Origin of the sequence: uncultured Tateyamaria sp. (assembly GCF_947488715.1) — a bacterium.
Lineage (GTDB): Bacteria > Pseudomonadota > Alphaproteobacteria > Rhodobacterales > Rhodobacteraceae > Tateyamaria.
Window position 1 is genome coordinate 112813 of sequence record NZ_CANLAG010000004.1, and the last position, 57334, is coordinate 170146.

The following is a 57334-nucleotide window of genomic DNA, read 5'->3' on the forward strand; positions in this document are numbered from 1 at the left end:
ACCGATGTCACCGGCATATTCCCCCATCGCCTGGCCCAGACGGCTGTTGGGGTCCCAATGGTCGGCGAGGATGGTGAGGACACGGCCCATGAGCGGTGAGCCCATGCGCGCGCATGTCCCGGCCTGATCGCGGAAGGCGGTGATGAGGGTCATTTGAACTTGTCCATCAGCTTTTGCATGGCAGAGCGGTCATCGGCTGGTGGTGTGGCCGTAACCTTGGCCGGTTTCGGGGCCTTGTCACCCGTGCCGGAGCGGGGCGGGGCCACGCGCAAGGCGACCGCGTTCATGAACTTGGGCCCATCGCCGCGCGCCAGATGCGGCGCGCCGTCCGCACAGCCGCGCAGCACATCGTCGAGCCACCCAGCATCGACCTTGGGGAAATCGCGCAAGACATATCCCGGCACGGCGTCCTTGTGACCCGGATGGCCCACGCCCAGCCGCACGCGGGCATAGTCGGCGCCGATATGAGCGTGGATTGAACGCAGCCCGTTGTGACCGGCATGGCCGCCGCCCACCTTCCAGCGCACCTTGCCCGGCGCGAGGTCAATCTCGTCGTGCAGGACAATGACGTCCTCGGGTTCCAGCTTGTAGAACCGCATGGCCGCGCCAACGCTGTCGCCGGATTTGTTCATAAAGGTTTCGGGTTTCAGCAACACGGCCCGGTCCGACCCGAACCGCCCTTCGGACACGACACCCTGATGTTTGGACTTCCACGCAGGAAACCCGTGATCCGCGGCGATCTCATCCAGCGCCATAAAGCCGATATTGTGCCGATTGCGCGCGTATTTCGCACCCGGATTGCCGAGGCCTACGATCAGTTTCATGGAGGTCCTCCGCCCGTGTTTCTGCCATGCAGCATAAAGTGTGGAGCGGGGGCGAACAAGGACCGCGCAAAACGAGGCGGCAGCGGCGGGTTTTCACCGATGCGGGTGCTGCGCGCGGCAATTTGAAAGAGACCTGACGCAGCGCCCGACGGCTGTGCTATGCCGAGGTCAAAATCGACAGGTGGAACAGTGCGATGATGATGCAGGCAGGGACAGAACAGTTGGGACATCTGGTGCGTGAGATCCGCAGACCTGAATGGCATTTGCGCCGCCTTGTTGCGGCCACTGCGTTGATGTTGCTTGGTTTTGGCGCGCAGGCGTCGGCAGAGACCATCGATGTGAGGCATATCATCAAGGCTGAGGGCAACCAGACAACTGTTGTGGTTGAACGCCAGTCCGACGGGCAGGTGTGGATCAGCAACCCCACCCGCGCAGAGCAGAGGTTTTCCCCGGCCTCAACCTCCAAAATCCCGCACACATTGATCGCGCTTGAGAACGGTATCGCAACCACGGATACGGTGTTTGCCTGGGATGGCTTCCCCAAGGGAGCCGCGGCGTGGAACCAGGATCAGACACTGGCCTCGGCGTTTGAGCGTTCAGCCGTGTGGGTCTATCAGCAGATTACGCGCACCGCCGGGCAACACACAATGTCGCAAGGGCTGGCGCAGTTTGACTACGGCAATCAAGCGATTGGCACAGCGGACCACCTGACACGTTACTGGCTGGACGGCACGTTGCAGATATCGGCGGTCGAGCAGGTGGCCTTTCTCAAACGACTTGCGCAACAGGACTTTGCGCTGTCCCCGTCCACCTACGCGGCGGCGCTGGGTATTATGGTGAGCGACCGGGGTGACGCATGGGTGATGCGGTCCAAAACCGGTTGGCGGCACAGCGACACAGAGATGGACATCGGGTGGTTCGTGGGCTGGTTGGACTGTGCGGACGAGACTTATGTCTTTGCCCTGAACATGGACATCCCGAACCGCTCGCACCTCGCCAAGCGCAAGGACGTTGCCTATGCGGTTCTGCGCGACATCGGGGCGTTTGATTGCGGCTGAGGGGGGGATGCCGGCACGGTACACATGAAAAAGGCCGCCCCGATGCAGGGCGGCCTTTGATCTGTTGCGCGGGGGCGGAGGATTACTCCTCGCCGCCCTCTTCGGCTTCAGCTTCTTCGCTGTCACCTTCTTCGTTCTCCGAAGACCGCAGGCCGGACGGCGCAGAGATCGTCGCGATCACAAAGTCACGGTCGATGGTCGCTTTGGACCCTGCGGGCAGTGTCACCGAAGAAATGGTGATGCTGTCGCCGACTTCGGCCTCGGACACGTCGATCGTGATGTTTTCGGGAATGTCGCCAGCGGTCACAACCAGTTCCACCTCGGGGCGGACCAGAGACAGCACGCCGCCCTTTTTCAGGCCGGGCGATACGTCTTCGCCAACCACTTCAACACCGATGAACAGGTTGATCTTGGTGGTGCGGCGCAGGCGCATGAAGTCCACGTGTGTGGGCAGGTCTTTGACCACATCGCGCTGCACGTCGCGGCAGATGACGCGGACGTCGTCGTGGCCGTCGACTTTCATGTTGAAGAGTGTCGATTTGAACCGACCGGCCTTCAGCATTTTGAACAGTTTGTTAAAGGGCAGATTGATCGGCAGCGGATCTGCGTCGCCACCAAAAACAATCCCTGGAACCATGCCGTCGCGGCGGGCCTGACGAGCGGCGCCCTTGCCTGTCCCCGTGCGTTCCAGGGCTTCGAGATCAGGAATCTCTCCAGCCATAATATTTCTCCAAAGTTAGGGCAGGGTGCCTCCAAGGCTGTCACCCCGCGTGAAGGCTGCCTCTTAGACCGGTTTATGCGCCTTGGAAAGGTGCAAAATGCGCCGCCGGGGGCTGGACGGTGGCTGGGGATTGTGTACCGCATGCGCCATGAGACTGTTGGATGATCTTTTCGCGTCGCGTCGGGCGTTGGCCGGTTTTGTGGTGATCGGTTTGGGCTGGGCTGCGTTCTGGGCGCAGATGCCTGTGATCAAGGCGCAGGTGGGCGTGAGCGACAGCCTGTGGGGGACGCTGGCGTTGTTGGGGTCGGCGGGTGGTTTGACGTCGATGTGGCTGGCCCCGGTGGTCGAGCGCGCCGCCGGTCGGTGGTCGATGGTGCTGGGCATTGCGGTGATGCTGGGCGGGTTGGTGGCTGCGGGGTTGGCGCAGGGGCCATTGGCGCTGGGGCTGTCCCTGTGCGCTGTGTCTGCGGGCGCGGGCATCGCCGACGTCTTTTCCAACGCCGAGGTCAGTGAGGCCGAGGCCGAAACCGGGCGCAGCCTGATGAACCTGAATCACGGCATGTTCTCCGTGGGGTATGCGGTGTCTGCGATTGCCGTTGGGGCGGCGCGGGCAGGCGGTTTGGGGCCAGTGACGATCTTTGTGGCCATCGCGGGCCTTGTGGTGCTGGTGACGCCGTGGATGCTGGTGCGTCACCGCGTGGACGAGGACGACATGCAGGACAGCGCAGGCATGCCGCGCGCTATCGTCTGGGTCGGGGGGCTGATCGTGCTGTCCGCCTTTCTGGGCGAGGCCGCCATCGAAGGCTGGTCCGCCCTGCATATCGAACGCACCCTGGGTGCAGGTCCGGCCGAGGGCGCGATGGGCCCTGCACTGCTGGGCATCGGCATGGCGGTGGGGCGTCTCGGGGCGCATCTGGCAGGTGCGCGCTGGCCCGCGATGCGGGTGATGATGCTGGCCTCTTGCATGGCGGGGATCGGGCTGGCGCTGGCGGCGGCGGCCCCCGGTGTCACAACGGCCTATGTCGGCTTTCTGCTTGGTGGGCTGGGTGTCTCGGTGGTGGGGCCACTGGCCCTAGGCCTCGTGGGACAGGCCGTGCGCCCAAAGTACCGCCTGGTCGCGATCAGCCAATCCATTGCCCTTGGCCATGCCGCGTTCCTGCTTGGACCTGTGCTGATGGGCTTCGTCTCGGACGGCTTCGGCCTGCACATGTCATTCTATGTGGTCGCGGCAATCCTGCTTGGCGTGGCGGCCCTGTTGGTCCCAACCTGGGCCCGCATGCTGTCCCGCCGCTGACCCCTTCCTTTCGCGGCAAATACCTCGGGGGTCCGGGGGCAGCGCCCCCGGTTGGTCGCCGCAGGATACTGCGGCGAAATCCCTACTGCCAACGCCCCTCGAACCCTTCGGGCACCAACAGATTGTGCCGCCCCAGATCGCTCACCTGCGTCTCGCCACACAAGGCCATGGTCGTGTCCAGCTCCTTGTGGATCACGTTCAGCGCCTCGGTCACGCCCTGCTGGCCCATGGCCCCCAGCCCATAGATGAATGCGCGCCCGATATAGGTACCCTTGGCGCCCATCGCGACGGCCTTCAACACGTCCTGACCGGACCGGATACCGCCATCCAGATGCACTTCGACCTGATCACCCACCGCATCCAGGATCGCAGGCAGCGCGCGGATCGACGACAGTGCGCCATCCAGCTGCCGACCACCGTGGTTCGACACGATGATCGCATCCGCCCCGACCTTCAGCGCCATCTTCGCGTCCTCAGCGTCCAGGATCCCCTTGAGGATCACCTTGCCGCCCCAGGCCTCTTTCAGCTTGGCCACCTTGTTCCAATCGAGGCTGGGATCGAACTGCTCTGCCGTCCACGCGCCCAGTTGCGACATGTCGGACACGCCGTGCACGTGGCCGACGATGTTGCCGAACTCGCGCCGCTTGGCGGACAGCATTTCGATCCCCCAACCCCATTTGGTGGCCAGGTTCGCGATGGTCTTGGGGGTCATCTTGGGCGGTGCGGACAACCCGTTCTTGATGTCTTTGTGCCGCTGACCGAGGATCTGCAAATCCAGCGTGATCACCAGCGCGGAACAGTTTGCATCCTTGGCCCGCTGGATCAGGCGGCTGACAAAATCCTCATCCTTCATCGTATAGAGCTGGAACCAGAAGGGCGCGTCTGTGAACCCGGCCACGTCCTCGATCGAGTTGATCGACATGGTCGACAGGGTGAAGGGCACGCCGAATTTCTCGGCCGCCCGCGCGGCCTTCATCTCGCCATCAGCGTGCTGCATGCCGGTCAGGCCCACCGGGGCCAGCGCCACCGGCATCGCCACATCCTGCCCGATCATCTGGCTCGTCGTGCTGCGCCCGGTCATGTCCACGGCCACGCGCTGGCGCAGGCGAATGTCGTCAAAATCCGAGCTGTTGTCGCGGAATGTCTGCTCGGTCCAGCTGCCGGATTCGCAGTAATCGTAGAACATGCGGGGCACGCGCCGGGCGTAGATACGCTTGAGATCGTCGATGGTGGTGATGGTGGGCACGGGCTTACCTCGTATATTGGTCAGGTTTGGTTACCAATTTGACCCGTTCGGTTCAAGAATTCTTTTTCTCGTATCAATAAAGTGCGAAATGGGACTTGTTTGGTGTGAAATGGAACTATATTGAGTGAAGTAATTCGAATTCGTACTTTATTGGAGGTTCTCATGTCCCTGTCCCGTCGCAAAACGCTCGCCCTGCTGGGTGGGGGTGCCATTCTCGCCGCTGGTGGTGCTGGCGCCTATACCGTGACCCGTATGCCGCGCAGCGCGCATGCGCCCTGGGCTGCTGCGGGTGGTTACTCTGATCCGCGGATGCGTGCGCTCAGCTATGCGATCCTCGCGCCCAATCCGCACAACCGGCAGCCGTGGCAGGTGGATCTGCGCACGGACGGCGAGGTGACGCTGCGCGTGGACACCGACCGGCTGCTGCCGCACACCGATCCGTTCAGCCGCCAGATCGTGATTGGCCTTGGATGTTTTCTGGAACTGATGACGCTGGCGGCGGCGCAAGATGGATACGGGGTTGAGCTGGACCTCTTTCCCGATGGCGAAGATCCCACCGCGCTGGACGCGCGCCGGGTCGCGGTGGCGCGGTTTGTCGAGGGGGCGGGCACGCCTGCGCCGGGCCTTTTTGGTCAGGTGATGCACCGCCGGTCGTTGAAAGAGCCTTTTGACACTGAACGCACGGTGGATCGTGCAACGCTCGATGCAGTGCTGGGGGCGGCCACCCGCACCAGCGTTGCAGGTTCGGTTGATCCCAAGGATATTGCAGAGCTGCGTGTGCTCAGCCACGAGGCGCTGCGGATCGAGATCGAGACGCCGCACACCTATAAGGAAAGCGTTGATCTGTTCCGCATCGGCAGCCGCGAGGTGGATGCCAATCCCGATGGGATTGATTTCACCGGGCCGATGTTCGAGGCCATGGCCCTGACCGGCACGTTCAGTCGCGAAGCGGCGCTGGATCGAAGTTCCCTGGCCTATACCGAGGGGCTGAAGGCCGTTTTTGCCAATACAGACACGGCCATGGGGCATCTGTGGCAGATCACGCCGACCAACACCCGCGCCGATCAGATTGCGGCAGGGCAGGACTGGCTGCGCCTGAACCTGGCCACCGCCCAAGCGGGCTTGGGCATGCAACCGTTGAGCCAGGCGTTGCAGGAGTATCCGGAGATGTCGGGGCTTTATGCCGAATTGCATGACAGGCTGGCCCCGGAGGGGGGAACTGTGCAAATGTTTGCGCGGGTGGGCTATGGTGAGACCGTGGCGCAAAGCCCCAGATGGCCCATAGAGAGCAAGATCGTGCATGGCTGAGCCCAATCCCGCCGTATTTTTCGAGGTGTTCACCGAGATTGGCATCATCGAACAGTTGAGCCGCGCCTTGCTGGAGGCGCAGCTGCCGGCGGGATTGATTGCACCGCATTTCACGGTGCTGAACCACCTGACGCGGGTGGCGGATGGGCGCACGCCGATGGAGATGGCGCGCGCCTTTCAGATCCCCAAGACGTCGATGACCCACACGCTCAAGGTGTTGGAGGCGCAGGGGTTGGTCGAGACACGCGCCAACCCCGAGGACGGGCGGTCAAAGCGGGTGTGGCTGACCGACGAGGGGCGGGATGTGCGCGCCCAGACCATCGCAAGCCTTGCGCCCGTGATGGCGGAGCTGGCGGCGGGGTTTGACATCGAGCGGCTGTTGGAGATCAAGCCGGTGCTGACCGACCTGCGGGTGTTCATGGATGCGGCGCGCGATCCCTGAGGTGCGGCGGCTTGCCAAGCCGGTGGCGCGCGGGCTAAACGGCGCGCCATGACCGAACGCCCCCATCGCAATTTTTACGGACGTCTCAAGGGCAAGACCCTGAAGGACAGTCAGAAACGCTATATCGCCGAGGATCTGGCCGATCTGTCGCCCGGTGCCGTGTCGTGGGAGGACAACCCCGCGCGCACGCCTCTGGATCTGGGTGCGCTCTTTGGTGGGCGGCCGGTGTGGCTGGAGGTCGGATTTGGCGGTGGTGAGCATTTGGTGCATCAGGCCAGCGCAAATCCGGAGGTTGGGATCATCGGGGCGGAGCCTTACATCAACGGCGTTGCGATGCTGTTGGGCAAGATCCGACGGGCGGGGGTGTCAAACCTGGCCGTGCATCCGGGCGATGCCCGCGATCTGATGGACGTGCTGCCCGAGGCGTCGATTGCGCGGGCGTTCCTGCTGTACCCTGATCCGTGGCCCAAGGCGCGCCATCACCGCCGCCGGTTTGTCACGCCCGAACATCTGGAGCCTTTGGCCCGTGTGATGCAGCCTGGTGCGATCCTGCGGGTCGCGACGGATATCCCTGATTACGTCCGCCAGACGCTGGAAGAGGTGCCGCGTGCGGGGTTTGAGTGGTTGGCGGAGCGGGCCGAGGACTGGCGCGCGCCGTGGGACGACTGGATCAGTACCCGCTACGAGCAAAAGGCCCTGCGTGAGGGCCGTGTGCCGCATTACCTGACGTTTCGCCGTTTGGGATAGGCGGGTTTGGGGGCGCTGCCCCCGGCGCTTTGCGCCTCCCCCGAGGTATTTGTCGCGAAAGGAAGGGGCGGTGTCTGGACGGCTTTGACGCGCCGGGGTAGGTGTGCGGCGAACACGGAAAGATGCGAGCGCAAACATGTCCAGCCACGGTGACCCGATACCTATGACCTCTTTGGCCTGCGGGGCCTTGTCCGGCACGGCGGAAGTGCCGGGGGACAAGTCGATTTCGCACCGGTCGTTGATTTTGGGTGCGCTGTCGGTGGGTGAAACCACGATCACCGGGTTGCTGGAAGGTCAGGACGTGCTGGACACGGCGCGTGCGATGCGGGCGTTCGGGGCCGAGGTGACGGATCAGGGCGGGGGCAACTGGTCGGTGCACGGTGTGGGCGTTGGCGGTTTTGCTGAACCTGAGCAGGTGATCGATTGTGGCAATTCTGGCACTGGTGTGCGGTTGATCATGGGGGCGATGGCGACCTCGCCCATATCGGCCACGTTCACGGGCGATGCGAGTTTGAACAAGCGACCCATGGCGCGGGTCACGGACCCTTTGGCGCTGTTTGGCTGTGCGGCGGTTGGCCGAGCGGGCGGGCGGTTGCCCATGACGCTGGTGGGTGCGGCGGATCCAGTGCCGGTGCGTTACGTCGTGCCGGTGCCGTCGGCGCAGGTGAAGTCGGCGGTGTTGCTGGCGGGGCTGAATGCCCCCGGTGAGACTGTGGTGATTGAGGCAGAGGCGACGCGCGATCACACGGAGCGGATGTTGGCCGGGTTTGGCGCGGAGATTTCGACCGAAGTGACGGACGAGGGCCGCGTCATCACCTTGAAGGGCCAGCCCGAGCTGGTGCCGCAGCATATCGAGGTGCCGCGCGATCCATCCTCGGCAGCGTTTCCGGTCTGTGCGGCGCTGATCGTGCCGGGGTCGGATGTGCTGGTGCCGACGATCGGGCTGAACCCGACGCGGGCGGGGCTGTATGAGACGTTGCGCGAGATGGGCGCGGACCTGACCTATGAGAACCTGCGCGAAGAGGGGGGCGAGCCGGTCGCCGATCTGCGCGCGCGGTTCTCGCCTGATTTGAAGGGCATCGAGGTGCCTGCGGACCGTGCGGCGAGCATGATCGACGAATACCCGGTGCTGTCGGTGGTTGCGTCCTTTGCCCAAGGCAAGACTCATATGCCCGGCGTCAAGGAATTGCGCGTCAAGGAAAGCGACCGCATCGACGCAATGGCCGTAGGCCTGCGGGCCGCTGGTGTCACGGTTGAGGATGGGCCGGATTGGTGGACCGTGACGGGTCTGGGCCACGGCAATGTGCCAGGTGGGGCCACTTGCGCCAGCCACCTGGATCACCGCATCGCAATGGCGTTCCTCGTGATGGGTATGGCCACGCAAAAGCCGATGTCTGTGGACGACGGCGGGCCGATTGCGACGTCTTTCCCGATTTTCGAGCCGTTGATGGCCGCCCTGGGGGCGGACGTGCGGCGTACGACGGCCTGAGCCATGGAGACGGCACCCTTTACCGTGGCCATTGACGGGCCAGCGGCAGCGGGCAAAGGGACATTGTCGCGGGCCGTTGCGGCGCGGTTCGGCTTTGGGCATCTGGACACCGGACTGCTGTACCGGGCGGTGGGCGCACAAGTGCTGAGCGGGCGCGACGCGGTCGAGGCCGCGCGGTCACTGGACCGGGAGGCGTTGGAAGATCCGGCCTTGCGCACGGCAGAGGTGGCACAAGCCGCAAGCAAGGTGGCCGTGATTGCAGACGTGCGGGCCGCCCTGTTGGATTTTCAGCGCGCCTTTGCTCGCAGGGCGGGTGGTGCGGTTCTGGATGGGCGCGACATTGGCACGGTCATTTGCCCGCAGGCGGAAGTGAAACTGTTTGTCACCGCCTCCGCAGAGGTGCGCGCAGGCCGCCGTCTGGCCGAATTGCAGGCGCGGGGCGATACCACGGACTTTGAAACGGTTCTGGCGGATGTCAAAGCGCGGGATGCCCGTGACAGCGACCGTGCAGAGGCGCCCTTGCGCCCGGCAGACACGGCACACGTGCTGGACACATCCGACATGACAATTGAGGCCGCTGTGGCGCGGGCCGTGGGTCTGGTTGAGGCAGCGCGCCGCTAGCTCAGGCGCTGTGTGCGCCGTCCGACAGTGTTTTCACAAAGGCCAGAACATCCGACACGCTGTTGCCGTCTGCGATTTTGCTGACGATGGCGGAGCCGACCACGGCACCGTCCGCGACGGATGCAATCGCCTTGGATTTGGCCGGTGTGTTGATCCCAAAGCCCACGATGACAGGCAGGTTGCTGGCGGATTTGATCCGCGCCACTTCGGGGCCCACATCGGTTGCTTCGGCCTCGGCCGCGCCGGTGATGCCGGTGATCGACACATAGTAGACAAAGCCGGACGTGTTTTGCAGCACGCGCGGCAGGCGTTTGTCATCAGTGGTGGGCGTGGCGAGGCGGATAAAGTTGAGGCCCGCCGCTTGCGCCGGGATGCACAACTCGCTGTCTTCTTCGGGGGGCAGGTCGACGACGATCAGACCGTCGATGCCCGCAGCCTTGGCGTCGGCCAGAAACTTGTCCACGCCGTGCGAATAGATCGGGTTGTAGTAGCCCATGAGCACGATGGGCGTTGTGTCGTCGCCCTCGCGAAAGGCCCGTGCCAGCGCAAGTGTCTTGTTGAGGGTCATGCCGCCCTCGAGGGCGCGTTGACCGGCGAGCTGGATGGTTGGACCGTCGGCCATGGGATCGGTGAAGGGCAGGCCCAGTTCGATGATGTCGACACCGGCCCCAGGCAGGCCGCGCACGATTTCGAGCGACCGGTCATAGTCGGGGTCACCGGCCATAACATAGGACACAAATGCCTTGCGCCCTTGCTGTTGCAGCTCGGCAAATTTGGCGTCGATCCGGGTCGTCATTGTCGCTCTCCTTTGGCTGGGCCTTGACTGCCTCAGAGGCGGGCGAAAGGCAAGCGTCGTCAGAACGAGATGTGGTAGCGGATCGTGTACATGTTCATGCCGGGGTTGTCCGTGGCCAAGCTGGCGTTGGATTTGTGCGAGAACGCAGCCGAGATGGCGTGACCGTTGTCGAACTGGTAGCCGACGCCCAGCAAGGACCGGATTTCAAAGGTCGAGCCGAGGTCGTTGCCGGGGATGCCTTCCTCGTAGAGGCCGGGCATGATCGAGTTGTCGATGAACCAGCCGCTGTCCCACTGCCAGCGGGTCCAGATGCCGCCACCGATGAAAAAGTCGCCCTCGCCCGATACGCTGGCGTTTGCCCCCCATGCCACGGACATCACGCGCCGTTGGACAAAGGGTGTGTGGCGGTATTCGAGGTCAAACGCGACGCTGTCCTCGCCTGCATCGCCATAGTCGGTGGTGCCGAGGCCAAAGGTCAATTCCTGCGCATTGGCAAACAGGGACGTCGTGAGAAACAGAACAAATGAATAAACGGCAACACGAAAGCGGGTCATGCGGTTGCTCCTGCATGTGGTCAAAGAAAGGCGTGGCAGACGCATCCACCGATATAGCCAAGCGACTGGCCGGAGGCGAGTCCTTCCCTGTCGGCAAGCGTGGGTTGCAGCAAAGTGTTGCGTTGAAGTCGCCGACTTGCGCCTGCGGGCGGTCCTGCTAGAAGCGGGCCAAGCGACGCGGAGAGGGTGCTATGGGTTTCAAGATGGGAATTGTCGGTCTGCCGAATGTGGGCAAATCGACCTTGTTCAATGCGTTGACCAAGACGGCGGCGGCGCAGGCTGCGAACTTTCCTTTTTGCACCATTGAGCCGAATGTCGGTGAAGTGGCCGTGCCGGATACGCGTCTGGACAAGCTGGCCGCGATTGCGGCGTCCAAGCAGATCATCCCGACCCGCATGACGTTTGTGGACATCGCGGGTCTGGTCAAGGGTGCCTCCAAGGGTGAAGGGCTGGGCAACCAGTTTCTGGCGAACATCCGCGAGGTGGACGCGATTGCCCACGTGCTGCGCTGTTTCGAGGACGGTGATGTGACCCACGTGGAGGGGCGCGTTGACCCCGTGGCCGACGCCGAAACCATCGAGACGGAGTTGATGCTGGCCGATATCGAGAGCATCGAGAAGCGCCTGCAGAACATCGTGCGCAAGGTGCGCGGTGGCGACAAGGAAGCAGTGCAGCAGGAACGCCTGATGCGCGCGGCTCTGGCGGCGCTGGAGGACGGTCAACCGGCGCGGGTCGTGGATGTGGACGATGAAGACGCCAAGGCCTGGGCGATGCTGCAACTGCTGACCACCAAGCCGGTGCTTTATGTTTGCAACGTGGGCGAATCTGAGGCGGCAGAGGGCAACGCCCATTCTGCGGCCGTGGCCGACATGGCGGCCGCACAGGGCAACAGCCACGTGGTGATCTCGGCCCAGATCGAGGAAGAAATCAGCCAGCTTGAACCCGACGAGGCGCAGATGTTCCTCGAAGAGATGGGGCTGGCCGAGGCGGGCCTCGACCGGTTGATCCGCGCAGGCTACGAGCTGTTGCACCTTGAGACCTATTTCACGGTTGGCCCCAAAGAGGCGCGGGCGTGGACGATCCCCACTGGCACCTCAGCCCCCAGGGCCGCAGGCGTGATCCACGGCGATTTCGAAAAGGGCTTCATCCGCGCGGAAACCATCGCCTACGACGATTTTGTCAGCTTGGGCGGCGAACAACCGGCCAAAGAGGCGGGCAAGATGCGCGCCGAAGGCAAGGGCTACATCGTCAAGGACGGCGACGTACTGCACTTCCTGTTCAACACCTGACACGGTGAAAAAGGGTGGCAGGGTACGCGCACCCTGCCACCAACTTGGCCCGAGACGCCGCACGACAGATGTTCGTGGTGGTGGCTTCACCTATCGCTCTCGAGCGGGCCAATTCAATGTGTGTTCCGAGGCAGCCGCGGAATGCGGGCCGGCGGCATGTTGCTACCCGACCCCATGACGAGGAAACGGGCGACAAACGGGACGGTCAGGCACAAAAAATAGACCGCCGCGTTGATCCACAAATCCAATTCATCGCAAAGACTGCCGCATGCAACTGAATGCGAAAGAACGAGTGAAACGAAAAGCGTTGCGTTGATTTGGCTTGGTGTTTCGGAAACTTGCCTGTTTGACGAGGAGTACATTGCTAACCTCTTTTTTGCTCACTTTTTAAGCGTATACGAGGCTCTGCATCATCCGATAGCGCGCTTCTTGCAGCCCCGAAACTGCAAAAATGCGCGTTTACTTCGGCCCTGTCGTTCGGTTTTCATTGGATCAATCCTACCTATCTTTTTGTTTTAATGGCAATTTTTGGTGTCTGGTTGTGTTTCTGTTCTGATGGGCGAGGCGCGTTTGTCTGTATCCAAAAGTATAGGTCTGTATACCGATGCCCTTTTCCCTGTCCTTTTGGTCGATAGAGCCGCTTTTGCTGCGTTGATACGTGAGGCGCAGGACAAAGCCGGCGGTGTAAACGCGCCCAAGAAACAAGGCGGCGCAAAATGCGTGACTGGAACGACCTGCAGTATCTGCTCGCCTTGAAAGAAGGGGGTACGATGAAACGTGCGGCCGAGTTGTTGGAAACAAACCCGACAACCGTGTCGCGCCACATCAAGCGGCTATCGAAAAAGCACGGTCAAATGCTGTTCAGCCAATACAAAGGCGAAGGCTGGCGCATGACGGCGGCCGGGCGAAAGCTGGCGGAAATGGCCGAGGAATTCGCTCGAAAAATGGATGAATTCTCCAGTGCTGCACCCGGTGAATCTGAGGAAGTTGTCACAATCACATCCCTGGATTTTCTGACGACATATTACCTGGCGCCGCGTGTGCATGAATTGACGCGTCTACACCCGAATATCAGCCTCATTCTGGCTGGCAGTGACAAGCGCTTGTCGCTTGCCTTTCGTGAGGCGGACATCGCGCTGCGGTTCGGCCGACCTATGGAGGGGCAGTTGGTCGCGCATAAGGTCGCGGACGTACAGTTTCGGTTGTGGCAGCCCGCCATGGGCGAGGCGCATGAGTGGGTCGGTATGACGGACGACCTGGATTGGACCCCTGACATGGTGTTGGGGTTCACGGTGTTTGGCAAACCACCCATCCTCCGGGCCAGTTCCTATGCCGCCGCGAGGCGCGCAGCGGCAACAATGGGTTATGCAACTGTTGGGCCGGATGCCGTCATGGCCCGGTGCCCAGAGTTGCGTGCATGGACTGAGGTCGAAGGCGTCACCCGCGAGGTGTGGAGCGTGATCCACGAAAGCAGGCGTCTTGATCAGACCCTTGCCGCGGTCCGCAACTGGACGGACAGTGTGTTTGGTCGACGCGACTATACCAATGTGTCGGATGTGCAGGCGGCATCGCAGGTGTGCCCCGAAACACACTGATGGGTCTGGGCGTCAGAGCGGCAGAGATGCGCGCTTGGACTTTGATGGTCGGCTGGTTGAATTCTGCTTGTCCTGATGTTGCGAAGTGATTAGACGGGTCGACGGAGACGTGGCCGAGTGGTCGAAGGCGCTCCCCTGCTAAGGGAGTAGGCCCGGAAGGGTCTCGAGGGTTCGAATCCCTTCGTCTCCGCCACCCGCACTTTTCGTTCAATCCTGTTGGCAGTCATTTCAGCTCTGACTCATGAATGAACTCGCCTCTAGCTAAACACCATGGCTACGCGGTCATCGAGGTCTTTGAGCAGCGCATCGGCGGACCAGCCGGCGCGGCTGCGGTGGACGAGGCCCTGGCGCATGTCGTGGAGTAGGCACCCTCGCTGGTAGGCTGGGAAATCGGGGGGCAATGTGCCGTCGTCCACCGCGTTCTGGAACTTCTGGGCCAATCGCGCGTCTGTGTCGTTGATGGCTTTCTCCATGCGCTCGGCAACGCCTTCGACTTCGCCCACGGTGGTGGCGACGCAGGAGGCCAGGAAACACCCCTTGGGACCGTCCTCGGCCTGGGTTGAATAGGACACGACGGTCGTCAGGAAGTCGCGCACCGCCTTGCGCACGTTCGGTTCCGCCTCAAACGCGACGACAGGGGCGCAGCCGTCCACATCCGCGTAAAAGTCGATGGTTTTCAGGTACAGCTCTCTTTTGTCCCCGAAGGTCGAGTAGAGGCTCGGTCCGCTGATGCCCATGGCGGAGGTCAGATCCTTGATGGATGTCCCGTCATAGCCTTTGGCCCAGAACGCGTTCATCGCCGCTTCGAGCGCGGTTTTTTCATCGAAGGTCCGGGGGCGCCCCATTTTTTTTGGATTGTTCATTATAAAAGTCCTTGACCGCATCTGGTTGCTCTATTTATGTAACGATCAATATCAAAGTCAAGGAGCACATCATGCCACATACTCTTCCGCGCCCCGGCGCGCCGTTTCCGTCGATCACAGTGCCGCAACTCGGGGGCGGGACGCTCGCCCTGGGACAGCCACAAGGGGGCCATGACTGGCAACTTGTTGTTGTGTATCGGGGCAAGCATTGCCCGCTTTGCACCCGCTACCTGTCCGAACTGCAAAGCATCGTTGAACCGCTGGCAGAGTTGGGTATCGACGTGGTTGCAGTATCGGCAGATGCCGAGGATCGCGCAGCGCATCAGGTTGCCGAGGCCGGAGTGACATTGCCCGTTGGCTACGGATTGGCTGTCGATCAGATGCGGGACCTTGGCCTGTACGTGTCCGGGCCCCGGCACGGTGTCGATGTCGAGGGGCCGTTTGCTGAACCGGGTCTGTTCGTCGTCGGCAGCGCCGGGGATTTGAGGATGGTCGACATCTCGAACGTGCCGTTCATGCGGCCCCAGTTGAGCGCGCTGGTTGGTGGGCTGCGCTTTATGCGGGGGCGGCCCGAGGATGTGCCCGCCAATGGCACCTTTGCGTGACACAGCTGATCAACGAAAGGACAGAAAAATGATCCGACGCCATATTCTCATTTCCACTGTGGCCGCGCTTGCGGTGATGGCCGGTGGGGCAACCGCCGATCCGGTGGATGCGGACACCCGCCAGAGTCTGCTGGATTTCAACGCCACCTTTAACAGCTACGCGGCAAACCATGACATCGAGGGTCTGGTGTCGCTCTACCACGAGGACGCATATTGGATCGCCCCGGATGCGCTCCCGGCCAAGGGGCGGGACGGTGTGCCACGCCAGACGATCACGTTCATGAGCGAGAACAAAGGCGAGCTGTCACATACGGTGGACGACCTCTTTGTGTCGCCTGATGGATTGCAGGCTGTGATGATGGGCGTCACCGATGCCGCAGTCGCCAGTGCCGGGTTCGAGCTGACAGGCACCTATGTCTACGTGCTGACCCGCGCCGATACGGACGCGCCCTGGCAGGTCGTGTTGGACATGTACAACCGCCACCCCTCCGAATGACCCCGAACCCCAAGATTTTGCCGAAAGGACACCCTATGACGATGACCCCTGACCACCCTAACGTGCCTGCCGTCAAGGCGGCGCTGGATGCCTTGATCTCCGGCGTTGCCGGTCACGCGCTGGACGTGCTGGACCAAGTGTATCACGCGGATATGCGTACATATCTGCTGCCCGGTGGTGACGCGCTGATGCAGAATGACAAGGCGGGCTTTATCTCTCACATTCAGACGGCGCTGGCGGATATGCCAGACCCCGATCCGTGGGCGCAGTTTCATCTGGTCGAGGCGAACGACACGCACGGTCACATCCTGATCAGCCGCAGGAACGGTGTGACCGGGCGCATGGAAGTGCTGACGCTGAGCATTGATTTCGTGTTGGAAGACGGTCGATGGCAGATCATCCGCGAGGTGATCATGAGCCGTGGTCAAGCGGCCTAGCCCAGACCGGAACCGAAAGAAACGGGCCACACCGGCGTGTGGTGTGGCCCATATTTGATTTGCCAATCAGGTCCAGGGGCCAATGGCGACGGCAACAGTGCCCGAACCGATGTTGTAGGTCGTCTTCGACGGCACTTGCGGGCCGGAATAGGCGCCCATCGGTGCTTCATCCATGGAAAACCCATAGGCCGCGCCACCAATCATGATCGGATCGGTGCCTGCGCTGCGGTAATCGTTGCCGTCCACGTCGCTGCAATGCAGGAACTTTGCAAAAAGGTGGCTGATCTTTTTATCGCCGTACCATGTCGCGGGGTTGTTCCAGGCCGTTGTGCTGAATTGGGGGTCTTCGCTGATCTCTCCAGCGACGAATGTGCCGTCCAGCACCACGCCGCGACAGATCGCTTCCCAGATCGCGTCCTGAACCAGTTGCGCCTCACTCACGCCGACAATGCCGGGGGTCAAGGTATCGGTGAACGCCTGTTGGAACACATATTGTGCGCCTTGCAGGTCATTGGGCGCAGTGATCGGGTCCGCCCCCAGCGGGTTGAAATAGTAATAGGTCCTGTCACCCGTCGAATTCACCAGCCGGTAGGCCAGCATGTCGGTCTTGGTGGTGGGGTTGGTGTAGGTGATGCAAGACCCTGAATAGATGTTGTTCGGGTTTTCGGAGACCGGGATGCTAATGGCCAACGTGTTCCCGGCGACAAAGAATTTTTGCAGGGTGGATGTCCAATAGGTCTTTAGACCGCTGGTGGTGTCGTTGACGTAGTTCCCGGTGATGGCCGCCAGATAGTCATTGGGGTCCGCGATCGAGAAATACTGCCCGCCGATCATTGGGGGCGTATAGGTGCTGCCCGACATCGGGCCATCATAGAGCAGGTCACCAAAGGCATCCGCACCGGGCACACCCGATTGGTTGGTCAGAAAGCTGCTAAAGGCGGCGCCGACCTGTGCGCGGCTGACCTTGCCGTGCACACCAAATTCCTGTGCGGGCTGATCACCGTTCTCTGGCACTGCGAACCGCAGGTTCAGGGCAAAACCGTTCACCGCCGACAGATCAAACGCGGCGTTCATGCCGAATTCAAAAACGTCATAGGGACCTTCGGGTGCCACCCCAGGCGCGGCGGAGTAGGGGGATTGAGTGTACATCTGTACGTCGTCATAAACACCCGCTTTGTTCTTGAGCAGTGACAACCCGCTGGGCGTCGTTGGCGTGGCCGTGAACAACAGACGGTCGTTGCCATTTGTGCTTTCCGACAGGGTGACAGCTTCGATGTTGGACAGCTTGTGGAACTTCAGTTTCGTGTCCGTGCTGCCCAGCGGGACAAATTTACCCTTGTCGTTCATCGTCTTGAAACCCGAACTTCCCCCGTTGATCCAGCCAGCGACGTAAATGGCGCCATCCGTTTCAGGCAGCTTGGAGAGATCTTTGAGCGTGATCGTGATTGTGTTCATTGTGGTTCCCTGTTTGGAAAATTGGGTTGCATGGAAAATATGCGGCGGGCCGTGGTGCTCACCGCGTTTCAAGCAAGCGGGGTGTCCTTGACGGCGCAGACCAGAAATCCGGCATTTGCAGATTGATAGAGGTCGCCGCTGTCCCATGACGACGAAAATGATAGCCCTTCGAGCAGGTTATCGTTGGGTTTGAAGGTTCCAAAGGGGAAAACGATGTTGCGGGACAGAACAAGACGCCCTTTGCGCGTGGCTTTGGTCGTCATGCGTTCCAACAGGGCAACTTCGGGTTCCGCAACCAGTTCTGTGATGTCGATTTCGCTGCCGACATCGCGGTCAAACTGGACGCGCCCCACCATCACATAGGCGGTGGCACGGGCGAAATCGGCGGTGTCGCCAAAGTTCGACTGCCGCATGAAGGTCACCCCATCATACGTGCCGTCGCGCATCCCCGACATCAGCGGCTGGGAATACCATCCCGTTGTGTCGCCAAGCTGTTGCGGAGTTAGGTACACGATGCGGAAATCGCTATAGATCAGTTTGGCCTTCAACCGGTAGCCGCCGGGTTGGATCGTCGCCTTTTGCCATGGTGCTGCGTCGTTGGGCCGCCAGACATCTATATCGACGGTCAACGTCGGAATGCTGGGCGAAGTATCCCAATGGGCGTCGTAGCGCGGCACAAACCCATCCCCGGAGGGCAGGGCGGAAAACGGGTTCAGGTGCAACCCGCCATTGATGTCGTTGCTGTGCGTGGTGTTGATCCGGGCCTGTGTCTGCTTGTTGGCGAGCGTGGCAATGGACTGGCCGGACCCGCCGCGCAGGATCGTCGCGGACAGGTATCGCGCGTAGGCCGCGGAAAAGCTGTTGGATGTGACAGTGACCGGTTGCTTGCTCGACAACTGACCGTCGATCAGCGGCCAGGCATCGGCGTTCATGGTGTCCCCACTGATGGGAACCAGCGGAAAGTACCGCACTGAATTGGTAAATTCCGGCGTGGCACCGGCCGCTAGTGCCGGCGAGGCCTGTACGTGTTGCGACAGTTTTGCGGCAACCAGGGTTTCCAGATAATCGCTCAAAGCATGTGCCCTTTTTCTTGAGACGGTGGGTCAGAACGAAAGTTGACCGGTCCCGCGAACGGGGCCGGTCGTTGGTTATCGAAAATCACGGGGATCAGTCCGTCGGGTTCTCAAGGAACGCGCCATGCACAACCATGTTGTTCTTGTCGCCCGCCGGATTGATGTCGACTTCCATCTTGTAGTTCTTGTCCGAAGAGCCGGACGACGACTTGGTGAACGACGTGCTCGACGATGCAATCGGGATGATGCCAAACAGGCTGACCGAAGCATGCGACTGCGTGTGGAAGTATTTTTGGAACGAGGAGTAGTCGTCCGAGGCAAAGAACATCTTGCCCGTTGGCATGGTCGACACCAACAGCCCGCGCAGGGATTGCAACCCGCCGCCCTTGAGGACAGCCTTGTGCGTTGCCTCGTTCGAGATGAAGTACGGTCCGGTGTCACCGGCGGTGTTGTTGAACGCCTGCTTGAGGATGGTCGCCAGATACCAGCCGATGGTGTTGTTGGCGGTCAGGTTCGACGGCGAGGCCGCGAGATAGCTGACATTGGTGAACTCCAGCTGGATCTTGGCCTTGGACATCAGGCTTTGGAAATCGCTCTGGCTGTACTGGGCGCTGGTCGCACCGGCGATGTTGAGGAAGTCGATCGGGAACGAACCGCCCGCGCCACCTTCGATGGAGAAGCTGGAAGACGACTGACCCACATCCGTCAATTCGACAGTGATGTTCACGGTCTGACCGTTGGCAAATGCCGTGGGGAAGTTCGGGTCGACGTTGTAGCCGGGGAACCAGACCTTGGCGTTGTTGCGGTCATAGGCCTGAAGGCCGCCGTTGGTTTGCGACGGCGTGGCGATATTGCCTTTGACCGCGGTGATCTGGCGACCAAATTCGACCATGGCGGAGTTGATGTTCGACATGATGTCGATGGCCGCCTTGGCCTGGTTGTAGTCCGATGCGAACCGGGCCCAGTTCAGCGACTGTTTGAATTGCGGCGTGAATTGCGCAGTCACATAGTCGATCTTGGAGTGGACGCCCGCCGCAGTCATTTCGGCCTGCGTGATGGGGGCAAAGGTTTGCTCCCAGGTGGTGACGAGGTTGTTCAGGACAACAGCGTTCTGCGTCTTGATCTGTGTGATCTGGTTCTGGTCGGCCTGCGAAAGACCGTATGCCATGTCCTGGACCATCTGCAGGTAGGCAGAGGTGAACATGTCCGCAGTGGACCATGTGTTCAGAGCGCCGTTGGTGCCGGGCACAAAGGTGCCTGCGATGATGTCGTGTGCGCCGTGGTCCAGAACACCCATGTTCAGCACCGGACGTGCGATCATTTCGGGGATTGTGAACTGTTGTGGGTTGGGCATGCCGGGGGGCAGGCTGGATTGAAATTGCTTGAGAATCTGTGCCTTGGCGGTGTCGAGATCAGCCATTGTAATATGTCCTATCTTTAAGATTTTTTGACTTCCTGCGGAGCTGGCGGTTGACCAACCCACGATTGCAGCCTGCCTGTGAGCGGCGGCAGTGTCCTGAAACCCGTCCGAAACTTCCTTGAAATCTGGGCGAAACCGAACGCGTCCGATTTCGGAAGGATTTCGGATTTGTTTCAGGCGGACGGTCGGATTTCGGGGCAGAGTCTAAGGTATTCGGGTGCAAGATCCGCAGTGACGGATCGGACAAATGCAGGATGGGGTGACATGACGGGATCAATTCGTGCACGGGACGAGGCGGCGCTGTGCGCGCGCGCGTACGTTCCGTGGGCGCGCATGCCGTTTGCCATACTGCATCACCCGACACACCGCGCGGTCCACCAAGCTTATCCCGCGGGCATTCCGGTCCCCAGTGTGCGCCTGCCTTGCACACTTGACGCTCCCACGACATCTCGGCCGGTATTTTGCCGCGCACGTTGTTCTGAGTTTGCCAGATGACGCAGGGTCTATCGTCAAACGGGAATGCCTGTTACGCTGCCAATGGGTTAGGTGGATCGCCGGTTGTTGGCATGGCATGGAAAAAACTGGCAGGCCGTTTTCCGGCTGCCAGAACGGAACATGTGCCAGCGCAACGCCCGGTGCTGCATGAACCAAGTGTTCTGCAAAAGGGGCGAGAGACGGACATTTTCGGCAATGAGCGCCAAACACCAGACCGCATCCGTCTTGGTGAAACGACGTATGACAGGACGAACCAACGCCTGAGCGATGCGACAGGTCGTGAAATCCTGTTGCGTGCGCAATCCGCGCGCGTGCTGCAGGTGCTGGCGGAAACGCCGGGCGTGCTCGTGGCGCGTGATGATCTGATTGAACGTATCTGGGGCGATGTGTCGGTGACCGATGACAGCCTCACACAATGCGTGGCCGACATCCGCCGCGCCTTGGCTGACCATGACCGCGCGCTCCTGCGAACGATGCCGAAACGCGGCTATGTCCTCAACGGTGTCGTGTTGGAGGTCGCCGCCGCAACCGCTGCCGCGCCCGTAGATGCGCCGACAGACCATGCCATTATAGAGCCCGAAGGCACCATTACCGCCCAACTGGACCCGCGCGACGTCTTGCCGACACTCGCCGTGATGCCGATGCGCAGCGCGCTGGAGGGCAAGCAGGAACCGCTGGGCATTTTCATTGCAGATGAAATCGCAGGCGCGCTTGGACGGTCCGAGGACGTCAACGTGATCTCGCGGCTGTCCACGGCACAGGTGACCGATACACCGGGTGGCGTCAGCGACCTGCGGCGCGTCCTGAATGCCGATTTTGTCGTGTCAGGCCATGTTCTGACCGAAGGCGACCGCGCCATGCTGTCGGTCGAATTCGTGGAAACGGACACGCAATACATCCTTTGGTCCGAACGGGTGAGTTTGCCGTTGGGGCCGTTGCTGACTGACACGGATTGGGTCGCGCATATCGCGTCGCACGTGCGCAACGCCATCATGGTGAATGAGGTGCGCCGCTTGCGCACGCGCCCACTGGCTGATCTGAAACTGTTCAGCGTACTGCACGGTGCCGTGGGCCTCATGCACCGCTTGTCGCCACGCTATTTCAACGAAGCGCGGGACCTGCTCACCTATCTGATTGAACGTGCACCCAACAATCCGTCGCCACTGGCCTGGATGGCGCGCTGGCACGTGTTGCGCGCGATGCAGGGCTGGTCGCAGGACGTTCAGAAAGAAGCACAGGCCGCGATCGAGTGCGCTGAACGGGCGCTCGACATCGATTCCGAAAACACGTTGGCGCTGACCAGCCTCGGCTTTGTGATGACCAACCTGCTGCACCAGTTGGATGATGCGCGCGGCTACTATGACAGCGCGCTTGTGATCAATCCAAACGACGCTCAAGCCCGTGCGCTGCGCGGTATGTTGCAGGCATTCACGGATCATGCCGACGATGGCAAACGCGACGTAGAGCGTGCTTTGCATCTGACGCCAAGAGACCCGCACCGGTTTTTCTATTTGATCCTGGCCGCGGGCGCGAACCTGTCGGCAGGGGACTACACACGGGCCGTGACGTTGGCCCAGGAATCGCTCCGCCTGAACCGAACCCATGTGTCGACGTTGCGAACACTGGCGGCTGCGCAAATGGGGGCCGGTCAGGCAGACGCATCCCAAAAGACAGTGCGCGAGTTGATGCGGCTGCAACCTGATCTGCGGGTCAGCACCTGGCAACGCAATGCACCCAGCCGAAATTTTGAAAACGGACGCAGGTTCGCCGAGCTGCTGAAAAGCGCTGGCGTGCCGGATTGATAGACAACCTACAAAGACTGGAGGACTTCCGATGAGCATTTTCCCACAAGGTGCCTATGGCGCGTATGGAGCATATGGAGCGTACGGCGCCTACGGGGCGTATGGCGCCTATGCAGGTGCGGGGGCATACGGGGCCTATGGCGCCTACGGGGCATATGGCGGTGGTTCGGAAAACCCGATGCTGGCGAACGCGTTCATCACCACCCATGACGGCATCACCGGTGCACAATTGGATCACGTGGGCACCGTCAACCCCGGCGCAGCAGACAGCACCGAAAACCTGACCCGCCTGTCGGCCGGCGTACGCGCAGCGCTCTATCAGGCCGAACTGACGCCCACAGTCGACGTGAATTTTGACGCCGATGGTGATTTCCCTCAGGCGGTGCTTTGGCGTCGTGGCAAGGAAAAGCGCGGCGGCACTGTGATCAAGCAGGAAAAGATGGTCCAGATGATCGCGCCCGAAGTCGGGCAGTTGCAGGCGCAAATGAAACAGGTGTGGGGCTATGCTCAGATCCGCCCTGACCGGTCGAGCGAGATCCTGACGCAGGTGTCCGTCCCGGCACCGTTCTTTTCGACCATCGGCTTTATGGATCCAGCGCGCACGCCGTATACGCTTGAATTCCTCTATGCTGCACTGGCCTTTGCCTCCTCGGCCTATCAGCGGATGAAATACACTCTGGCGGTCAAGCGCCCGATCGAGTTCTCGCCGCAACTGCAACCGATGATCCCGACGCCGACGCACGGCTCGCTGCCCAGCGGCCATGCGACCGAAGCATTCCTGATGGCCCGCTTGATCTGGAAACTTTTGCGCCACAGTAACGCACCGCAATACAGCGACACGGCCTATTGGGGTGAGATGCTGATGCGGCTGGCCGCGCGTATTGCCACCAACCGGACTGTGGCGGGCGTCCACTTCCCCGTGGACAGCGTGGCAGGTGCCATCCTGGGTTCAACACTGGCCGAGCATGTCTTTACCCAATGCTGCGGTGGCGACTGGTGGTCCACGTCCTTTGACGGGACCAAATTCGATCCCAACGATGATCTGAATTGGCACCTTCTTTACGACGCGGCTACAGATACGATGGAACCCAGCGCGGGCGAATGGATGCAGGGTGAAACCCAGAGCGGTGACCCAAGGTTTGAACCATCCCCGATCCTGGCCTGGCTCTGGTCCAAGGCTGTGGCTGAATGGCAGGACATCGAAACCGGTGCGGGTTGAGGAGCGGGACCATGTACAACTGGACCGATACCCAAACCCGGGATGACGCGCCGCTTCTTGACGAGGTGACCGATTTCCGGCTCACCCTCGCCCAGGCGCAAGTGTCAGAATTTGTGGATGAAATATGGTGGTCTGTGCTGATCGAAGTGGCCAATGTGTCCATCGATGAGTTCGAGGCATCGGTGGTGGACTATGGCAGCGATCTGCTGATCCCGGCGGCCTATGATGCGGCGGATCGGTCACGCGAAATGGCGCGGCAGCCCATCACAATCTACGCCCGCAAGCGCTTGATCGACACGCTGAACCAGGCGGACAACCCGCACCACGTGGTGTCTCTGCACCTCGGTGCACAGACCTCTGACACCTACCTGGACTTTGATGCGACTTCGCCGGAATTGACCCCGGTCACGGTTTCGGACGACGCTGTGGTCATGGCGGTTGTGGATGACGGCATCGCAATCGCCCATGACCTTTTGCGCAAAGGGCGCGTCACCACGCGCGTCGCCCATGCCTCGATCCTCGAAGCACAGCCCGTGCTTGGTGGGCACAGTTCCGTCGGCCGGGGCCTCGACAGCGAGGCAATCGACGCGGCACTGGATGCGGCGACATTCAACGATCTGCTGGACGAGGACCTGTTCTACCGTTCCGTTGGCATCGTGGATTGGGCTGCGACGGCGGTGTCGACAGTGGCCGCGCGTACGTCGCATGGCACCCATGTCTCGGGGCTGGCTGCGGGCTATCCGATGGAGGCCGCCTGTGACAATCGGCCGGTGATCTGCGTTGCCCTTCCGAACCCCGCGGTCGAGGACACAACCGGGCTCGATTCCCTGCCGATCCTTTACCTCGCATTCCATATCCTCGCCAAACAGGCCCAGCGGTTCTGCCGGGCGGACGGATCGCTGGTGCCGGTTGTGTTCAACTTTTCCTTTGGCAATTCGGGCGGGCCGCACGATGGCACGGGCCTCTTTGCGACCCTGTTTGAACACTACTTTGGCGACAATCGCCAATGGCCCGGCCCGGATCAAAAAGCGTGGCTGACCCTGCCTGCGGGCAACATCAACCTGGGCCGCCTGCACGGCGTGGCCGAGGAGGCCGGACCAACACATTTTGACCTGTCCGTACTGCCCAATGACCAGACGCCAACCGTTGTGCAGATTTGGATGCCCACCGGCACCGCCGACAGCGCACCAGGGCTGGCGCAGATTGCAGTCACCACACCGGGCGGGCAAAGCGCCGTGATCCCGACCGTGCCGGGGCAGGTGGCGTCCCTTGTCAATGAGGCTGGCGCCGAGATTGCGCGCCTGGCCTGTCAGGCGGGTGGGGGCGTGATCCACCGCGATCTTGTGACCGTTTCGATCAATCCTACCGCGCATCTGGATACGCCGGGGCCGAATGCCCCGCATGGGATGTGGGCGATTGATGTCACCCGCGATGACGGCCCGTCCGAAGCAGCCATCCACTTTTGGGTGCGCCGCGACGAAACGCTGCCGGGAACGCGGTCGGGTGGTCGTCAGGCGTGGTTCAGCAACCCAGACTACGTGCGGTTTGACCGCTTTGGCGTGCCGCTGGCCACAGATCCCACAGGCACCGATTGCCCGGTGCGCCGTCACACCACGCTCAGCGGGTTTGCCGGTGGCGAAGCCCCCATCGTCGTGGCCGCCTACACCGAACGGGACGCGCAAGTGTCGCTCTATTCCGGCAGTGGACCACTGGCGCGCCGCGATGTGCCGCCCGTGCCAACGCGCGACGGTCCGGACCTCGCGGCCAAAGGCGACGACAGCTATGCGTTGCGTGGCGTGATCAACGCAGGCTCGCGCAGCGGCTCTTGGGTGCGGTTGTCGGGCACCAGCGTGGCTGCGCCGCGTGTGGCCCGTGCTGCGTCTGACGGGATTTGTGATGCCGCTGGCGGTGGTCGTGACTGGTCGGCGCATGCGGCGGCCCAGTCGCCGTTCCCGCTTGCGGATACAACCACGCCAGAGCGCGCGGGTGTGGGTGGCATCGACATTCCTATTCCGGGATTTGGACGCCCTCCCTCGTCCTGATCCCGTGACTGTTGCCGGGTCCCGCACCTTTGGGGCCCGGCGCCCGACGCCGTTTGACGAAATTCGGCGGCCCCTCTTGTGCGCAGATGGCACATCGTGTCCAAATCCATGTGACCCCTCTTGCACCCGGAGCCCGCCGCGCCATGGATTTCAAACCAATCGGAACATCCGGACTGACCGTATCCTCCATCTGCTTTGGTGCTTCGGGGCTGGGCAACATGCCCGACACCTACGGCTACGAAGTGTCGGATGAAACCGCCCGCGCGACGCTGCACGCGATCTTTGACGGTCCGGTGAATTTCCTCGACACTTCAAACAATTATGGCTTTGGCCGTAGCGAAGCACGCATCGGTGACGCCATCCGCGAGCGCGGTGGCTTGCCGGACGGTTTTGTCCTGTCGACCAAGGTGGACCGCGACATGGACACCGGGCGGCTCGATGCTGACCGCGTCAAACAATCGGTCGAGGAAAGCCTGTCCCGTCTGGGTGTGGACCGGGTTCCGCTCTTGCATCTGCACGACCCCGAACATGCACGTGATCTCGATGAAATCACCGGAACGGGGGGCGCTTTGGACGCGCTCTTTGCGCTCCGGGACGAGGAGGTCGTCGATGCGGTTGGTCTGGCGATGGGACGTCTCGACATCATGTTTCCGATCCTGCGCGACCGCCCGTTCGACGCGATCATCAGTCACAACCGGTACACGCTGTTGAACCGGTCGGCAGATGCAATATTTTCCCACGCACATGAGCGCGGCATCGCCGTTCTGAACGCCGCACCCTATGCGGGCGGCGTGTTGGCCAAGGGCAGCGCCGCCATGCCGCGCGTCACTTATCAGCCCGCGACCGAAGCCGATCTGGCACCCGTTCGGGCTATCGAACAGCTGTGCAACAACCACGGGGTCGCGCCCGGCGCTGCGGCGTTGCAGTTTTCCATGCGCGATCCGCGCATCACGTCCACGATTGTCGGCGTAACCTCGGCGGCGCGTGTCGCGCAAACGCTGGAATGGGCGGACGCGACATTGGGCGATGCGGCGTGGACCGCACTGGGCGCATTGCCCTTTTCGACCGAAGACCCCGAAGCCAACCGCGCCTACAAGCCGGGGTAACGCGCCCTCCACCCCCAAAAGGGAACGACCTATGCAAGACCTGTTGAGAAAACCGTTTGGCACCCACGGCAAAGTGCACGACATCACACCGGCAAGTGCCGGCTGGCGCTACGTCGGTTTTGCCGTTCACCGGTTGCGCGCGGGAGATACAGTCGCCGAGATCACCGGGGCGAATGAGGTCATCCTCGTGATGGTCGAGGGCAAGGCGCACCTGACAGGCGCGGGACAGGACTGGGGCGTTCTGGGCGACCGGATGAGCGTGTTTGAAAAGTCGCCGCCGCACTGCCTGTATCTGCCCAACGGCTCCGAATGGTCCGCCACCGCTACAACCGATTGTGTGATCGCCGTCTGTGCCGCACCGGGCAAAGGTGCGCATCCGGCCCGGCGCATTGGCCCGGACGGCATTTCCCTGACCAAACGCGGCAAGGGCACCAACACCCGCTACATCAACAACATCGCGATGGAGCACGAAGACTATGCCGACAGCCTGCTGGTGACCGAAGTGTTCACCCCTGCGGGCCACTGGTCCAGCTATCCCAGCCACCGCCACGACGAAGACGACTATCCCCGTATCACCTATCTCGAAGAAACCTATTACCACCGCCTGAACCCCGCCAACGGGTTTGGTGTTCAACGGGTCTATACCGATGACGGACAGTTGGACGAGACCATGGCGGTGCGGGACGGTGACGTCGTTCTTGTGCCGCGCGGGCATCATCCCTGCGGCGCACCCTACGGGTTCGAGATGTACTATCTGAACGTCATGGCCGGCCCGTTGCGCAAGTGGCGGTTTGTGCCGTCACCGGATGTGGAATGGATCATGGAACGCGACGCCGACTAGAGCGTCCATTCGCTGTGCTGCATCGGCCTGATTGTAGTGATAAGGCCCCGGACCTCACAGGCTGGCACATGAAACCTGTGCCAGCCATATGTGGATCAAAGCGTAACCCAGGCCGCATTGCGCGCCGAGGATCGCACGCAGGCATCCACGAACTGCACCCCCCGCAACCCGTCCTGAATATCGGGATAAAGCGCATCCGACGTGGCCCCGTCACGATGGGCCTCAATGGCGTCCGCAGCCTCGCTGTAGATATTGGCAAAGCCTTCCAGATACCCCTCGGGGTGACCGGGCGGAATGCGGCTCATCTTGGCGGCGGCGTCACCGGCACCCGCACCGTTGCGCGTGATCAACCGCTTGGGTTCGCCAAAGGGCGTGTGCCACAGATAGTTCGGATCCTCCTGCGCCCACTCCAGACCGCCTTTGTCCCCATAAACCCGCAGCCGCAGCGCGTTTTCATTGCCCGGTGCGACCTGGCTGCACCACAGCATCCCCTTGGCCCCGCCGGCAAAGCGCAGCATCACGTGGCCGTTGTCATCCACCTGCCGGCCCGGCACAAACGCATCCAGATCGGCGGCCAGCGCCTCGACCGTCAGGCCGGTGACAAAACAGGCAAGGTTGTGCGCATGGGTGCCGATGTCACCGGTCGACCCGCCCGCGCCTGAGCGTTTCGGATCGGTGCGCCACTCCGCTTGCTTGAAATCCTGCTCCACGGTCAGCCAGTCCTGCGGATACTCGACCTGCACCACGCGCACCTTGCCGATCTCCCCGGCGGCCACCATCTCGCGCGCCTGCCGGACCATGGGATAGCCGGTGTAATTGTGGGTCAGCACAAACAGCGCATCCGACTTCTCCACCGCCTTCACCAGCTTCTTGGCATCCGCCAGGGTCGAGGTCAGCGGCTTGTCACAGATCACGTGGATCCCGCGTTTCAGGAACTCGTTGGCGGCGGCATAGTGCATGTGATTGGGCGTCACGATGCTCACCGCATCGATCCCGTCCTTCAGGCGCGCCTCGCGGATCGCCATCGCCTTGAAATCATCGTAGATGCGCGGCAAGCCCAGCGCCTCACCGCTGGCGCGCGCCTTCTCGGGCGTGGACGACAACGCCCCCGCCACCAGCTCGAACCGGTCATCGATCCGCGCGGCAATGCGGTGCACACCGCCGATAAAGGCGTCATTGCCGCCCCCCACCATGCCCAGTTTGATACGTGCCATCGCTTCTCCTCTCCGGGGATGCCCCCGCCCTTCATTGTTCCAAAAATATGCCCGCCGGAGGCGGTCCCGGCCTAGTCGATCCCCAGCATCTTCCGGTTGGCCGCCTCATCGGTGCCACCATCGGCAAAATCGTCAAAGGCGCGTTCGGTCACGCGGATGATGTGATCGGACACAAACTGCGCCCCTTCGCGCGCGCCGTCCTCGGGATGCTTGAGGCAGCATTCCCACTCCACAACCGCCCAGCCGTCAAAATCAATCGCCGCCATTTTCGAGAACACCGCCCCGAAATCGACCTGCCCGTCGCCAAGGCTGCGGAACCGGCCCGCGCGGTCAACCCAGGACTGATAGCCCGAATAGACACCCTGCCGCCCCGTCGGATTGAATTCCGCATCCTTGACGTGGAACATTCTGATCCGATCTTTGTAGATGTCGATATTGTCAAGGTAATCAAGGCATTGCAGCACATAGTGGCTGGGATCATACAGCATGTTGCAGCGCGCGTGGTTGTCCACCCGCTCCAGGAACATCTCGAATGTCACGCCGTCATGCAGATCCTCACCGGGGTGGATTTCGTAGCAGATGTCCACGCCATTGTCCTCGGCGTGATCCAGGATGGGCCGCCAGCGTGCCGCCAATTCGTCAAACGCCGTCTCGACCAGACCCGCAGGGCGCTGCGGCCAGGGATAGATATAGGGCCAGGCCAGCGCGCCCGAAAACGTCGCGTGCGCGCCGATGCCCATATGGGCCGACGCGCTGATTGCCTTTTTCACCTGTTCCACGGCCCAGGCCTGCCGCGCTTTGGGATTGCCGCGCACCTCGGGGGCCGCAAACCCGTCAAAGGCGTCGTCATAGGCCGGATGCACCGCCACCAACTGGCCCTGCAAATGGGTCGACAGCTCGGTCACCTCGACCCCGTTCTCGGCCGCCTGGCCCTTGAACGTGTCGCAGTAATCCTTGCTGCTGGCCGCGGCGTCCAGATCGATCAGACGCCCGTCCCAGCTTGGCACCTGCACACCTTTGTAACCGCAATCGGCGGCCCATTTGGTGATGCTGTCCCAGCTATTGAACGGCGCGTCGTCGCCTGCAAATTGCGCCAGAAACAGCGCCGGTCCCTTGATGGTTTTCATGAGTGATCCTCCCTGATTGGTGGTGCCGCTAGGGCGGCATGTTTTCCTTGAGATAGACGTCGATGCGAATGCGTTCCTGGGCGGCCTGTATCGGCAAACGATCCCGCTCGGCGCGCATGATGCGCACGGCACTGCGCACCAGATGGCCGGTATCCTGGCTGATGACCGCATCGAAAATGCCATTGGACAGGGCCTGCCGCGACAGTTGCGTCAACTCGTGCGCGACGACCACAGGGCGGCTGCCCACAGGTTGTGTTTCAAAGAAACGCAACAGTCCTTCGTTACCAGCCGCAGAGGAATAGATTCCGATCACGCCCGTGTTGGACGCCAGCGCATCGGGCAGCAGCCGCGCGATCAAGTCCGGGTCGTCGCGCCCCTCAAGCGAGGCCAGCACATCCAAATGCCCGAAATCCCGCGCCATCACCGCGTCAAACCCCAATCGCCGTTCCAGGTGATCACGGGCCAGCATCGACCCGGTCAGAACCAGGATCTTGCCAGGCCGGGGGCCGATGAATTTGCCCAACAACTGCGCGGCGGTGCGCCCTGCTGCGATGTTGTCCACGCCCACATAGTGGTCGCGCTCTGATGACGGGATGTCGGCGACCAATGACACAACCGTCACGCCGTTGTCCTTGAGGTGCGCAATGCTGTCGCGGACGGATGGGGTCTCTGGACCAAAGATGGCAACGCCATCGACGGATTTGGTGTCGATGGCGTCAATCGCCTCGGCCAGCGCCACAGGGTCAAACGCCGCCACCCGCACAAAGCTGAGCCGCGTGCGTTCGTGCCGGATGTCGCGCCCCAGCTGCGCGATCTCCGCTTCGAGCGCTGTCAGGAACTCGTTGCTGTTGGCAGGCAGGATAAAGACAAAGTTGTAGGTCCGCCCCCGTGCCAGGTTCGCCGCCGCCGCATCACGCACGTAACCCAGTTCCGCAATGGCGCGGTTCACCTTTTTGACCGTTGTTTCACGGACACCGGGACGTGCGTTCAGAACCCTGTCAACCGTCGCAAGGCTGACTTTGGCGACACGGGCAATGTCGTTGATCGTCGGGTTTGAAAGGGGGGGCTGTCCGTGCTTCATCGGTGTCTTATGCGCTGTCACATGGCCTTGGCCAAGCCCTCGAACAGGCGCGCAACCGCTTCTGCGCCGGGATCATTATGTCCAATCAGATTTTCTGACGGCACATATGATGCGCGCCCGGCTTTGGCCCGTCCTATGGTTGCTGTTGCGTCTGCCCCGGCCCGTGCCGCAGCCGCCGCAGCCGCGACCCCGTTGGGCAGGGCGGCCAGCGCTGGTTCCAGCGCGTCGATCATGGTCCGGTCACCCTTGGCCGCACCGCCGACCTGACGGATACGGTCCAGCCCGGCCATCAACGCCATGGTCGTAGGCTTGCCATTCGCGCAGGCATCCCCCGTCGCACCAAAGAAGATGGCGAGGATCACGCCCGAAGACCCGCCCATGGTCTGGCTCAGCTCGTTGCCAATCGCACGGAACAATTGCGTTGGATCGGCCAGCGGCAAGGTGTCCAGCGTCCCCTTGAGCGCGTGTGACGCGGTGGCCAGCGTGCTGCCTGTATCGCCGTCGCCGGATTTGGCATCCAGCGTGTTCAGGTCCGGTTCTGCCGCGATCAGCAGATCACAGCACTGCTCGAGCAACGCGCGGGTCGCGGGTTTGGCCGAAGGCACAGGGCGGATCGGGCTCAGCCCATCGGGCAGGGGGCGCGTCTTGACCGGCGCGATGCTGTGCATACCGGGCCATGCAGGCAGATCGACGGCATAGTCCAACTGTGCGCGGTTGGTGTCATCGACCGGCAGGACAGAGACCGAGAACCCGTGCATATCGAGGGATGTCATCATCGGTGCCGGGCCGATCACATGTTTGATCCGGGACGCTTTGTCCGATGCGGCAAGCGCTTGGGCCAACACACTCATTTCGAGCGGCGTGGTCGCGCCGAGGTTGTTCAGGATTGCAACGTATTCACCATCCCCCATATGCGGCGTGAGCTTGTCCAGCACCTGATCCATCGCGGTTGTCGCGTCCTGAAACGGCACCTGCTGCACGCCTGCTTCGCCGTGGATACCGAGGCCCAGCTCGGCCATGCCGGGGGCAATGCGCGCTTCTTTGGCCGACCCTGGCACTGTGCAAGTGTCCAGCGACGTCCCGATAGAGGCCATTTGCTCGATTGTGCGTTTCGCCGCTGCGGTGACGGTTTCCAGATCAGCGCCGTCCTCGGCCAGCGCGCCCGAGATCTTGTGCACGAACAAGGTTCCGGCCACGCCGCGCGCCTGTGGCAGATCGGGCAGTGCGATGTCATCATCGACCACCACCATCGCCACATCTAGCCCAAAGGCCCGCGCCCGTTCGGCAGCGAGGCCAAAATTCAGACGGTCACCGGTGTAGTTTTTGACGATCAGCAAACAGCCTGCGGTGCCTGTCACGGCTAGGATCGCGGCCAGCACGGCATCCACAGAAGGCGAGGCGAACACTTCACCGCAGACCGCAGCGGTCAGCATGCCGCGCCCGACAAAACCGGCGTGCGCAGGTTCGTGACCCGATCCGCCGCCCGAAATCAGGGCCACCTTGGATTTATCCAGATCGGTGCGGCACACCACCTTGATATGCGGATACCCATCCAGCCGCGTCAGCGTGCCACCGGTGGTTTGCAACAACCCGTCGATGGCGTCGGTCACCAGGGTGTCTTTGGCGTTGATAAACTGGGGCATGCGTCACCTCCTTTAGCGAATGCGGTTGCCGTCGGCGTCAAAACACAAGGGATTGCGGGGCGAAACCTTGAGCGTTGTGCCAGCGGCGTAGTCAGTTGCGGGGTCTGCGATGGTAATGAGCGGATGCCCACGCAGGGTCAGGTGCAGGCGGTTCTGGTCGCCCAGATGTTCAACCCTTTGCACCTGTGCCTCCTGTCCTTCGCCCTGCTGGATGTGTTCGGGGCGCAGACCGATCTGGGTTGTCCCCGCGGGGACACCGCCAAACACATCCGCAGGCAACACGTTGATGCGCGGCAGCCCGAGGCGCGAGGCGACGTAAAGCGAGTTGGGGTTTTCGTAGATTTCGCGGGGGGTGCCGAACTGTACGAGGTGCCCGTCGTTCAGAACGCCCACGTGGGTCGCCATGGTCATCGCCTCGATCTGGTCGTGCGTCACATAGAGCAATGTTGCGCCAAGGCTGGCTTGAATGCGTTTCAGCTCCACCCGCAGATCGGTGCGCAGTTTTGCATCCAGAGAGCTGAGCGGTTCATCCATCAGGTAGATCGACGGCTCGCGCACCAGTGCGCGGCCGATGGACACGCGCTGCATCTCGCCGCCCGACAGGGCTGTGGCCTTGTTGTCGAGTTTGTGGCTGATCTGGAGCACGCGGGCGACCTCGTCGACCTTGGCCGTGATCTCGTCCGCGGGCGTGTTGAGGATCGGGGATTTTAGCGGAAAGGCGAGGTTTTCGCGCACCGTCAGGTGGGGGTAGAGCGAATATTGCTGGAACACCATCGCCACGTCGCGCTGGGCCGGCGTTTCGTTGGCCACGTTGCGACCCCCGATCCAGACCTCGCCCCGATCGGCCTTTTCCAGCCCTGAGATCAGGCGCAGTGTCGTGGTTTTGCCCGCACCAGTTGGTCCAAGCAGCACGACAAACGCGCCATCCGGGATGGTCATCGAGATGTCTTCGACACCGATCTGGTCGCCAAAGGATTTGCTCAGGTTTTTGAGTATGACTTCAGCCATTGGACAACACCCCGTCGTTCAGTTCTGATCGCAAGGCCTGTCCACCCGCGCGGTCAAACAGCGTGACCTTGGGCGCTTCAAAGCTGAGCCCGACCTTTTCGCCCACCTTGGCCACCTGAGCGCTGTCGATACGGGCCTTGGCCTCGCCGTTGGGGGTGGCAAGGGTGATGATCTGTGTCGTGCCAAGGTATTCCGTGGCGAGGATCTCGCCCCGGTACGCCCCGTCATCGGACAGTTTGATATGTTCGGGCCGCACACCAAAGACCAGATCGCCGGACGCGCCTTGCATCTGGCGCGGGATACCGTGGGCCTGACCGCCAAGGTCGACCGAGGTCGCCCCATCCGCGACCTTGCCGCTGAAATCGAGAAAGTTCATGGACGGCGATCCGATAAAGTCGGCCACGAACATCGTGGCAGGTTTGTCATAGATTTCCTGCGGCGTGCCGAACTGTTCGACGACGGCGTTGTTCATCACCACGATCTTGTCGCCCATCTGCATCGCCTCGAGCTGATCATGGGTCACGTAGACGGTGGTGGCCCCCATGCGGTCGTGCAGGGCGCGCAGCTCTTCGGACATGTGCTCGCGGAACTCGGCATCGAGCGCGCCCAGCGGTTCGTCCATCATGAACGCCTTGGGGTCCCGCACGATGGCGCGGCCCAGGGCCACACGCTGGCGGTCGCCGCCCGAAAGGCCGCCCACGGGTTTGTTCAGGATGTCGGTGATGCCCAGGATGCCCGCGACCTCCTCGACCTTGGCCTTGACGTCGCGCCGGGCCATGCCTTGGCTGACCAGCGGATAGCTGAGGTTCTTGCGCACGTTCATATGCGGGTAGAGGGCGAACATCTGGAAGACAAAGGCGATGTCGCGCTGGCTGGGTGGTTTCTGGCTGATCTCTTCGCCGTCGAGATAGATCTCGCCGGAGGTGGGCAGTTCGAGGCCTGCAATCATGCGCAGGGTCGTGGTCTTGCCGCAGCCCGAGGGGCCCAGCAGCATGAAGAACTCGCCGTCTTCGATGGTAAAGCTCGATTCCTTCACGGCGGTGAAGTCTCCGAATTCCTTGCGGACATTCTTGATGATGATTTGCGCCACTGGGTCAGTCCTTGAAATGAGAGACGATGATGAACATGACCGTGCCCACCAGCGTGGTGACGAACGAATAGGTGAAGGCCCAGAGCACGAAGGGTTGCATCAGCATGAAGACGCCAAGGCCGATCAGGATGGTGGCCAGCATCTCCCATGGGCCGCGCTTGAGGCGCAGGAGACCGGTGAAGAAATTGCTCATGTCAGCGCCTCCGACAGGGTGGGATGTGCATATTTTTGGAACAATGAAGGGATCATTTGCGCACTGCTCCGAAGGTGATGCCCCGCAGCAGGTGTTTGCGCAGCAGGATGGTGAAGATCATGACCGGCAGCAGGAAGATCGTCGCGCCAGCGGCGACCGCGGGCCAGTCGAGGCCACCCACGCCGATGATGGTCGGGATGAAGGGCGGTGCGGTCTGGGCCGTGCCGGAGGTCAACAGGACGGCGAAGGCGTATTCGTTCCAGGCAAAGATCAGGCAGAAGATCGCGGTGGAGGCGATGCCGGTGGCGGCCTGGGGCAGCACGACCTTGTAGAAGGCCTGGAACCGTGTGTAGCCGTCGATCAGGGCCGCTTCTTCGTATTCGCGGGGGATTTCGTCGATGAACCCTTTGAGTAGCCAGACCGCGAGGGAGATATTGACGGCCGTGTAGAGCAGGATCATGCCCAGATGCGTGTCGGAGAGGCCCAGTTGCCGGTACATCAGGAAGATGGGGATGGCCACGGCGATGGGCGGCATCATCCGCGTGCTGAGGATGAAGAACAGCAGGTCATCTGCCAGCGGGATTTTGAACCGTGAAAAGGCGTAGGCCGCAAGGGTGCCGAGCACAATGCTGAGGAAGGTCGAACCGAAGCCGATGATCACCGAGTTGAGGAAGCGTTCGCCAAATTTCGAGGGGCCTGCGATGACCATGTCGTATTCGCGCACGATCTCTTCGTACCAGGTTTCGGGCGGGTTGGCGGCGAGGAATTCGTCGGTTTGCCGAGTGCGTGTGGTGAAGAGGTTCACGTAGCCTTCGAGCGTGGGTTCGAACACCACTTTGGGCGGGTAGCTGATGGCGTCGGCGGGGGATTTGAACCCGGTCATCATGATCCAGGCCAGCGGCAGCATGGTGATCAGCGCATAGACGATGACCATTGTGCCGGCGAACCACTTGGTGCGTTTGGTCGGTTCGGTGACGGAAAAGCTGCTCATTGTGGGCGTCTTTCTGCTGGGCGGGCCTTGGGGTGGGGGCTGTCTGCCCCCCGCGCTGGCGCGCGTCCCCCGAAGGTATTTTGGGCGAAAGGAAGGGTGGGGTTGGTCATCGTTCTTTGACCTTGTTCAGGGCCTTGACGTAGATGCTGGCCAGGCCAAAAACGGTGACAAAGAGGATGATCGCGTAGGCGCTGGCGTAGCCGGTGCGCCATTTCTCGAACGCCTCGCGTTTGAGGTTGATCGAGGTGAGTTCAGTGGTGGAGCCGGGGCCGCCGCCGGTGAGTTGCACGACGAGGTCAAACATCTTGAAGTTCTCGATACCGCGAAAGAGGACGGCGAGCATCAGGAAGGGCAGCACCATTGGGATGGTGATCGTGAAGAACTGGCGCAGCTTGGAGGCCCGGTCGACCTCGGCGGCCTCATAGATGTAGTCGGGGATCGACCTCAGCCCGGCGAGACAGATGAGCATCACGAAGGGCGTCCACATCCACGTGTCGACGATGACGATGGACCAGGGCGCAAGCTGGACCGAGCCGAGCATTTCGAAGCTGGAGGGATCCTTGCCGGTGAAGAAGGCGACGATGTAGTTGAAGAGGCCGATTTGCGGCTGGTAGAGGAATTTCCAGAAGTTGCCGACCACCGCCGGAGACAGCATCATGGGCAGCACGATGATCGTGGTCCACAGGTCGTTGCCCTTGAACTTCTTGTTGATCAGGTAGGCGAGGGTAAAGCCGATCAGGACCTGAAAGAAGATCGTCCAGAACAGGAAATGCGCCGTGGCCTGCATGTTCAGCCAGATGTCGCTGTCGGTCAGGATGCGCTCGTAATTGCGGGTGCCGATCCACTCGACCTCGCGGTTGCGGTTCGCCTTGAAGTTCGTAAACGACAGGCGGATCGTCCAGATCAGCGGGAAGATGTTGATCGCCAGCAACAGGAAGATGGTGGGGCCGACAAAGATCCACGCGATGGCGCGGTCGCTCAGACCTTTGATCTTGCGGGCGACACGCGGTGGTGTGGCGGTTGCGGCATATGTAGCAGGATCTTGGGGCATGGGCACCATCGGGCAAAGAGGGGGTGTGGTGCGCCGGGACGGCGCACCCTACGGGATTGATTGTCGAGAGGGGTAGGGTGCGCCGTCTCGGCGCACCTCAGGTTGCTGACTAGAGCTTGCCTTCGTCTTCGAAGACTTCGGTCCAGTCCTCGACCAGCTTGTCGAGTGCTTCTTGTGCCGTGCCCTGATCGGCCACGATGTAGTCGTGCAGGCGTTTCTGCATCGCCAGCAGCAGTTCGGCATAAGCCGGTTCCTGCCAGAAGTCCTGCACGCCGCCCATCGCCTCGAGGAAGTCACCGGCGAACGGTGCGCTGTCCTTGAAACCGGGGTCGTTCAGCACCGAGTTGTGCGCTGAATAGCCGCCCAGCGACCACCACTTGGCCTGAACATCGGGGTTGGCGAACCACTTGATGTACTCAAGGGCCGCGTCCTGCTTGTCCGAATAGGCCACAACCGAGATACCCTGACCGCCCAGTGTGGAGCCGGCCTGGTTCTGTGGGGGGTTCACGAAGAAGTCGATCTTGTCGCCACCGGTGTTCGGATCGGCATAAAGGCCGGGGAAGAACGCGAACCAGTTCATCGCCATGGCGACCTGACCCGATTTGAAGGCGTCGAGGCTCTCACCCATGTAGGAGTTGGTGTAGCCAGGTGGTGTCGCTGTCTCGTAGAACTCTTTATAGAATTCCAGCGCTTCGACCGCTTCGGCAGAGTTCACAGCGCCGTCCATGTCGTAGGAGCCGGGCGTGTTCTCGTATTTGAAACCCCACGGATACAGCGCGGACGTCACACCCATCGTGATGCCTTCGGACCCGCGCTCGGTAAAGATCGAGGCGCCATAGACGGTCTGGCCGTCAATCTCGCGGCCCTGGAAGAATTGCGCGATCTGCAGCATTTCTTTCTGGCTTTGCGGCTCGCGCAGGTCCTGGCCTGTGGCTTCTTTGTAGGCGGCCTGGATGTCTTCGCGGCCAAACCAGTCCTTGCGATAGAACCAGCCGTTTGCGTCGCCCATCGCGGGCAGGGCGTAGTAGTTTGGCGTGCCTTTGGGCCATGTCGAATAGGCATAGACCGTCGCATCCGCGAAATCGGACATCGAGATGCCTTCGGCGTCAAAGAAGTCGTTCAGTTTCACGTAGTGGCCGTTTTCCGCGCCGCCGCCAATCCACTGGCTGTCGCCGATCAGCAGGTCGCAGAGCTTGCCGCCCGAGTTCAGCTCGTTCAGCATCCGGTCGGCGAAGTTGGGCCACGGGATGAACTCAAAGCTCATGTTGTGGCCGGACTGTGCCTCAAATTCCTTGGACAGTTCCACCAGCGCGTTTGCGGGGTCCCAGGCGGCCCAGCACAGGGTCAGGTCATCGGCCTGTGCGGTGCTGGCCATGGACGCAGCCACAAGGCTGAGCGCACTGACGGATGCCAGTTTAAAGGTCTTCATGGATATTCCTCCCAGTTTGAGAACGGCTGTTTTATGTCTTTTTGCCGAATCGTCGTTGTGACTTCTAAACGCTATTTGAGGTACGCACCTCAAGTCTACCTTCTTTTTGAGGTGCGTACCTCAAAACCGCTGAATTTCAATTTAACGTATTGCGATGGATGGATATTTTTTTGCGGGTTTCTGGCACTATACGTCATGTCCTACGTAGGTGAACTGTGTAAACGTGGCCTGCCGCGCACCACCGGATGTGTCAAAAGCGGCCATGCCGACGAATGCTCCGGTAAAGCTGGCGTGCTCGCCGCGCCCGCCCTCGTCCGAGATGGCGGATGCGTCCAGAGTGGGGCCAATCGGGGTCCACGCGCCTGTCTGTCGCCAGTAGAACTTTTGGGTTTCGTGATCGACATCCACGCGCAGTGCGACGGGGCCGTCGTTCAGCGGAACAGGTGCGATGGGGTGGGTCAGTGCGCCTTCGGGCCAGTCCCCCGGACAGGACAGGATGGTCAGAACGCGGCCAAGTGTGGGGTCATGGCTGACCATCAGGGCGTGAAATTTGGATCGGTTGTAGTAGGTCGTGAGGCCCGCGGCCTGTTGATAGTTAACGGGGTCAAAGGACATCACGGTGCTGGCGGAATAGGCTGCATGTTCTTGCCTGCGTGCAACCAACGCCTGTTCAAACCAACTGCCGATGCTTTCGCGACCAATCAGGGTCAGGCCAAGGGGTGTCGCGGCAAAGATCCGGTCACTGTCGGGCGTGCGCAACCATTGAAAGTCGGGGTGCAGCGTCGGCGCGTTGAGGTCGTAGGTGATGGGCTCCGACGCTTGCGTGCTGCTGTGATGTGGCACGGCGCTGCGTGGCAGGGTGCCACCCGCCTCCAGCACAGGCCAACCGTCTTGCCAGACCACGCGTTCGATCCCCGTTTCGCGTCCCATGGGGCAGAACCGACCGGGCAGGGGCCGCCCCATCAGGAACGTGTGATAGCCGGTGCCGTCTGGTGCCTCGACATATTGGCCGTGGCCGCTGCGCTGTACTGGATGATCCGGGGCGTCCCGACAGGTCATCAGGTGATCGCCGGGCTGTACCTCGTATGGCCCCCAGATGTCGCGCGCGCGGGCGGTGGTGACGGCGTGGTCATAGCCGGTGCCGCCCTCGGCGGTGGTCAGGTAGTACCAGCCGTCGCGTTTGAAGATATGCGGGGCCTCGGTCAGCCCGCGCGCCGTGCCGTCAAAGATGTTGCGCACCGGGCCGGTCAGCCCGTCCTCAGGCGACCATTCCTGCAACAGGATCCCGTCAAAGGACGCATGCGCCGGGTTGCCGCCCGTACCTTTGCCGCGGTGGTTCCAGCGGACGTTCATAAAGTACTTGCGCCCATCCGCGTCGTGAAACAGCGACGGGTCAAAGCCGGAGGAATTGACATAGATCGGGTCCGACCAAGGGCCGTCGATCGCGGGCGCGGTCACGACATAGTTGTGCGCATCCTTGAATGCCCCGTCCAGCCGCTTCACATCCGTATAGACCAGCCAGAAGAGCCCATCGGCATGACTGAGGCAGGGAGCCCATATGCCGCAACTGTCTGGATTGCCTCGCATATCCAACTGCGCGGCACGGGTCAACGGCCGCGTCGCCAGCGTCCAGTTGGCAAGGTCGCGTGAGTGGTGGATCTGGACGCCGGGGTACCATTCAAAGGTGGATGTCGCGATATAGTAATCTTCCCCGACCCGGCAGATTGACGGGTCGGGGTTGAAGCCGGGCAGGATCGGATTGCGGATCATTGCGGCTTAGACCAGCAACGCCTGCGCGGCATCAGCGGGCAAGGGGGTGGGGCGGTCGCATGTGGTGGTCAACGTTACAACCTCGCCCCTTTCCCCGGCAGTCAGGATTGAGGTCATGACGTCTACGGCGTGAATGGCCAGTTCCAGCGCGCAGCGGTGCGGGCGGCCCTCGTTCATCGCTACGGCCATCTCGGCCAGCCCAGCGGTGCGGTAGTTCGCCATCGGCGTGCCGCCGTGATCCTGATTGGGCACACCCAGCGGGTGCGACGCGGTATCCAGCGCTGTGGTTGTCCCATCCGCCCCCGTCACCTCAACCGTGCCGGAGAACCAGTTTGGGTCGGGCATGAACATGGTACCGTCTGTGCCATAAAGCTCCATATGCCCGTGCCGGTGTGCCCAGACATCCCAGGACGTCGACAGGGTGATCGTGGCACCGGATGTAAAATCCAGCAGCGCGTGGATGTTGGTTGGTGTCTTGACCGGGATCACCTCGCCCTTGCGCGGCTCGGACAGGATGGTGCGCGTGTCCGACGCCATCGAGGTCAGCGCGCTGACCCGTTTGACCGGCCCCAGAAGCTGGATCAGGTTCGTGATGTAGTACGGCCCAATGTCCAGCATCGGCCCCGCGCCGGGCAAAAAGAAGAAGTCGGGGTTGGGGTGCCAGTGTTCCATCCCATGCGACATGACATGGGCGGTGCCGGCAATGACCTTGCCGATCTGGCCCGCGTCAATCGCCGTGCGGGCCGCCTGATGCGCGCCGCCCAGAAACGTGTCGGGGGCCGACCCGATGCGCAGCCCCTTTGCGTCCGCCAGCGCGCGCAATTCCTCACCCTCGGCCAGTGTCAGCACGATGGGCTTTTCGGTATAGGCATGCTTGCCCGCCTCCAGGATGCTCTTGGTCACAGCGAAATGCGCATCCGGAATGGTCAGGTTCACGATGATGTCGATGTCATCCGCGCCCAGCAGTCCATCGACCGTCTCGGCACGCACGTTGAACTCATCCGCCCGCGCCTTGGCCGCGTCGAGGTTCATATCTGCGACGGCACGGACCTCCAGCCCTTTGAACAGTGGTGCAAGCCGCAGGTAGGCTGCGGAAATGTTGCCGCAGCCGATGATGCCGATACCTTGCATGTGTCTCTCCTTCAGAATGACTGTGCCGACGCAAGCGCGCGTCTGGCAAACCGTTGGTGATCGCTGGGATTGTCGTGTTCGGCCACGAAATACTGGGTGCCTGCCGCCTTGAACGCCGCAAACAGTGCGGCCCAATCCATCGTGCCGTGGCCCACATCGGCCCACCCGTCCTCATCTTCGTTCTCGCCCGGTGCGGCGATATCCTTGAGGTGCACCGACAGGATGCGCGACCCGTGCTGCGCAACCGTGTCCATCGGGTCGGCACCGGCACGCACGGCCCAGGCAACGTCGAACTCGTACACAACCGATGGCGCATTGCGCAGCAGATGGTCGATGGGCAACGAGCCGTCGGCCAAGGTCGCGTATTCAAAGTCGTGGTTGTGATATCCCAGACCCACGCCATGTCCCGCCAGCGCCTTTGCCGCACTCTCCAGCCCCGCGCCATAGGCCGACCAGCCCGCCGCATCCGTGGGCCGCACGTCCGGCATGATGTAAGGCACAATGGCGGTACGCATCCCCAGCCGTTTGGCTATCTGTGCCACGCCTGCCGGGTCGCTCTGGATCATGTCGAGGCCCACATGGCTGGTGGGCATCTCGAGGCCCGCGTCCTTGAGCGCTACCTCCAACGCAGTGACGGCATCGGGGTCGGCCACCAGCGCGCCGTATCCCTCAACCTGCGCGTAACCAAGGCCCGCCAGCATGGTCAGGGTGTCGCCCAAGGGGGGGAAATTGCGCGAGCTGTAGAGCTGATAAGAGAAGGCAGTCATGGGGCGAACCTTTCAGGTGTTGTAAGTGGCAGAATGCAGATCGCGCAGCACAAAGCGCTGTGGCGCGTCCGGCGTATCGGGGGTGAAATGCAAGGTGACCGGCTGGCCCGGCAGCAGCGTGATGGCATTGCCGGAAAAGCGGCCCGGCTGATCCGCTTCGACCGCAACATAGAGCGCCAGCGCATCCGCCCGCAGCGTGATGTCCCACCCATCGCCCGCTTGCGTGGCGCTGTGCTGCACCGCTGCCGGTTGGAGATCGTAGGCCTTGTAGGGACGGGGGGCGAAATGGTCCTGCCCATGGGTGCCGTCCGGGGCCTCCCATGTGAACAGCAGGATCTCATCGTCGCGCAGCGCATCGGCGGGCAGGGTCAACAGGGTGACCGCCGCGTCGGGTGAGACCACTTTTGTGCCTGTGGTGAGGGTGCGGCGCGCGCCGGACATGTCCACGGCCTCGGCCTCGACCGCCAGCGTTGTGCGCTGGGCCGTGTCGTTGATGGCGCGCAGCGCGATCCCGTCTGGCCCCGGCACGGCACTCACATGCATTGGCGCATAGAACGCCCGCGCCATGTGGTGCAGCAGCTTCCAACCCCCGCCATGGTCCAGCGACGACCACGAACAGACGGGCCATGTGTCGTTCAACTGCCAGATCAGCGTGCCCATGCAATGGGGTTTCAGGCTGCGCCAATGGGTGACCGCCGTCTTGATGGCCAGCCCCTGCTGCACCTGGCTGAGATACACGAAATTCTCGAAATCGACCGGGAAGCGGAAATAGCGGAACATCGTCTCGGCGATGCGCGCATTGCCGCCCGCGTTCTTCTGGTGGCTCTCCATCACCGGGGCGGCGATGTTGAAATCACCCGGATCGGCAAAGCGGCGGATCACGTCCATGGACGGATAGGATTGAAACCCGAATTCGGAGCAAAACCGCGGGGATACGTCGCGGTAGTGGTCGAAATCGCGGCCCTCGTGCCAGACGGACCAGAAATGCATGTCGCCCGACCGGTCGTCATGCCACGCATCACCAAAGCGCATGGGCCCGGGCGACGGGCTCGACGGCCACCAGTGCGCAGTGGGGGCGGTGGCACGCAGCGCGGTCTCGATCGTGCGGTTCAGCCGGTCATAGGCCACAAGGTACGTGTCGCGGTTGGCGCGGCTTTCCTCGTACCAGGTCAGCGCGCCCAAAAGTTCGTTGTCGCCGCACCAGAGCGCAATGCAGGCACGGTGGTTGAGGCGGGCGACCTGTGCGCGGACCTCGGCGTCGACCTCGGCCAGAAACGCATCGTCAGACGGATAAAGGTGGCAGGCGAACATGAAATCGTGCCAGACCATGAGGCCCAGTTCGTCGCAGATGTCATAGAACCAGTCCGGCTCGTACCGCCCACCGCCCCAGACGCGGATCATGTTCATATTGGCATCGACCGCCGATTGCAGCAGGTCGCGCACGACGTCGGGCGTGATGGCCGACGCCAGCGCATCTGCCGGGATCCAGTTGGCACCCTTCATGAACACAGGCCGTCCGTTGATGTGAAAGGCGAACCCGCTGCCCGTGTCATCCGGCGCGGTGATCAGTGCGATGTCACGCAATCCGATGCGCCGCGTGGTGCTGTGGCCGGGCAGGGCGACGGTGAGCGTATGGAGCGGCTGCGCCCCCTGACCCACTGGCCACCACAGGTCCGGCGCGTCGATCTCTATCGTGGCCACGGCCACGCCGTTTTGCACCTTTGCCTGTACCTCCTGATCCGCCAGCGCAAAGGTGACAGGCGTGCCGTCCGTCGCGCGCTCGGTCCGGGCGGTGACGGTCACGGACACTGCCCCATCGCCGTGCACCTGTTCCACGATCAGATCGGCAACGCGCGCGAGTTTCGGCTCCAACCGGATCGCGCCATAGATGCCGAACGGGGCCAGCGCGATGTTCCAGTCCCAGCCGAAATCACATTCGGGTTTGCGCAGCATGTTGCCGTGCGGGATCGGACAGTTATCCCGTTGAAACGGCACGGGAAACGGTTGCGCCTGGGCGCGCGCGGTTGCCTCCGCCACCGGGGACGCAAAGCGGATCGCGATGGTATTTTCACCCTGCCGCAAAGCGCCGCTAGCATCCACACGGTGGGTGCGAAACATGCTGTCGGCGTGCAAGACGCTGACCCCGTTGATCGCGACCTCCGCCACGGTGTCGAGCATCTCGATCACCAACTCGGCGTCCGTCTCCTCGGCCTCGAACGTCCGCGTCGCCAACCAATCCCGTTCGCAAATCCAGCGCAGGTCATATTCGTTCTGACCCACATACGGATCAGTGATCAGGCCAGCATCCCGCAGCGCGCTGATCCCGTCGCCGGGCAGCGGCATGGGGGCGGCATAGTCACCCGCCGCATCGGTCAGATGCCAAAATCCTGCGAGGTCGATCATGGTTACAGACGGTCTTCGCTGGCCCGGTCGAACAGGGACGCGCGCGCAGGGTCAAAGCCGATGGTGATGCGATCACCGGTGCGCACGGCGGCCTGCCCATCCATACGGATGCGAACGGACTGCCCCGCCAGTTTGGCCCAGGCCAGCGTGTCGGACCCCATCGGCTCGACGATGTCGATCTCGGCCTCGGCCGTGACCGGCAGTGACGCCGCGGCCTCACCCGTCACGATATGCTCGGGCCGGATGCCCAGCCACGCGGCCCCTTTCGTTGGCACCGGCCCTTGGAACGCATAGCCCGCCAGCGGGAATTCATGCCCATCGGTGACAAAGGTCTGACCGTCCAGCGTCCCTTCGAAAAAGTTGATCTCGGGGCTGCCGATGAACCCGGCCACGTATTTGTTGACGGGGCGGTTGTAGATCTCGGTCGGGCTGTCCAGCTGCTGGATCACCCCGCCTTTCATGATCGCGATCCGGTCGGCCAGCGTCATCGCCTCGACCTGGTCGTGCGTCACGTAGATCATTGTGTTCTTGAGGTTGTGATGCAGGCGCTTGATCTCGACCCGCAGGTCGGCGCGCAGCTTTGCATCGAGGTTCGACAGCGGCTCGTCGAACAAAAACACATCCACATCCCGCACCAGCGCGCGCCCAATGGCAACCCGCTGACGCTGACCCCCGGACAGGGCCGCAGGCTTGCGATCCAAAAGCGGCTCGATTTGCAGGATCTCGGCGGCACGGGCCACGCGTTTCTCGATCTCGGCCTTGGGCATACGCGCGTTTTTCAGACCAAATGACAGGTTCCCGGCCACGGTCATCTGCGGGTACAGCGCATAGGACTGGAACACCATGCCGATGCCACGGCCCGACGGCTCCTCCCAGGTGACATTGCGGTCGTTGATGTGGATCTCACCATCCGTGGGATCGAGCAGGCCAGCGATACAGTTGAGCAGCGTGGATTTCCCACAGCCCGATGCGCCCAGCAGGACAAGGAATTCGCCCTCGGGGATGTCGATGGTCAGGTTGTCCAGCACGGTCAGCGCGCCGAATTTCAGGGTCAGGTCTTTGACAAGTACGGAAGTCATGGGTCAGCCTTTCACCGCGCCGGCGGCGATGCCCCGGACAAACAGCTTGCCGGAAGCGAAGTAGATGATGAGGGGGACAAGACCGGTCAGCAGCGTGGCGGCCATGTTGACGTTGTATTCCTTGATGCCCTGCACCGAGTTGACGATGTTGTTCAACTGCACGGTCATCGGGTAATCGGCGGGCTTGGTATAGATCACGCCAAACAGGAAATCGTTCCAGATCCCAGTGACTTGCAGGATGATCGCCACCACAAAGATGGGCAGGGACATGGGTAACATGATGCGGAAGTAGATGCCCCAGAACCCGGCGCCATCGACGCGTGCGGCCTTGAACAGCTCTTCCGGAACGGACGTGAAGTAGTTGCGGAAGAGCAGCGTCAGGATCGGCATGCCGAACACCGTGTGCACCAGCACCAGCCCCCAGACGTTGCCGTATAGGCCCAGCTCGCGCAGGATGATCACCAGCGGATAGAGCATCACCTGATAGGGGATAAACGCGCCCACGATCAGGATGGTAAAGAACACCTCCGACCCTTTGAACTTCCAGTTGGCCAGCGCATATCCGTTCACTGACGCAATCGCGATGGACAGGATCACCGAGGGGATCAGGATCTGGACCGAGTTCCAGAAACCGCGGGACAGCCCTTCGCAGTTGATACCAGTACAGGCCTCGGCCCAGGCTTTGACCCAGGGTTGAAACGTGATCTCAACCGGGGGGGAAAAGATGTTGCCCAACCGGATTTCCGGCATGCCCTTGAGCGATGTGACAATCATCACATAGAGCGGCAGGGCATAGTACAGCGCGACCACGATCAGCGTGCCATAGAGCATGACATTGGCGCGCGAAAAGCGGCGGCGGGGTTTCGGCCCGCGGGGTGTGACGGCATCAACCACGTTTCTTGCCTCCGAATTCGAGATAGGCCCACGGGATCAGGATGATCACCACGCTGAGCAGCATCATGGTCGAGGCCGCGAACCCCTGGGCGAGGTTCTGGGCGCGGAACATGTAGTTGATGACGTATTTTGCGGGCACTTCGGACGCGATGCCCGGCCCGCCATTGGTCTGGGCGACGACAAGGTCGTAGATCTTGATGATACCCGACGCGATCAACACGAGGGCAGTCACAAAGACGGGGCGCATCATCGGGATGATCACGCGGATATAGGTCTTGACCGTGCCGATCCCGTCGACGCGCGCGGCCTTCCAGATGTCTTCGTCGATGCCGCGCAGACCCGCCAGCATGATCACCATGATCAGCCCCGTACCTTGCCACAGCCCCGCGATGAGAATGCCGTAGATCACGATGTCCGGGTCGTTCAGCGGGTTGAAGGTGAAACTCTCCCACCCCATCTGCCGCACCACGTTCTGAATGCCCAGATCGGGGTTCAGAATCCACTGCCACGCCAGCCCCGTCACCACGAAACTCAGCGCAAAGGGATAGAGAAAGATCGTGCGAAAGATGCTCTCGCCGCGGATCTTGCGATCCAGCATGGCGGCAAGCGTGAACCCGATCACCAGCGTAAAGATCATCGAGAAAAAGCCGTACACAGCCAGGTTTTCGATCGAGATGATCCAGCGCCGCGTACTCCACAGCCGCTCGTATTGATCAAGGCCCACAAAATTCAACTTGGGCAACAGTTTGGACGAGGTAAAGGAATACAGAACCGTCCACGCCGTGCCACCGACAAAGACCACCAAAGCGGTAAGCACCATGGGCACCGAGGCGATCTTGGCCGACATATTGCGGAACAGCCCCGAAGGCTTCCGCGATTTGGAAGAAGAAGACATGACACCACCCCGTTACATGTCGCACTGCACCTGTCCGGGGCCGCAAATGACCCCGGGCAGGTGACTGGGAGGCGCGCCCTTATTCGGCGGACGCGATGATGTCGACGTAACGCGCCTGCGCGTCACCGGCGGACATGTCCGACGTCCAGAACTCGGCCATCAGGTCCTCGATCTGGGTCTGGGTGTCGGCGGTCAGGTTCATGTCGCCCGACGGCAGGATGTTGCCATCCGCAAGGATCGAAAGACCCTTTTGCATGCAGTCGTTGGCCGACGACATATCGATGTCACCACGCACCGGCAGCGACCCTTTTTTTAGGTTGAACGCAACCTGCACCTCGGGCGAAATCAGGGTGGAGGCCAGCTCCATCTGCGCCTTCTTGGTGGCTTCGTCGTCGATCACGGGGAAATAGAATGCGTCGCCCCCGGTATCGAGCACCTCGTTCACTCCCAGACCGGGCAGGCAGGTGTAATCAACGCCGGCCACTTCGCCCGCGACCTGGAATTCACCCTGCGCCCAGTCGCCCATGATCTGGCCCGCGGCCTGATCGGTGATGACGAGGTTGGTGGCCAGGTTCCAGTCCTGAACATTGGAATTGCGCGCCAGTTCGCGGGCATTTGCGACCGCTTCGAACACGGCCTTATAGGCGGGGCCAGCGGCGGTGTCGGCATTGCGCTCGACCGACACTTCGCGCCAGGCATCAATGCCCGCAATCGCGATGGTGATCGTGCCAAAGGCGAGGTTTTGCTGCCAACCCTGCTGACCCATGGCCAGCGGCGTGATGCCTGCTTCTTCGAGCTTGGGGGCGGCGGCAACGAATTCGTTCCAGTCGGCGGGCACATCAAGGCCGACCTTTTCAAATGCACCATGGCTCAGCCAGATCCACTGGCCGGAATGGATGTTGACCGGCACGCAATAGACGCGGCCGTCCAGCGTACAGGCGTCCAGCAGCGATGGCGGGTTCACGATGTCTTTCCAACCCTGCGCCTCGGCCAGTTCGGTGAGGTCGGTCATCAGACCGGCTTTGATCAGCTCTTCGGCCTGGCGACCGTGGTTCAGCTGTGTGGCGCCCATCGGGTCACCGCCCAGAATACGGCTGATGATGATGGGGCGCGCTGTGCCGCCAGACCCGGCGATGGCGCCGTCCACCCATGTGTTGCCCGTGGCGTCGAACGCCTTGGCAAATTCGGCCACCGCGGCGGCTTCGCCCCCGGATGTCCACCAATGCGTGACCTCCAGGTCCGTGGCATGTGCCGCAGTCGCGCCAACCAGCGCGGCCGAGGCCAGCAGATGTGTCATTGTCTTCATTTTGAGTCCTCCCTGACTTCTAAATCGTTATAGAAATTGCTACAACGATTTAGATTTCTCGATCAAGCTAGAATTTTGCCGAGAGTCGAATTAATTGTGAAGGGAGGTGCAACGCGCTGATTCCGTTGGTATTCATGGCGGACCCCATAGCGTGCCTTGTACCGATTTTTGCCCGAAAGGGGCTGATATGACCAAATCCGGGACCCCGGACACACCCACCGGCCCTACGCTGGAATCAGGCGAACGCCCGACGCTCAAGACCATTGCGCGCCTGTCTGGTCTTGCTGTGCCAACTGTGTCGCGTGCGCTCGCTGACGCGCCGGATATTGGCAAGGACACCAAGGCGCGGATCCGCGATATCGCACGTCAGATTGGTTACCGGCCCAACCGCGCAGGGGTGCGCCTGCGCACGGGGCGTACGAACGTGATCAGCATGGTCATGTCGACCGAACATGACATGATGAACCACACGGCGCGGCTGATTTCGTCGGTGTCGTCGGGCATCCGCCACACGCCCTACCACATGATCATCACGCCCTATTTCCCGGACGAAGACCCGATGGTCCCGATCCGCTACATCGTCGAAACTGGCTCTGCCGACGGGCTGATCATCAACCAGATCGAACCCGAAGATCCGCGCGTGAAATACCTGATGGAAAACAAGTTTCCATTTGTCACCCATGGCCGGACCGCGATGTGTGATCAGCACGCCTATTTCGACTACGACAACACCGCATTCGGGGCGCTGGCGGTGCGCGCACTGGCGGCACGTGGCCGCACGCGGATCGCGATGCTGGCACCACCGCTGACCCAGACCTACGGCCAGAACATGGTCGGCGGTGCCACGCAGGCCGCCGCAGAACTGGGCGTATCGTTTCAGGTGATACCGGGCGCGGACGCCCATTGCGACAACCCGGTCATCGAACAGGCGATGGGGCCGCTCTATACCAGCGACACGCCGCCCGACGGTTTGATCGCCTCCAGCATCGGCGGCTGCGTCACCATGATTTCCAGCGTCGAGGCGCTGGGCAACCAACTGACCCAGGATTTCGACATGGTCGCCAAAGAGGCGATCACCTTTTTACGCCGGTACCGTGCGGGCATCATGATCGTGGACGAAGATATCGACCATGCCGGAAATTTCCTGGCCCGCGCGTTGATGCACCGCATCTCCAGCCCCGCTGAGCCTCCGATGCAGCATCTGGCACGGCCTGATCCGGACATGACTTTCTGATGGCAACAGGGAACGAAACATGACGCAGGCGGCTTTGTTGGGCGAGGCATATGGATCAGTTTGACCACCCGTTCTTTGCGCCGCCCTGGCGCCGGTACGCGACTGTTGCGGTCTGCATCCTGTGGGGCCTGTTCGAGTTGTGGAACGGCACCGTGCTGTGGGGCATTTTGTTCCTGTGCATCGGGATGTTTGCACAGCGCCAGTTTGGCCTGGTTGACTGGTCCAAATACGATGCCGGAGAATAGACAATGCCCGTAACCCTGCGCGATGTGGCCGAACGGGCCGGGGTGTCACGCTCTGCGGTGTCGCGGTGTTTCACCCCCGGTGCCTCGATCAGTGACAAGACACGGGCCAAGGTTGAAAAGGCGGCGGGCGATCTGGGCTACAGCCCAAACGCGTTGGCGTCGTCCCTGACGACCGGGCGCACCAAACTGGTCGGCGTCGTGTCCAACAACTTTCACAACCCCGTCTTTCTCGAATTCTTTGATCTGGTCACCCGCGAGTTGCAGGCGCGCGGCCTGCGCCCGCTGCTGGTGAACCTGTCGGATGAAACCGACCCGACCCAATCCATGCGCATGCTGCAACAGTATTCCGTGGACGCGGTGATCGTGGCCTCGTCCACCCTGCCGGTCAGCTTTGCCACCAGCTATGTCGAGGCTGGGATGCGGGTTGTACACTCCTTTGGCCGCCTGTCGGACAGCCCCAAGATCCACGTGCTAGGCATCGACAACGTCGAGGCCGGGCGTGTGGCCGCGCGCGAACTGTTGCGCCGCGGCTACCGGCGTGTCGGCTTTCTGGCGGGCCCGCTTTCGGCCACGTCGACACGCGACCGCCACACCGGCTTTGCCGAGGAACTGGGGCGGCATCCGGACGTGTCTCTCTCTGTGTCCTATGCCGAGGCTTACACGTTTCACGCGGGCCGCGCCGAGATGGCGCGCCTGCTGTCCATGGGACCGGCCGAGGCCTATTTCTGCGGCGACGACGTGCTGTCGATCGGGGCCTTGTCGGCAATCCGGGATGCGGGCCTGTCGGTGCCGCAGGATGTGGGCATCCTCGGGCTCAACAACATGGAAATGGCGGGGTGGGAGTTGATCGACCTGACCACAATCCACAACCCCGTAGACGAGATCGCGCGCGGGTCCGTCGATCTGGTGGCCGCGATGCTCGATGGCGAGGATATACCAACCCAGTCCATCGCCTTTGCCTGTCCGGTCATCGAACGCGGTACGCTACGCCCGGTGCCGGACTAGAACGGCGCACTCGGGCGCGCCGCTCTCGCTCTTGGTGTCGCGGGTGCCCTAGAACCCGATGGATTGCAGATAGCCCCGGTTCAGTTTGGAATCGTCGATGGGGGACGTGTCGCCCGCCGGATCGCAATCCTGTTCTACCGTGCACCAGCCGTCGAACCCATTGTCGAGCAGCACTTGCCGAACAGCCGGGAAATCCACGTCGCCATCGCCGAGGTTGCAAAAGATGCCCTGCCCACACGCGTCGTAAAACCCGGTCCGCTTGGCAATCACATCGGCCTTCACCTTGGGGTCGATATCCTTGAAGTGCATGTAGCTGATGCGCCCGATATGCCGCTTCATAAAGGCAACCGGGTCAAAGCCCGCATAGGAATGGTGGCCTGTGTCAAAGCAGATCTTGAGAATGTTCTCATCCACTTCGTCCAGCAAACGCTCCAGCTCGGGTTCAAAGTCGATGAACCCGGCGGCATGGGCGTGCATGCCCACGGTCAGGCCGTACTCCTCGGCACCGATCCGCGCGACGGTGGCAATGCGGTCGCGGTATGCGGTCCACTCGGCCTTGTCCATCTGCTCGGCTTCCGAGGCGCGGCCCGCTGTGGGCGCGCGGCGTTCCGAGATGCTGTCGATCAGCACCAGATGCTCCGCGCCGTGTGCTTTCAGCGCCTTGCACGTGCGCACCGCGCCGTCCATCACGTCGTCCCAGGCATCAGGGTCATGGAACGGGCGAAAGACCACACCGCCCACCAGCTCCTGACCGAATTCCTCCAGCGCGTCACCCAGAACCGCGGGGTCCTCGGGCATGAACCCCACGGGCCCCAACTCGATCCCCGTGTATCCCGCATCCGCGTTTTCCTGCAGCACCTTGCGCCACGATGGGTTGCGCGGATCGTCCGCAAATTCCACACCCCACGAACAGGGGGCATTGCCAATCTTGATCATGTCACTTCGCCTTCGTTCAAAAATCCGCCACGCTGACCCACGCGCCCATCCGGGACGACGCAAGGCACGCAGCCACAACTTTGTTCACCGCCAACCCTTCTTCAAACGTCGGCCAGACGGCTGTGCCGCTGGCAATGGCGTTCAGGAAATCCTTGGCCTCGATGATGATCTGGTCCTGATACCCGGTGCCGTGTCCCGGCCCCTGACAAAACGGCAAGTAGTCGGGATGCTCCGGGCCGGTCAATATCTTGCGGAACCCGCGCTCTGCCTCCGGCCCCTCAGCCAGATAGAGCCACAGCGCATTCTGGTCCTCGCCGTCAAAGCGGATCGCGCCCTTGGTGCCATAGATGTCATAGGCATAGCCCATCTTGCGCCCGGTCGCGATGCGACTGACAAAGATGCTGCCTGACACGCCGTTCTCGAACTCGACCTGCAAATGGGCCTGATCGTCATTGGTCACCGCCACGCCACCGCGCTCGGCATGGACCGTTTCGACCACCGCATGCAGCCGCGTGATCGGTCCAATCAGCGCATGGGCGCAGTTGATCGGATGCGGTGCCAGATCCCCCATGCAGCCGTTGGCATCGCCGCTTGTGCGCCAGGATGCGGGCGCGTCCGGGTCGGCATAGAAATCCTCGGTCATCTCACCCCGAAAGGATGTGACATCCCCAATCCGTCCCTCGGCAATCAGCTTGCGGGCAAATTGCGTGGCAGGGGTGCGCATATAGTTGAACCCGATGGCATTGGCGACGCCCGCCGCCTCTGCCGCCTCGACCATGGCGCGCGCGTCATCCGGCGTCTCGGCCAGCGGCTTTTCACACAGCACCGGCTTGCCCAGGGCAAAGGCGGCGAGCGCAATGTCCTTGTGCGTCTCCTGCGGCGAGGCGATCACGATGGCCTCGACCTTCGGGTCCTCGACCAGCACCCGCCAGTCATCCGTCGCCCGCGCAAAGCCATAGGCCGCACGGTACCGTTCGGCAGAGGCCGTGCTGGTTGCGCACACCATTTCCAGACGGGGACGCAAGGTGGTGTCAAACAGCGTCGCAACGCTGGCAAAAGCTGCCGCATGGGCCTTGCCCATGTAACCGCCGCCGACAATTCCTATTCCAATTTCCGGCCCATTTTCGGACATGTGCGGGGCTCCTCCCAAAAGCTGTTGCAACCGGTTGCAAGTTTGCTATCGTCATTCTCATGGACGGGTCAATACAGAATCGTCAATACTAGGGTTCGCACGTCCTCGGGAGGAACAAAATGGCAGGTTCGGACACGGTGCGTCTGACAACGGCGCAGGCGATCATCCGCTATCTTGCGGCGCAATATATCCAGATCGACGGGCAGGAATGGCGCTTGTGTGGCGGTGGCTTTGGCATCTTTGGCCACGGCAATGTCAGCTGCTTGGGCGAGGCGCTCTATGATCACAAGGACGTGCTGCCGCTCTATCGCGGACAGAACGAACAGGGCATGGGGTTTGCGGCTGCGGCTTATGGAAAGCAGTGGCTGCGCCAGCGGTTCATGTTCTGCACCGCGTCCGCGGGGCCGGGCACGGCGAACCTGCTGACGGCGTCGGCGTTGGCCCATGCCAACCGTCTGCCAATGCTGATGCTGTGCGGCGATACGTTCATCACGCGTTTGCCCGATCCCGTGCTGCAACAGCTCGAACATTTTGGCGATCCGACGTTTGGCGTAAACGACGCGTTCAAATCCGTGACCCGCTATTGGGACCGGATCACGCACCCCGCCCAGATCATCCAGTCGCTGCCCAATGCCATCGCCACCATGCTGGACCCCGCCGATTGCGGCCCGGCCTTCCTCGGGCTGCCGCAGGACGTACAGGGCTGGGCTTACGACTACCCCGTCGCGATGTTCGACAAGGTCGTGCACCGCATCCGCCGCCAGACACCCGACGCCGCCGAAGTGGCCGATGCCGCCGCCGCCCTGTGCGCGGCCAAACGGCCCATGATCATCGCAGGCGGCGGGGTGCAGTATTCCGGCGCCGTGGCCGAACTCACCGCCTTTGCCGAGGCGCACAAGATCCCCGTCGTCGAAACCATCGCGGGCCGCGCCAACTTGCTCGACACGCACCCGCTCAACACCGGGCCCATCGGCGTCACCGGATCGGACAGCGCCAACACCATCGCCGAAGAGGCGGATGTGATCCTCTCCGTTGGCTGCCGGTTGCAGGACTTCACCACCGGGTCGTGGACCGCCTTTGCCCAGGACGCACAGATCATCGGCCTGAACGCGGGCCGCCATGACGCGGGCAAACACCGGTCCCTGCCCGTGGTGGGGGACGCCAAACTTGGCCTGACGGCGCTGGCCGCCGCGATGGGCGACTATACGGCCCCGTCCGGCTGGACCGACCGCGCCGCTGGTGAACGCGCCAAATGGGTGGACTACGTTGCGGAAAACGTCGCCACCGGCAACCGCCCCAACTCATATGCCCAGGCCATCGGGGCCGTGAACGCGCTCTGCGACCCGCGCGACCGCGTGGTCGCTGCCGCAGGCGGCCTGCCCGCCGAGGTCACCGCCAACTGGCGCACGCTGAACATCGGCACCGTGGACGTCGAGTTCGGCTTTTCCTGCATGGGTTACGAGATCGCGGGCGCATGGGGCGCGCGCATCGCACAGGCCGAACGTGAACCCGATCAGGACGTTATCACCTTCTGCGGCGACGGCTCCTACCTGCTGATGAACTCCGACATCTATTCCTCGGTCCTCAGCCAGAAGAAACTGATTGTGCTGGTCCTCGACAACGGCGGCTTTGCCGTCATCAACAAGCTGCAAAACAACACCGGCAACGAAAGCTTCAACAACCTGCTGGCCGATGCGCCCACAATCCCGCAGGCCTTTGCCGTGGATTTCGAGGCCCACGCCGCCGCCATGGGTGCCACCGCCGAAACCGTCGAAAATGCAAGCGAACTGGGCGCGGCTTTCAAACGCGCCAAGGCCAGCGACAAAACCTATGTCATCTGCATGAAGGTCGACGCCTACGAGGGCTGGACAACCGAAGGACACACATGGTGGGAGGTCGGCACACCCCACGTGACCGACAACCCCAAGGTCGCCGCCGCTCACACCGACTGGGAATCCACCCGGCCTAAACAACGCAAAGGAGTTTGAACGATGCGCACATTCACCGCTGAAACCGCCGATCCCGCCGCCATCTGCGAAGAGTTGATGAACGGCCCCGGTGCCGTGCGCATCACCGGCCTCTTTTCACCCGACCAGATCGCCGATGCCCGCGCCATCATCATGCAGCACTCCGACAACGAGGGCGACAAGGTCACCCATTTCCAAGGTGCCGCGATGGAAGACGGCAAGGCCAACCTGCAACGCCGCGTCTGGAACCTGCTGGCCAAGGGCCCGGTCTTTTCCGAAATGGCCGCGCACCCGGTGCTGATGCAGATCCTCGGCCGTTGGCTGGGCAACGAGTTCATCATGGGCTCCATCGCCGCCAACCGCATCCTGCCCGGCGGACCGGGGCAGGAGCCGCATATCGACTTTCCCTACTGGGATTTCTACAAACCAGACAGCCACCCGATGGGGCTGAACTCCAGCTTTCCGATGAACGCACAGGTCACCGTGGCACTCGATCACTTCACCAATGAAAGTGGTGCCACCGCCTATCTGCCAGGCAGCCAGAAAAACATGCGCTATCCCACGCCCGACGACCACGACGGCTTCTATGCCAACTGCGCCCGCATGACGGGCGAGCCGGGCGATGTCGTGATCTTTTACGGGGCCGCATGGCACTGTGCGATGCCCAACAACGCCGATCACGACCGCAACGCGGTGCTGATCAACTACATCCCCAAATTCGTCAAACCGCTCGAGGATATGCCCGGCGCACTGCCGCGCGCCTTCCTCGACGCGGCCAGCCCGGACATGCGCCAGCTTTTGGGTTTCAACTACAAATACCCCGAAATCCTCGATCAGGCCGACGCCGAAAACGCCGAGGGCATGGTCAACACAGGGGCCACTGCGTGAGCGCGCTGCTGGACGGGATCAAAGCCAATGACTTTGTCATCGTAGGCCGCGCGGGGATCGACTTCTTCACCGATGTGGGCGTGCGCGCTGAAGATGCCGAACGGCTGACTGTCGACCTTGGCGGCTCTGCGGCGAATATCGGCGCAGGCATCTGCAAACTGGGCGGCAAGGCGGCGCTGGTCACCTCCGTCAGCGACGATTCCGTCGGCAGCTACTGCGTGAACCGGCTCCAGCACTACGGCGTGAACACCGACCACGTGCAACGTGTGGGCGGTGAATATCGCAACTCGCTCGCCTTCTACGAAAGCGTCCTCGAAGAGCACCGCAACGTGATTTACCGCAACGGGGCCGCGGATTTCCAAATGACGGTCGCGGATGTCGAAGCGGTGGATTACACCAAATACGGCGCGCTCATCACCGCAGGCACGGTGTTTGCCGCCGAACCCTCGCGCGCGGCCACCTTCCGCGCGTTCGAGCTGGCAAAACAGGCGGGCTTGCCCATCATCTTTGACGTGGATTACCGCCCCTATTCCTGGCCCTCGCCGCAGGTTGCCGCCGACGTGCTCAGCCGCGCGGCAGAGGCCTCCGACATGATCGTCGGCAATGACGAAGAGTTCGGCTTCATGGCCGGTGGCATGGACAAGGGGCAGGCCAAGGCGCGCGCGCTGTCGGAAACCACCGCTGAAATCGTTGTCTACAAGATGGGCGAACACGGCGCTGTCACCTACGCGGGCGGGGACGAGATCACCACCGGCATCTACCCCGTCACCGCCGTCAAACCCAACGGGGCAGGGGACGCGTTCATGGCGGGTCTGATGACCTCGATCGCCGAGGGGCGCGACCTGCGCACCGCCATCCTGCGCGGATCGGCCTGCGCCTCAATCACCGTGTCGCAACCGGGCTGCGCGCCCGCCATGCCCACACCTGACCTGCTGGATGATTTCCTGACCAATCATCCCGGTCCAACATCATAATCAAGGGGGAGGCCATCGATGCATATAGCGCCTTACGACAACC

54 protein-coding genes and 1 tRNA gene (2 of these 55 running past the window's edge) are annotated in these 57334 nt (G+C 62.1%); 25 read left to right on the plus strand and 30 right to left on the minus strand.

Annotated features, from left to right (window positions below; genetic code table 11):
• Both Q0936_RS11010 and pth read right to left on the minus strand, forming a co-directional pair.
• Positions 1 to 153: the 5' end (the start) of a DUF2332 family protein gene (locus tag Q0936_RS11010; RefSeq protein ID WP_299296544.1), read on the minus strand. It extends 882 nt beyond the left edge of the window; only the first 153 of its 1035 coding nucleotides appear in the window; the start codon lies at positions 151 to 153; its stop codon lies beyond the left edge, outside the window.
• On the minus strand, positions 150 to 824 hold the full coding sequence (gene pth, locus Q0936_RS11015; RefSeq protein WP_299296545.1) for an aminoacyl-tRNA hydrolase: 675 nt from the start codon (positions 822 to 824) through the stop codon (positions 150 to 152). Before pth ends, Q0936_RS11010 begins: the two co-directional genes overlap by 4 nt.
• 194 nt (positions 825 to 1018) lie before the next feature.
• Between pth and Q0936_RS11020 the strand changes: the two genes are divergently transcribed.
• Positions 1019 to 1882: a penicillin-binding transpeptidase domain-containing protein gene (locus Q0936_RS11020; protein ID WP_299296547.1), complete on the plus strand. Its 864-nt coding sequence runs from the start codon at positions 1019 to 1021 to the stop codon at positions 1880 to 1882.
• A gap of 82 nt (positions 1883 to 1964) precedes the next feature.
• Here the strand turns inward: Q0936_RS11020 and Q0936_RS11025 are convergent, their stop codons facing one another.
• Positions 1965 to 2603, minus strand: coding sequence for a 50S ribosomal protein L25/general stress protein Ctc (locus tag Q0936_RS11025; protein WP_299296550.1), 639 nt, complete (start codon positions 2601 to 2603; stop codon positions 1965 to 1967).
• A 157-nt stretch (positions 2604 to 2760) separates the two neighbouring features.
• Here Q0936_RS11025 and Q0936_RS11030 point away from each other — a divergent pair, with 157 nt between their 5' ends.
• Positions 2761 to 3897, plus strand: a complete 1137-nt coding sequence (locus tag Q0936_RS11030) for an MFS transporter (RefSeq protein ID WP_299378115.1) — start codon at positions 2761 to 2763, stop codon at positions 3895 to 3897.
• Positions 3898 to 3979: 82 nt separating this feature from the next.
• Here the strand turns inward: Q0936_RS11030 and Q0936_RS11035 are convergent, their stop codons facing one another.
• Positions 3980 to 5143: an alpha-hydroxy acid oxidase gene (locus Q0936_RS11035; RefSeq protein ID WP_299296555.1), complete on the minus strand. Its 1164-nt coding sequence runs from the start codon at positions 5141 to 5143 to the stop codon at positions 3980 to 3982.
• 162 nt (positions 5144 to 5305) lie between these two features.
• On the opposite strand from Q0936_RS11035, the gene Q0936_RS11040 reads away from it, so the two are divergent.
• The 5 genes from Q0936_RS11040 (at position 5306) to Q0936_RS11060 (ending at position 9750) form a co-directional block, all read left to right on the plus strand.
• The gene (locus Q0936_RS11040; RefSeq protein WP_299296558.1) at positions 5306 to 6451 is read left to right on the plus strand and encodes a twin-arginine translocation pathway signal protein; all 1146 of its coding nucleotides are present in this window, start codon (positions 5306 to 5308) and stop codon (positions 6449 to 6451) included.
• Positions 6444 to 6893, plus strand: coding sequence for a MarR family transcriptional regulator (locus Q0936_RS11045; RefSeq protein ID WP_299296561.1), 450 nt, complete (start codon positions 6444 to 6446; stop codon positions 6891 to 6893). The genes Q0936_RS11040 and Q0936_RS11045 overlap by 8 nt, the downstream gene beginning before the upstream one ends.
• A gap of 48 nt (positions 6894 to 6941) precedes the next feature.
• Entirely contained in the window at positions 6942 to 7640 is a 699-nt protein-coding gene (locus Q0936_RS11050; RefSeq protein WP_299296563.1) for a tRNA (guanine(46)-N(7))-methyltransferase TrmB, read from the plus strand.
• 136 nt (positions 7641 to 7776) lie between these two features.
• Positions 7777 to 9129 carry a 3-phosphoshikimate 1-carboxyvinyltransferase gene (aroA, locus tag Q0936_RS11055; protein WP_299296565.1) on the plus strand — a complete coding sequence of 451 codons (1353 nt, stop codon included), beginning with the start codon at positions 7777 to 7779 and terminating at the stop codon, positions 9127 to 9129.
• A gap of 3 nt (positions 9130 to 9132) precedes the next feature.
• The gene (locus tag Q0936_RS11060; RefSeq protein WP_299296568.1) at positions 9133 to 9750 is read left to right on the plus strand and encodes a d(CMP) kinase; all 618 of its coding nucleotides are present in this window, start codon (positions 9133 to 9135) and stop codon (positions 9748 to 9750) included.
• A gap of 1 nt (position 9751) precedes the next feature.
• Here Q0936_RS11060 and trpA read toward each other — a convergent pair whose 3' ends face one another.
• Complete coding sequence (gene trpA / locus Q0936_RS11065) at positions 9752 to 10546, minus strand: tryptophan synthase subunit alpha (protein ID WP_299296570.1); 795 nt, start codon at positions 10544 to 10546, stop codon at positions 9752 to 9754.
• Positions 10547 to 10605: 59 nt separating this feature from the next.
• Positions 10606 to 11100, minus strand: coding sequence for an acyloxyacyl hydrolase (locus Q0936_RS11070; protein WP_299296573.1), 495 nt, complete (start codon positions 11098 to 11100; stop codon positions 10606 to 10608).
• A 191-nt stretch (positions 11101 to 11291) separates the two neighbouring features.
• Here Q0936_RS11070 and ychF point away from each other — a divergent pair, with 191 nt between their 5' ends.
• The 3 genes from ychF (at position 11292) to Q0936_RS11085 (ending at position 14177) form a co-directional block, all read left to right on the plus strand.
• Positions 11292 to 12389, plus strand: coding sequence for a redox-regulated ATPase YchF (ychF, locus tag Q0936_RS11075; RefSeq protein WP_299296575.1), 1098 nt, complete (start codon positions 11292 to 11294; stop codon positions 12387 to 12389).
• A gap of 716 nt (positions 12390 to 13105) precedes the next feature.
• Positions 13106 to 13984 (plus strand): LysR family transcriptional regulator, encoded by an 879-nt coding sequence (locus Q0936_RS11080; RefSeq protein WP_299298389.1) that lies wholly within the window; start codon positions 13106 to 13108, stop codon positions 13982 to 13984.
• A 103-nt stretch (positions 13985 to 14087) separates the two neighbouring features.
• Positions 14088 to 14177: transfer RNA gene (locus tag Q0936_RS11085), tRNA-Ser, on the plus strand.
• 64 nt (positions 14178 to 14241) lie between these two features.
• On the opposite strand, the gene Q0936_RS11090 is transcribed toward Q0936_RS11085, so the two are convergent.
• A complete protein-coding gene (locus tag Q0936_RS11090) occupies positions 14242 to 14847 on the minus strand; it encodes a TetR/AcrR family transcriptional regulator (RefSeq protein WP_299298392.1) in 606 nt (201 codons plus the stop codon).
• A 71-nt stretch (positions 14848 to 14918) separates the two neighbouring features.
• On the opposite strand from Q0936_RS11090, the gene Q0936_RS11095 reads away from it, so the two are divergent.
• From Q0936_RS11095 to Q0936_RS11105, 3 genes are read left to right on the plus strand one after another with little or no spacing between them, the layout of a single operon-like run.
• Positions 14919 to 15452, plus strand: a complete 534-nt coding sequence (locus Q0936_RS11095) for a redoxin domain-containing protein (RefSeq protein ID WP_299298395.1) — start codon at positions 14919 to 14921, stop codon at positions 15450 to 15452.
• Between the two features lie 28 nt (positions 15453 to 15480).
• A complete protein-coding gene (locus Q0936_RS11100; RefSeq protein ID WP_299298398.1) occupies positions 15481 to 15948 on the plus strand; it encodes a nuclear transport factor 2 family protein in 468 nt (155 codons plus the stop codon).
• A gap of 35 nt (positions 15949 to 15983) precedes the next feature.
• Positions 15984 to 16385: a hypothetical protein gene (locus tag Q0936_RS11105; protein ID WP_299144205.1), complete on the plus strand. Its 402-nt coding sequence runs from the start codon at positions 15984 to 15986 to the stop codon at positions 16383 to 16385.
• 66 nt (positions 16386 to 16451) lie between these two features.
• On the opposite strand, the gene Q0936_RS11110 is transcribed toward Q0936_RS11105, so the two are convergent.
• The 3 genes from Q0936_RS11110 to Q0936_RS11120 all read right to left on the minus strand — a co-directional run bounded on the left by Q0936_RS11110 (position 16452) and on the right by Q0936_RS11120 (position 20333).
• Positions 16452 to 17840, minus strand: a complete 1389-nt coding sequence (locus Q0936_RS11110) for a hypothetical protein (RefSeq protein WP_299298401.1) — start codon at positions 17838 to 17840, stop codon at positions 16452 to 16454.
• A gap of 68 nt (positions 17841 to 17908) precedes the next feature.
• Entirely contained in the window at positions 17909 to 18913 is a 1005-nt protein-coding gene (locus Q0936_RS11115; RefSeq protein ID WP_299298404.1) for a hypothetical protein, read from the minus strand.
• Positions 18914 to 19007: 94 nt separating this feature from the next.
• On the minus strand, positions 19008 to 20333 hold the full coding sequence (locus Q0936_RS11120) for a hypothetical protein (RefSeq protein WP_299298407.1): 1326 nt from the start codon (positions 20331 to 20333) through the stop codon (positions 19008 to 19010).
• Positions 20334 to 20899: 566 nt separating this feature from the next.
• Here Q0936_RS11120 and Q0936_RS11125 point away from each other — a divergent pair.
• From Q0936_RS11125 to iolB, 5 genes are all read left to right on the plus strand, one after another.
• Positions 20900 to 22630, plus strand: coding sequence for a winged helix-turn-helix domain-containing protein (locus tag Q0936_RS11125; protein ID WP_299298409.1), 1731 nt, complete (start codon positions 20900 to 20902; stop codon positions 22628 to 22630).
• Positions 22631 to 22661: 31 nt separating this feature from the next.
• A complete protein-coding gene (locus Q0936_RS11130; protein WP_299298412.1) occupies positions 22662 to 23849 on the plus strand; it encodes a phosphatase PAP2 family protein in 1188 nt (395 codons plus the stop codon).
• 11 nt (positions 23850 to 23860) lie between these two features.
• Positions 23861 to 25891, plus strand: coding sequence for a hypothetical protein (locus Q0936_RS11135; RefSeq protein WP_299298415.1), 2031 nt, complete (start codon positions 23861 to 23863; stop codon positions 25889 to 25891).
• A gap of 143 nt (positions 25892 to 26034) precedes the next feature.
• On the plus strand, positions 26035 to 26997 hold the full coding sequence (locus Q0936_RS11140) for an aldo/keto reductase (RefSeq protein ID WP_299298418.1): 963 nt from the start codon (positions 26035 to 26037) through the stop codon (positions 26995 to 26997).
• 31 nt (positions 26998 to 27028) lie between these two features.
• Positions 27029 to 27838 (plus strand): 5-deoxy-glucuronate isomerase, encoded by an 810-nt coding sequence (gene iolB / locus Q0936_RS11145; RefSeq protein WP_299298421.1) that lies wholly within the window; start codon positions 27029 to 27031, stop codon positions 27836 to 27838.
• Between the two features lie 95 nt (positions 27839 to 27933).
• On the opposite strand, the gene Q0936_RS11150 is transcribed toward iolB, so the two are convergent.
• The 18 genes from Q0936_RS11150 to Q0936_RS11235 all read right to left on the minus strand — a co-directional run bounded on the left by Q0936_RS11150 (position 27934) and on the right by Q0936_RS11235 (position 48910).
• Positions 27934 to 29052 (minus strand): Gfo/Idh/MocA family oxidoreductase, encoded by a 1119-nt coding sequence (locus Q0936_RS11150; protein WP_299298424.1) that lies wholly within the window; start codon positions 29050 to 29052, stop codon positions 27934 to 27936.
• 71 nt (positions 29053 to 29123) lie between these two features.
• A complete protein-coding gene (locus Q0936_RS11155; protein ID WP_299298427.1) occupies positions 29124 to 30179 on the minus strand; it encodes a sugar phosphate isomerase/epimerase family protein in 1056 nt (351 codons plus the stop codon).
• Positions 30180 to 30207: 28 nt separating this feature from the next.
• Positions 30208 to 31260, minus strand: coding sequence for a LacI family DNA-binding transcriptional regulator (locus Q0936_RS11160; protein WP_299144263.1), 1053 nt, complete (start codon positions 31258 to 31260; stop codon positions 30208 to 30210).
• Positions 31261 to 31277: 17 nt separating this feature from the next.
• Entirely contained in the window at positions 31278 to 32903 is a 1626-nt protein-coding gene (locus Q0936_RS11165) for a dihydroxyacetone kinase subunit DhaK (RefSeq protein WP_299298430.1), read from the minus strand.
• A 12-nt stretch (positions 32904 to 32915) separates the two neighbouring features.
• On the minus strand, positions 32916 to 33911 hold the full coding sequence (locus tag Q0936_RS11170; protein ID WP_299298433.1) for an ABC transporter ATP-binding protein: 996 nt from the start codon (positions 33909 to 33911) through the stop codon (positions 32916 to 32918).
• The gene (locus Q0936_RS11175; RefSeq protein ID WP_299144274.1) at positions 33904 to 35001 is read right to left on the minus strand and encodes an ABC transporter ATP-binding protein; all 1098 of its coding nucleotides are present in this window, start codon (positions 34999 to 35001) and stop codon (positions 33904 to 33906) included. The genes Q0936_RS11170 and Q0936_RS11175 overlap by 8 nt, the downstream gene beginning before the upstream one ends.
• A 4-nt stretch (positions 35002 to 35005) precedes the next feature.
• Positions 35006 to 35194, minus strand: a complete 189-nt coding sequence (locus Q0936_RS11180; RefSeq protein ID WP_299144277.1) for a hypothetical protein — start codon at positions 35192 to 35194, stop codon at positions 35006 to 35008.
• A gap of 52 nt (positions 35195 to 35246) precedes the next feature.
• Entirely contained in the window at positions 35247 to 36185 is a 939-nt protein-coding gene (locus Q0936_RS11185; protein WP_299378119.1) for a carbohydrate ABC transporter permease, read from the minus strand.
• A gap of 106 nt (positions 36186 to 36291) precedes the next feature.
• Positions 36292 to 37236, minus strand: a complete 945-nt coding sequence (locus Q0936_RS11190; protein WP_299144283.1) for a sugar ABC transporter permease — start codon at positions 37234 to 37236, stop codon at positions 36292 to 36294.
• A 109-nt stretch (positions 37237 to 37345) separates the two neighbouring features.
• Positions 37346 to 38665 (minus strand): extracellular solute-binding protein, encoded by a 1320-nt coding sequence (locus Q0936_RS11195; protein ID WP_299144286.1) that lies wholly within the window; start codon positions 38663 to 38665, stop codon positions 37346 to 37348.
• A 186-nt stretch (positions 38666 to 38851) separates the two neighbouring features.
• On the minus strand, positions 38852 to 40435 hold the full coding sequence (locus Q0936_RS11200; RefSeq protein WP_299296466.1) for a glycoside hydrolase family 43 protein: 1584 nt from the start codon (positions 40433 to 40435) through the stop codon (positions 38852 to 38854).
• 6 nt (positions 40436 to 40441) lie between these two features.
• Positions 40442 to 41566, minus strand: a complete 1125-nt coding sequence (locus Q0936_RS11205) for a Gfo/Idh/MocA family oxidoreductase (RefSeq protein WP_299296468.1) — start codon at positions 41564 to 41566, stop codon at positions 40442 to 40444.
• Between the two features lie 11 nt (positions 41567 to 41577).
• Positions 41578 to 42333 carry a sugar phosphate isomerase/epimerase gene (locus tag Q0936_RS11210; protein ID WP_299296471.1) on the minus strand — a complete coding sequence of 252 codons (756 nt, stop codon included), beginning with the start codon at positions 42331 to 42333 and terminating at the stop codon, positions 41578 to 41580.
• A 12-nt stretch (positions 42334 to 42345) separates the two neighbouring features.
• Positions 42346 to 44736: a glycoside hydrolase family 2 protein gene (locus Q0936_RS11215; protein ID WP_299296473.1), complete on the minus strand. Its 2391-nt coding sequence runs from the start codon at positions 44734 to 44736 to the stop codon at positions 42346 to 42348.
• A gap of 2 nt (positions 44737 to 44738) precedes the next feature.
• Positions 44739 to 45815 (minus strand): ABC transporter ATP-binding protein, encoded by a 1077-nt coding sequence (locus Q0936_RS11220; protein WP_299378122.1) that lies wholly within the window; start codon positions 45813 to 45815, stop codon positions 44739 to 44741.
• 3 nt (positions 45816 to 45818) lie between these two features.
• Entirely contained in the window at positions 45819 to 46709 is an 891-nt protein-coding gene (locus Q0936_RS11225) for a carbohydrate ABC transporter permease (RefSeq protein WP_299292647.1), read from the minus strand.
• A complete protein-coding gene (locus tag Q0936_RS11230) occupies positions 46702 to 47604 on the minus strand; it encodes a sugar ABC transporter permease (protein ID WP_299144307.1) in 903 nt (300 codons plus the stop codon). The genes Q0936_RS11225 and Q0936_RS11230 overlap by 8 nt, the downstream gene beginning before the upstream one ends.
• Positions 47605 to 47683: 79 nt before the next feature.
• Entirely contained in the window at positions 47684 to 48910 is a 1227-nt protein-coding gene (locus tag Q0936_RS11235) for an ABC transporter substrate-binding protein (RefSeq protein WP_299292649.1), read from the minus strand.
• Between the two features lie 187 nt (positions 48911 to 49097).
• On the opposite strand from Q0936_RS11235, the gene Q0936_RS11240 reads away from it, so the two are divergent.
• From Q0936_RS11240 to Q0936_RS11250, 3 genes are read left to right on the plus strand one after another with little or no spacing between them, the layout of a single operon-like run.
• Positions 49098 to 50144, plus strand: a complete 1047-nt coding sequence (locus tag Q0936_RS11240) for a LacI family DNA-binding transcriptional regulator (protein ID WP_299292651.1) — start codon at positions 49098 to 49100, stop codon at positions 50142 to 50144.
• A 50-nt stretch (positions 50145 to 50194) separates the two neighbouring features.
• Positions 50195 to 50389: a hypothetical protein gene (locus tag Q0936_RS11245; protein WP_299165467.1), complete on the plus strand. Its 195-nt coding sequence runs from the start codon at positions 50195 to 50197 to the stop codon at positions 50387 to 50389.
• Between the two features lie 3 nt (positions 50390 to 50392).
• The gene (locus Q0936_RS11250; protein WP_299144320.1) at positions 50393 to 51394 is read left to right on the plus strand and encodes a LacI family DNA-binding transcriptional regulator; all 1002 of its coding nucleotides are present in this window, start codon (positions 50393 to 50395) and stop codon (positions 51392 to 51394) included.
• A 48-nt stretch (positions 51395 to 51442) separates the two neighbouring features.
• Here Q0936_RS11250 and Q0936_RS11255 read toward each other — a convergent pair whose 3' ends face one another.
• Positions 51443 to 52330, minus strand: coding sequence for a TIM barrel protein (locus tag Q0936_RS11255; protein ID WP_299292653.1), 888 nt, complete (start codon positions 52328 to 52330; stop codon positions 51443 to 51445).
• Between the two features lie 16 nt (positions 52331 to 52346).
• On the minus strand, positions 52347 to 53462 hold the full coding sequence (locus Q0936_RS11260) for a Gfo/Idh/MocA family oxidoreductase (protein WP_299144325.1): 1116 nt from the start codon (positions 53460 to 53462) through the stop codon (positions 52347 to 52349).
• Positions 53463 to 53581: 119 nt separating this feature from the next.
• On the opposite strand from Q0936_RS11260, the gene iolD reads away from it, so the two are divergent.
• The 4 genes in view from iolD to Q0936_RS11280 are tightly spaced (at most 18 nt apart) and all read left to right on the plus strand, a layout consistent with a single transcriptional unit that may run on beyond the window.
• Positions 53582 to 55450 (plus strand): 3D-(3,5/4)-trihydroxycyclohexane-1,2-dione acylhydrolase (decyclizing), encoded by a 1869-nt coding sequence (gene iolD, locus Q0936_RS11265; RefSeq protein ID WP_299292655.1) that lies wholly within the window; start codon positions 53582 to 53584, stop codon positions 55448 to 55450.
• A gap of 3 nt (positions 55451 to 55453) precedes the next feature.
• Positions 55454 to 56317 carry a phytanoyl-CoA dioxygenase family protein gene (locus tag Q0936_RS11270; RefSeq protein ID WP_299144329.1) on the plus strand — a complete coding sequence of 288 codons (864 nt, stop codon included), beginning with the start codon at positions 55454 to 55456 and terminating at the stop codon, positions 56315 to 56317.
• On the plus strand, positions 56314 to 57291 hold the full coding sequence (iolC, locus tag Q0936_RS11275) for a 5-dehydro-2-deoxygluconokinase (protein WP_299292657.1): 978 nt from the start codon (positions 56314 to 56316) through the stop codon (positions 57289 to 57291). The genes Q0936_RS11270 and iolC overlap by 4 nt, the downstream gene beginning before the upstream one ends.
• An 18-nt stretch (positions 57292 to 57309) precedes the next feature.
• Positions 57310 to 57334 carry the start of a 5-deoxy-glucuronate isomerase gene (locus tag Q0936_RS11280; protein ID WP_299292659.1) on the plus strand. It continues 830 nt past the right edge of the window, so 25 of the gene's 855 nt are visible here — the first part of the coding sequence; it begins with the start codon at positions 57310 to 57312; the stop codon falls past the right edge of the window.

Coding starts and splice junctions, on each gene's coding strand:
- pth (WP_299296545.1), bottom strand. CDS start 824: ATGAAACTGATCGTAGGCCTCGGCAATCCGGGTGCGAAATACGCGCGC.
- Q0936_RS11020 (WP_299296547.1), top strand. CDS start 1,019: ATGATGATGCAGGCAGGGACAGAACAGTTGGGACATCTGGTGCGTGAG.
- Q0936_RS11025 (WP_299296550.1), bottom strand. CDS start 2,603: ATGGCTGGAGAGATTCCTGATCTCGAAGCCCTGGAACGCACGGGGACA.
- Q0936_RS11040 (WP_299296558.1), top strand. CDS start 5,306: ATGTCCCTGTCCCGTCGCAAAACGCTCGCCCTGCTGGGTGGGGGTGCC.
- Q0936_RS11045 (WP_299296561.1), top strand. CDS start 6,444: ATGGCTGAGCCCAATCCCGCCGTATTTTTCGAGGTGTTCACCGAGATT.
- Q0936_RS11050 (WP_299296563.1), top strand. CDS start 6,942: ATGACCGAACGCCCCCATCGCAATTTTTACGGACGTCTCAAGGGCAAG.
- aroA (WP_299296565.1), top strand. CDS start 7,777: ATGTCCAGCCACGGTGACCCGATACCTATGACCTCTTTGGCCTGCGGG.
- Q0936_RS11060 (WP_299296568.1), top strand. CDS start 9,133: ATGGAGACGGCACCCTTTACCGTGGCCATTGACGGGCCAGCGGCAGCG.
- trpA (WP_299296570.1), bottom strand. CDS start 10,546: ATGACGACCCGGATCGACGCCAAATTTGCCGAGCTGCAACAGCAAGGG.
- Q0936_RS11070 (WP_299296573.1), bottom strand. CDS start 11,100: ATGACCCGCTTTCGTGTTGCCGTTTATTCATTTGTTCTGTTTCTCACG.
- ychF (WP_299296575.1), top strand. CDS start 11,292: ATGGGTTTCAAGATGGGAATTGTCGGTCTGCCGAATGTGGGCAAATCG.
- Q0936_RS11080 (WP_299298389.1), top strand. CDS start 13,106: ATGCGTGACTGGAACGACCTGCAGTATCTGCTCGCCTTGAAAGAAGGG.
- Q0936_RS11090 (WP_299298392.1), bottom strand. CDS start 14,847: ATGAACAATCCAAAAAAAATGGGGCGCCCCCGGACCTTCGATGAAAAA.
- Q0936_RS11095 (WP_299298395.1), top strand. CDS start 14,919: ATGCCACATACTCTTCCGCGCCCCGGCGCGCCGTTTCCGTCGATCACA.
- Q0936_RS11100 (WP_299298398.1), top strand. CDS start 15,481: ATGATCCGACGCCATATTCTCATTTCCACTGTGGCCGCGCTTGCGGTG.
- Q0936_RS11105 (WP_299144205.1), top strand. CDS start 15,984: ATGACGATGACCCCTGACCACCCTAACGTGCCTGCCGTCAAGGCGGCG.
- Q0936_RS11110 (WP_299298401.1), bottom strand. CDS start 17,840: ATGAACACAATCACGATCACGCTCAAAGATCTCTCCAAGCTGCCTGAA.
- Q0936_RS11120 (WP_299298407.1), bottom strand. CDS start 20,333: ATGGCTGATCTCGACACCGCCAAGGCACAGATTCTCAAGCAATTTCAA.
- Q0936_RS11125 (WP_299298409.1), top strand. CDS start 20,900: ATGGCATGGAAAAAACTGGCAGGCCGTTTTCCGGCTGCCAGAACGGAA.
- Q0936_RS11130 (WP_299298412.1), top strand. CDS start 22,662: ATGAGCATTTTCCCACAAGGTGCCTATGGCGCGTATGGAGCATATGGA.
- Q0936_RS11135 (WP_299298415.1), top strand. CDS start 23,861: ATGTACAACTGGACCGATACCCAAACCCGGGATGACGCGCCGCTTCTT.
- Q0936_RS11140 (WP_299298418.1), top strand. CDS start 26,035: ATGGATTTCAAACCAATCGGAACATCCGGACTGACCGTATCCTCCATC.
- iolB (WP_299298421.1), top strand. CDS start 27,029: ATGCAAGACCTGTTGAGAAAACCGTTTGGCACCCACGGCAAAGTGCAC.
- Q0936_RS11150 (WP_299298424.1), bottom strand. CDS start 29,052: ATGGCACGTATCAAACTGGGCATGGTGGGGGGCGGCAATGACGCCTTT.
- Q0936_RS11155 (WP_299298427.1), bottom strand. CDS start 30,179: ATGAAAACCATCAAGGGACCGGCGCTGTTTCTGGCGCAATTTGCAGGC.
- Q0936_RS11160 (WP_299144263.1), bottom strand. CDS start 31,260: ATGAAGCACGGACAGCCCCCCCTTTCAAACCCGACGATCAACGACATT.
- Q0936_RS11165 (WP_299298430.1), bottom strand. CDS start 32,903: ATGCCCCAGTTTATCAACGCCAAAGACACCCTGGTGACCGACGCCATC.
- Q0936_RS11170 (WP_299298433.1), bottom strand. CDS start 33,911: ATGGCTGAAGTCATACTCAAAAACCTGAGCAAATCCTTTGGCGACCAG.
- Q0936_RS11180 (WP_299144277.1), bottom strand. CDS start 35,194: ATGAGCAATTTCTTCACCGGTCTCCTGCGCCTCAAGCGCGGCCCATGG.
- Q0936_RS11185 (WP_299378119.1), bottom strand. CDS start 36,185: ATGAGCAGCTTTTCCGTCACCGAACCGACCAAACGCACCAAGTGGTTC.
- Q0936_RS11190 (WP_299144283.1), bottom strand. CDS start 37,236: ATGCCCCAAGATCCTGCTACATATGCCGCAACCGCCACACCACCGCGT.
- Q0936_RS11195 (WP_299144286.1), bottom strand. CDS start 38,665: ATGAAGACCTTTAAACTGGCATCCGTCAGTGCGCTCAGCCTTGTGGCT.
- Q0936_RS11200 (WP_299296466.1), bottom strand. CDS start 40,435: ATGATCCGCAATCCGATCCTGCCCGGCTTCAACCCCGACCCGTCAATC.
- Q0936_RS11205 (WP_299296468.1), bottom strand. CDS start 41,566: ATGCAAGGTATCGGCATCATCGGCTGCGGCAACATTTCCGCAGCCTAC.
- Q0936_RS11210 (WP_299296471.1), bottom strand. CDS start 42,333: ATGACTGCCTTCTCTTATCAGCTCTACAGCTCGCGCAATTTCCCCCCC.
- Q0936_RS11215 (WP_299296473.1), bottom strand. CDS start 44,736: ATGATCGACCTCGCAGGATTTTGGCATCTGACCGATGCGGCGGGTGAC.
- Q0936_RS11220 (WP_299378122.1), bottom strand. CDS start 45,815: ATGACTTCCGTACTTGTCAAAGACCTGACCCTGAAATTCGGCGCGCTG.
- Q0936_RS11230 (WP_299144307.1), bottom strand. CDS start 47,604: ATGTCTTCTTCTTCCAAATCGCGGAAGCCTTCGGGGCTGTTCCGCAAT.
- Q0936_RS11235 (WP_299292649.1), bottom strand. CDS start 48,910: ATGAAGACAATGACACATCTGCTGGCCTCGGCCGCGCTGGTTGGCGCG.
- Q0936_RS11240 (WP_299292651.1), top strand. CDS start 49,098: ATGACCAAATCCGGGACCCCGGACACACCCACCGGCCCTACGCTGGAA.
- Q0936_RS11245 (WP_299165467.1), top strand. CDS start 50,195: ATGGATCAGTTTGACCACCCGTTCTTTGCGCCGCCCTGGCGCCGGTAC.
- Q0936_RS11250 (WP_299144320.1), top strand. CDS start 50,393: ATGCCCGTAACCCTGCGCGATGTGGCCGAACGGGCCGGGGTGTCACGC.
- Q0936_RS11255 (WP_299292653.1), bottom strand. CDS start 52,330: ATGATCAAGATTGGCAATGCCCCCTGTTCGTGGGGTGTGGAATTTGCG.
- Q0936_RS11260 (WP_299144325.1), bottom strand. CDS start 53,462: ATGTCCGAAAATGGGCCGGAAATTGGAATAGGAATTGTCGGCGGCGGT.
- iolD (WP_299292655.1), top strand. CDS start 53,582: ATGGCAGGTTCGGACACGGTGCGTCTGACAACGGCGCAGGCGATCATC.
- Q0936_RS11270 (WP_299144329.1), top strand. CDS start 55,454: ATGCGCACATTCACCGCTGAAACCGCCGATCCCGCCGCCATCTGCGAA.